The organism is Promicromonospora sp. NPDC050249 (genome assembly GCF_040656015.1).
Lineage (GTDB): Bacteria > Actinomycetota > Actinomycetes > Actinomycetales > Cellulomonadaceae > Promicromonospora.
On the sequence record NZ_JBFAKY010000028.1, the window covers coordinates 1 to 57671 of the forward strand.

Consider the following 57671-nt stretch of genomic DNA (forward strand, 5'->3'; position numbering starts at 1 on the left):
TTGGCATTGACTATCAAGCACACTGTTGAGTTCTCAAACAACCGACGCACACCGTCAGAGCCGCAATCTTTCCGATCGCTTCCCTGTCCGGGGCAGTGCCTGTAACTTACCAGGCCCTTTCGGACTTTTCCAAATCCTCGTCAGCCTGTCAGCCGGGAGAATTCTTCAACCATCCGAGGTATTTCCGATTCCCATTTACGCCATCCTCAGAAGAATGAATCTCTGACGACTTGCGAAGGTTGGGACGTCTCCTGGTCGATCGCGGCGCTAGCCGCTTGATCAACGTTCGGAGGCAACCTGTGTAACTTACCCTACCACGTTCCCCGGCGCAAGGACCCTCTTCAGGGTCCGTGGTTGGGGAGGCGATCCAGCAAGCCCCCACCCAGTTCCGGAGCGCACAAGGCTACTACGAGATCTGGGTTGGTTTCCACCCCGGGACCGGCCAGTTGCGCTCTCGCGCTTCCTGTCCGTGTCTCCCTGTCGGGCGAACAACCGGAACAGTACACAGCGATCGGCACCCGCGCAAAATCGGCGAGCGATCCGGACCGCGCGGCGCCTGAAACGGCGGATCGGCGGCGGACCCGCTGGGTGTCCGCCGCCGCCGTCGTCACTCCACGGTGACCGACTTGGCCAGGTTCCGCGGCTTGTCGACGTCGTGCCCGAGGGTCAGGGCCGCGTGGTACGCAAGCAGCTGCAACGGCACGGTCAGCAGCAGCGGGTCGAGCTCCCGTTCGCTGCGTGGCACGTCGATCCGTTCCGCCCGCAGCTCCCCCAGGTCCACGCCCGGGTGCGTGACGACCACGAGTGGCCCGCCACGGGCGGAGATCTCGTGCAGGGCTGCGACGTTGCGGTCGGTCAGCTCGTCGTCGGGCACGATGGCGACGGTCGGCACCTCCGGCGAGATGAGGGCGAGCGGCCCGTGCTTGAGCTCCGACATCTGGTACGCCTCGGCGTGCCGGTAGCTGATCTCCTTGAACTTCTGCGCGCCCTCGCGCGCCACCGGGTAGCCCCGGACCCGGCCGACGAAGAACAGGCTCTCGGCGGCGGCGAGCGCCTTGGCCGCCTCAGCGATACGCGCCTCGCCGTCGAGCACCTGCTCGATCTGTGCCGGCAGGTTCTGCAACCCCGCCACGAGCCGGCGTCCGTCGGCGACGGAGAGGTCGCGAACGCGGCCGAGCTGGAGCGCGAGCAGCGCGAAGCCCACGAACATCGTGGTGAGCGCCTTGGTGGAGGCGACGGCGATCTCCGGTCCGGCGTGCAGGTAGATCCCTCCGTCGCAGGCCCGGGCGATCGCGGAGCCGACGACGTTGACCAAGCCGATGACCCTGCCACCCTTGCGGCGGATCTCCTCCACCGCCAGCAGGGTGTCGATGGTCTCGCCCGACTGGCTCACCGCGACGTACAGAGTGTCGGGCTCGATCACCGGGCCGCGGTAGCGGAACTCGCTCGCTGCCTCCGCGTCGGCGGGGACACGCGCGAGCTCCTCGATGAGGGACGCGCCCATCTGCCCCACGTAGTACGCCGATCCGCAGCCCAGGATCTTGACGCGCCGCACGGCGCGCAGCTCCCGGGCGTCCATGTCGAGCCCGCCCAGGTGGGCCGTGGCGAACCGCTCGTCGAGCCGCCCGCGCAACGCGCGCTCCACGCTGGCCGGCTGCTCGAGCATCTCCGTGTACATGCGCGGGCGACCGTCGATCTGTCCGTGCTCGTAGGCGCTGGGGTCGACGTCGACCTCGCGTGCCGTGGTCTGCGTCCGCGTCAGGTCGCGGCGGAACGTGGTGAAGCCCGACGCCGTCACGGTCGCCAGCTCGCCGTCGGTCAGGTGCGCCACCGTGGTGGTGTGGCGCACCAGCGCCGCGAGGTCGGAGGCGATGAACATCTCCTTGTCCCCCACCCCGACCAGCAGCGGGCTGCCGTTGCGGGCCACCACCACGCGGTCCGGGAAGTCGGCGTGCACGACGGCGAGCCCGTACGTGCCCTCGACGGCGTCCAGCGCGTCCACGACCTTGCCCTCGAGCGTGTCGGCGTCCGAGCGGGCGATGAGGTGGGCGAACACCTCGGTGTCGGTGTCGCTCACGAGTGCCATGCCCTCGCCGGTGAGCCGTGCGCGCAGTGCCGCGGCGTTGTCGATGATGCCGTTGTGCACCACAGCCACCGTGCCGCTCGCGTCCGTGTGCGGGTGGGCATTGGCGTCCGTCGCGGGGCCGTGGGTCGCCCAGCGCGTATGGCCGATGCCTACCCGCCCGGGCATCCGCTTGGGCAGCACCTCGGCGAGGTCACGCACCCGACCCGCGCGTTTGGTCACCCGGAGCTGCGAGCCGACGACGGCGACGCCCGCCGAGTCGTACCCCCGGTGCTCCAGCCGGCCGAGCGCCTCCACGAGCAGCGGGGCCGCGTTCTGGCCCCCTACGTAACCGACGATTCCGCACATGTCTGTTCTCCTTCAGCCGTAGATCTTCAGCCGTAGATCATCCGGCGCAGCTGCCGCTCGCTGAGCCGGGGCGCCGCGACGACCCGGTGCTCCAGCTCGGCGGCGATGCGCGCGAAGATCTCGGGGTTCTTGGCCCCATGGGTCTTGAGCTCGGCGTGCCGCCGTCGGACGATCTCCTCGACCGGGGTGGCGTAGTACGCCACGACGTCGCCGATCACCCGTGCCGCCTCGGCGGGCGTGAGTCCTGTGGACGCCGCCACGTGGGCGACGAGGTCGGAAGACGTCCTCATGCCGTGAGACTGGCCCATGCGGATCCAGATCAGCAACTTCTTGCCCGATATCGGGCAAGAACCAGCACCAGCAGTGTGCGGACATGCGGAACGGCGGCCGCCCGCTTGTCAGCAGGCGACCGCCGTCGTGCGTACTGGCCGGTCAGGCGGCCGTACCGCGTGGCATCACTCCGACGCGGCGACCGCCAGCGTCCTCTTCCCGCGCCGCAGGACGGCGAACCTGCCGTGCAGCAGGTCCTCGGACGTCAGAGCCTGGTCCTCGGCGGTGACCTTGACGTTGTTCACGTAGGCGCCACCCTCCTTGACCGCGCGGCGTGCTTCGCCCTTGGAGGCGACGATCCCCGAACCCGCCAGCAGGTCCACGACGAGGTCACCTGCCTTGGCCGTCACGCTCGGGAGCTCCGACACCGCTCCGGCGAGCGTGCGGGCGTCGAGGTCGTCCAGCGAACCGCGGCCGAACAGCGCCTGGCTCGCCGCGATGACCGCCTCGGTCGCGGCCGCGCCGTGCACCAGCGTGGTGACGTCGCCCGCGAGCGCCTTCTGGGCCTCGCGGGCGAAGGGCCGCTCGGCCACCTCGCGCTCCAGCTCCGCGATCTCCTCCCGGCTGCGGAAGGTGAACACCTTGAGGTAGTTCACGACGTCGGCATCCGCCTGGTTGAGCCAGAACTGGTAGAAGGCGTAGGGGCTCGTCATGTCCGGGTCGAGCCAGACCGCGCCGCCCTCGGTCTTGCCGAACTTGGTGCCGTCAGCCTTCGTGATGAGCGGCGTGGTGAGCGCGTGGGCGCTCACCCCCTCGGCCTTGCGGACCAGCTCGACGCCGGCGAGCAGGTTGCCCCACTGGTCGTTGCCGCCCGTCTGCAAGGTCACCCCGCGCCGTCGGTACAGCTCGAGGAAGTCCATCCCCTGCAGCACCTGGTAGCTGAACTCGGTGAAGCTGATGCCCTCGTCCGAGCTCAGCCGCCGCGCGACCGTGTCCTTGGCGAGCATGGTGCTCATCCGGAAGTGCTTGCCGATGTCGCGCAGGAACGCGATCGCGGACAGCCCTGACGTCCAGTCCAGGTTGTTCACCATCGTGGCGGCGTTCGGTCCGTCCCAGATGAGCAGTGGCTCGATCTGGCCGCGGATGCGCTCCACCCAGCCCGCGACGACCTCCGGGTCGTTGAGGGTGCGCTCGCCGGCCATCTTGGGGTCGCCGATGAGCCCGGTCGCGCCGCCGACCAGCGCGGTGGGCCGGTGCCCGGCGTCCTGCAGCCGGCGTGCGGTCAGGATCTGGACCAGGTTGCCGATGTGCAGGGACGGCGCGGTGGGGTCGAAGCCCACGTAATAGTCGACGGTGCCCTCCGACAGCGCAGAACGCAGCGCGGCCTCGTCGGTGGACTGCGCCACCAGGCCTCGCCATTGCAGCTCGTCGAGGATGTCGGTCACCGTGGTTGCTCCTTCTTCGTGGGTCGGGGGCCCGTCCTGGGCCCACCGTCATAGTCTGCCCGACGGCGGGAGCGACCCGGCTCCGATGAGTTCTGGCGCGCCGCGTCGTCGGACGTTCCATGGAAACGAAAAAGCCTCAGCGTTCAGCCGCCTGGTCGGGCAGGCTGGAACCATGACCGACAACGACATGCCCGGCTGGAAGCGGAACGTAGCGCTGTTCCTGACCGGACAGACGATCTCCCTGCTCGGGTCCATGCTGGTCATGTTCGCCGTCATGTGGCACCTGACCATCGAGACCCAGTCCGGGGCCGTGCTCATGATGAGCATCGTCTTCGGCATGCTGCCGCAGGCGGTCATGTCGATCTTCGGCGGGGTATGGGCCGACCGGCACTCCCGCAAGCTCCTGATCATGGGCGCCGACACCACCATCGCCGTGGTCACGCTCGGTCTTGCCCTGCTGATGGTCAGCGGCGTCGACGACCTGTGGGTCATCTACGTGGCGCTGGCCGTCCGATCGACCTTCGCGGGCATCCAGACCCCCGCGGTGAGCGCGATGATCCCGCAGATCGCGCCGGCCGATCAGCTGATGCGCGTCAACGGCATCTTCCAGTCGATCCAGTCGGGGATGATGCTGCTCGCTCCCGCCCTTGCGGCCGTGGTCTATGCGTCCTTCGACATCGTCACCGTGTTCTTCGTGGACGCGGCGACCGCGCTCATCGGCGTCGGGATGCTCGCGCTGGTCACCGTGCCCCGTCTGGTGCGGGCCGACGCCGAGAACGGGCCGGTCAGCTACTTCGGCGACCTCGTCGCGGGTGTGCGGTACATCGGCTCGAACGGCCCCGTGAAGTGGCTGGTCTCGCTGTTCGCCCTGGTGATGTTCCTGGTCGGCGCGCCGAGCTACCTCACGCCACTGATGGTCACCCGCACGTTCGGCGACGAGGTGTGGAAGCTGACCGCCAACGAGCTGTTCTGGGGCGGCGGCATGCTGCTGGGCGGCATCATCATGGCCACCGTGGGCCCGCGGATCAAGCGCCGGGTGCGGCTCATGGTGGGCTCAGTGGTGACCACCGGCGTACTCGTCGCAGGCCTCGGCTTCTCCACGAACATGTGGGTGTTCTTCGGGTTCGGCCTGCTGATCGGCATCACGTTCGCGACCCTCAACACGCCGGCGTTCACGATCCTCCAGGAACGTGTGGAGCCCGAGATGCAGGGGCGGGTCTTCGGCTTCGTCGGGATCGTGATGACCGTCGCGATGCCGCTGTCCATGGTCGTGTTCGGCCCGCTGGCCGACCAGTACTCCGTCGAGTCGCTCCTGATCCTTGCCGGCGCCCTGCTGGTCGCCGTGCTGGGCGGGATCCTCGCGGTACCGGCCGCTCGGCGCTCCCTGGCGCAGGTCGACGTGGCCCCCGAGTCCGTGGACGACGACGCGGCCGGCGATGCTGCCGGCGAGCCGGTCGACGCAGCCGGAGCACCGCAGGCGGCTGACCGCCGGTAGCTCGAGGAGCTCCCTGGAGCGGAGGCCGGTCCCCGATGGTTCGGGGGCCGGCCTTCGTCGTTCCGTCCGGTCTGTGCTCCTGTGCCGCAGGACACAACCGGCCGGCCCTGCTCGCGTGCCAGGATTGACGCGTCCCACTGATGGCAGCCGAGCGTTCGGAAGGTTCCTGTGAGCACCCCCAAGATCTATGCCCTGCACGAGAACCCCGAGTGGTTCCCGCCGTTCGCGGAGGCCTTCGCCGCCGAGGGGGTCGAGTACGTCGAGTGGGTGCTGACGGACGGCGTGATCGACCTCTCCGATGCACCGCCCGAGGGCGTCTTCTGGTCCCGCATCTCGGCGAGCAGCCACACGCGCGACCACGGGCTCACCAAGGACTACTCGCGTGCGGTGCTGTCCTGGCTGGAGGCCTCCGGGCGGCGCACCGTCAACGGCCGCCGCGTGCTGGAGCTCGAGGTCAGCAAGGTGGACCAGCTCACAGCGCTGCGCGCCGCCGGGATCGACACGCCCCGCACCGTGGCCGCCGTCGGGCGTGAGCAGGTGCTGAAGGCTGCGCAGGGGTTCCCCACCCCGTTCGTCACGAAGCACAACCAGGGCGGCAAGGGTCTCGGCGTGCGCAAGTTCGAGTCGTTCGACGACCTCGCCGACTACGTGGGCTCCGACGAGTACGAGGAGCCCGTCGACGGCATCACGCTGATCCAGGAGTACGTGGTCGCGGCCGACGGCGGCATCACCCGCGTCGAGATCGTCGGCGGCGAGATGGTCTACGCCGTGCGCGGCGACACGGAGCGCGGCGGGTTCCAGCTCTGCCCCGCCGACGCGTGCGCGATCGACCCGGAGACGGGCCGGCCGATCCCGCCTGTGGGCGCCACCATCTCCATGGCGCCCGACGAGGACTGGGGCCTGTTCTCCGAGCGCGAGGGTTACGACGACCCGGTGGTCGCCAAGTATCTCGAGTTCACGCGGCGGCACGGGATCGAGGTGGCGGGGATCGAGAACATCCGGACCGCCGACGGCCGCGTGCTGACGTACGACGTGAACACCAACACGAACTACAACAGCGACGTCGAGCGAAGCACCGCGAGGTCGGGGCCGCGCGAGATCGTGCGGCACCTGGCCCGGGTGCTGAAGGAGACGTACCCCGAGGCTCGCTGAGCGCTCGGTCAGGCCTTGCGGTAGAGCGAGACGGTCGGCTCGGCGTCCAGCCAGAAGCGCCAGGGGAAGAGGTCGGCGCGGCCGCCGTCGCCGCTCACGCCTACGCGCGGGCCGGTGCGGATGACGGCTGGGGTCTCGGCCAGCGGGCGGGTGAGCACCACGTCGCCCCCGGGATCGGTGACGACGGTGCCGTCGGCGGACCGGTCGAGGCCCAGGGCGACCGCCAGGCGGGCCGGGCCGCGCGCGAGGTCGCGGTCCGTCCGGACCACGCCGGAGGCGAGACGGCGGGAGCGGGCCAGGTCCGCGCCGTCGACCACCTCTCCCGCCCGGACCAGCACCGCCGAGGCCTCCCCCTCCGGCCCGCACACCACGTTGACGCAGTGGTGCAGGCCGAGGTGGCGGTACACGTACAGCCGCCCGGGCTCGCCGAACATCGTCGCGTTCCGCCGGTTGAGGCCGCGATAGGCGTGCGAGCCGGGGTCGGTGGCGCCGTCGTACGCCTCCACCTCGGTGAGGCGGAGAGAGACGACGCCGTCGGGCGTGCGCGTCGTGAGCGTGGCCCCCAGCAGGTCCCGGGCGACGTCGAGAACTGGTCGCAGGTACCAGTCCCTGCCCGGGACGCTGCTGAGGATGACCTCGGGAGACTTCATGCCCCGATCATGCATGGACCTTCTATGCGAACGCGAAGACGGGCGGGAAGACCACGACCACGATCAGCGCCCACACGGCGTACGCCGGGAGGTATCGCGTCTGCCAGCGCTCGATCGGGGCGAACGGCCGCGCGCCCCGGAGGAACCCGACGGTCAGCCAGGCCGACCAGGCCAGGTGCACCAGCAGCACCAGGTTGAGGCCAAGGGCCGCCACCTTGTTGGCGCTGAACCCGAACTCGGCGATGCGGGTCAGCATCGCGCTCAGGGTCACCGCGTCGACCGCGAGCGCCGCGACCACCAGCACGAGCTGGAGGACGTCGAACAGGCCGGGCGGCGCGAGCGAGTCGCGGGCGGAGATCGAGTAGAGCAGCAGGCACAGGACCAGCACGAGCACGGCGTCCATGAGGATGAGCAGCTCGCGGTCGACGTCGAGCAGGCCGCCGGTGGTCGCGAAGACGCCGAGGAAGACGAACAGCATCACGATGGTCAGCGGTGTGAAGACGCGGGTGAGGACCGGCGCGATGTTCTCGACGACGTTCTGCTTGGCCTCGACCAGCCAGGCCGCGACGATGAGCGCGCCGGGCACGCAGAACGGCAGGATCCAGGACTCGAGGACGGGTTCGAAGTCGACGCCGACCAGGCCAAGGGTGCCGAGGGTGAGCCCGATGAGCACTCCCCCGCCGAGCGCGATCAGGACGAAGTAGATGGCGAGCTCGCCGGTGAAGCGGACGTAGTCCATGCGGCGGGCGTCGGACCGCCATCTGCCGCCCGCGTACGCGACGGCGACCAGCGCCCACAGGGCGACTATCGAGTGGCTCGCCGCGAGGAACAGGGTCGAGCCGTCCGGCTCGAACGGGTAGACGTTCAGCACCACCGCGAGCACGGCGAACGGGACCAGGAGCGCTGCGCCGACCCGCCAGGTGAGCTTGCGCTTCCAGGCGAAGTAGCCCGCGAGGAACGGGAGCACCAGCAGCCCGATGTTGCGCACGACGACCATCTCGTCGGCGAACAGCTCGACGCCCAGCTTGACCGCGGCTCCCGCGCCGAGGGCGAGCGCCAGGACCACGCCGAGCTCGCGCCAGGACCGCGCACCGCCATCGGACGGTTCGGGGACGAGCACGAGCTGCTTCCACAGCCGGTCGGAGTGCTCACGGGCGAACTCGCGGGAGACCTCGTCGAGGTTGCCCATGCGCTTGACGGAGACCAGGAAGGCCTCGTCGTCGTCGAGCCCGGTACCGGTCAGGTCGGTCACCTGCTCGCGCAGGTGGTCCTCCATCTCCTCGACGTCGTTCGCCGAGATGGCCCGACGGCGCTGGACGTAGCCGCGCCACTGGTCGATCTGTGCTTCGAGCTCGGGGTTGGTGCTCATCATGCCCACCCTTCTACGACGACGGGAGGTCGCTGGACGTCCTGCCATACCTGCTTCAGGGCGTCGGCCACCACTGACCACTGCTGCTGCCGGTCGGCGAGCGTCTCGCGGCCGGCCGGCGTGATCGCGTAGTGCTTGCGGCGGCGTCCTGCCTCCGAGGTGCCCCAGCTCGCCTCCACGTACCCGAGCCGCTCCAGCCGGTGCAGCAAGGGGTACAGCATCCCGTCGGTCCACTGCATGCGCCCGCCGGAGAGCTCGTTGACGCGCTTGACGATCGCGTAGCCGTAGGACTCGCCGTCGGCCAGGATGCCGAGGACGAGCGGTGTGGCCGAGGCGGCCACCAGATCCTTGTCGATGTGCATAGCACTCCTATGCCTAGGTCTTCTAGGGTTGGAACCCTAGCAGATCTAGGCCTAGCGGATCTAGGTATGGATGGCAGAGCGTCCGACTCCGCCGATCGGGCTACCGCAGCTCGATGCTCGTGATCGTCACCGGCTGCTCCGGTTGCCCGTTGCCCTTGCTCCCCTGCTGGGCGACCGCTTCCAGGATCTCCCTACCCGAGATGACCTTGCCGAACAGGGTCTGCCCCTGGGGGCTGGGTATCTTCGAGTCGGCGTACACGAGGGAGAACTGGGCGTTCGAGTACCCGTCGCCGTTGAATGCCATGACGAGGCTGCCTGCCGGGTACACGGCGTCGACCGGGACGTTCTCCGGCGGCCCGAACACGAAGCCCGGGTTTCCCTCACCGCTGAAGGCGGGATCCCCGCACTTCAGGCGGTAGGGGTCGGCGGTCTTGAGCTCGTGACATCCGGTGCCGTCGTAGTAGCCACCTCGGGCGAGCTCCACGAAGACCGCGACGGCGGCCGGCGCGGAGACCCCGTCGAGCTCGACCTCGATGTCGCCCACGCAGGTCTTCAGCGTGGCGTGCCACTTCCGGAACTCGGAGGCCGACTCGTCGTCGGGGAGCGAGTAGGTCGCCCGGGACTCCTGCACCGGGTCAGGACAGTCAGCCGCGGTGAACTGACCCTCGTTCGCGGACGTGCTGTCGGCGGACCCGGAAAGGTCGGCTTCCGCATCGGCGTCGGCGTCGGTCTCGGCGGCCCTGTCCGCGTCGGCGTCGGTGACACCGGGGCTCGTACCGCCGCCCGCCCCGACCAGAGGGCCGTCATCCGCCGGGAGCAGCGACCGCATCAGGAAGAACCCGCCGACGGCGAGCACCAGGACGCCCGCGGCGGCCACGGCTGACCAGATCCATCTGCGGCGGCTCCAGCCCGGCTCCGTCACCGGTGCGGGCGACTGCGCATCGGCCCGACGCAGCTCGGTCGCGTCCGCCGCACCCCGGAAGTGGGTCTCCGCGACGGCCATCGGGATGTCCGACGCCGGTGACGGCTCTGCCTGTTCTTCTGGCAGCGGGGCCGCCGACCGTGCCGGAACCGGCTCCGGCGCCGCGGAACGTGCCTGCCCGGTCGTCGGCTGCGCGGGCTGCACGACCGGCAGCGGTCCCGTCGTGCCCGTCCCGTTGCGCTCCGCGATCATCGTGGCGATCCCAGCGGTGAGCCACGGGCGGTTCGACGCCGCTCCGGCCATCACCGTGGCCGCGTCGCCCGAGCCGGCGAGCCAGTCCAGCACCTCGGGCACCGGGGGCCTGGCCGCCGGGTCCTTGGCGAGGCAGGCCAGCACCATGGGCCTCAGCTCGTCGGGGACCCCGGTCATGTCCGGCTCGCCGTGCACCACCCGGTAGACCATGGTCTCCAGCCGGCCGGTGCCGAACGGGTTGTGGCCCGAGACGGCGAAGGTCAGGACACCACCGAACGCGAACACGTCTCCGGCCGCCTCGACAGGATGCCCGAGCGCCTGCTCCGGCGGCATGTACGCGGGCGTCCCCATCAGGGCGTCAGCACTGGTGAACGACGTCACGTCGAGCGCCCGGGTGATACCGAAGTCGATGACGCGCGGGCCGTCGGCCGCGATGATGATGTTGGCGGGCTTCAGGTCGCGATGCACCAGCCCGGCGGCGTGGATCGCCTGGAGCCCTTCGGCCAGCCCGGCGCCGATCGCCAGGACGGCTTCGACGGGCAGCGGGCCGTGCGCGTCCACGGCGGCCTGGAGCGACGGTCCGTGGATGTAGTTGGTGGCCATCCAGGGCCGGTCGGAATCGGTGTCGGCGTCGACCACCTCGGCGGCGTAGAAACCGCCCACCCGTCGCGCGGCGGCGACCTCCCGCTCGAAGCGCTGCCGAAAGTGCGGGTCGGCCGCGAGATCGCCCCGGATCACCTTGAGCGCGACCTCGCGACCACCGCGGGACCGGCCCAGGTATACGGCTCCCATCCCGCCACGTCCCAGACGGCCGAGCAGTCGATAGGGACCGATCTCACGAGGGTCGGCGGCCGCGTCCAGCGGTTCCAGGAATGTCACTGGTCAAACCTACCGAAGCAGGCCGGGCGCGTTCGCCGGTCCGACCGTCAAGAGCGCACCCCTGGGTACTGCTTGTCGTCAGTCGGCGGCCCGGATCTCGATCCGCTCGATCGTGACGGGGACCTCGGGGGGACCCTCGGCGGCGTCGCCCCTGACCCCTTCCGCCCCGACCGCCCTGAGCAGGTCGAGGCCGCTCGTGATCCGGCCGAAGACGGTGTACCCGCCGGCGGAGTCCGGCGGTACGTGCGAGTCGGCGAACACCAGGTAGAACTGCGAGCCCATCGAGTCGGGGTCGCCCGTGGACCGCGCCATCGCGAGGGTCCCGGCGGGGTAGACACCGTCCTCCGGAGCGTTCTCCAGCGGGCCGAACCCGTACCCCGGGCCGCCGGTGCCGGTGAACGTCGGGTCGCCGCACTGCAGCCCCGAGACCTCACCCGTGTACAGCCGGTGGCAGCCGGTGCCGTCGAAATACCCGCCGTCGGCGAGCGTGAGGAACGAGGCGACGGCGTGCGGTGCCGTGGCGCCGTCGAGCTCCAGGCCGATCTCCCCGACGCACGTGTCGAGCACCACCTCCCAGGTGCGACCCTGGGCGGCGGCGGCGTCCGGCAGGCTGTACGTCGCCCGCTCCTCGGTGGAGGCCGACGGGCAGTCGGCCGCGGCCGCGACGACGTCGACCGGCTCGTCGCCACGGCCGTTCAGGAGCAGGGCGACCAGGACGGCGCCGGCCGCGACCACGACGGCTCCGCCGACCACGGCGGCCCAGAATCCGCGCCCACGGCGGGGCTTGCTACCAGTCTGCCCGACGGCGGGCGGCGCCGCGGCCGGCGCCTCTGGCGACGCCGGTGTGCGCAGCTGCGTCGCCGCCACGTTGGTGGGGTCGAGGTCATCGCGAGCGGGTGCGCCCACCGGGCCCACCAGCGGCACCGAGGACGCAGGGCCGGCCGGGGACGCAGGACCCACCGGGGCTGCCGGGGCTGCCGGGCCCGCCGTCACGATCCCGTCACGATCCGCGATCATCTCCGCGACCGCTGCGGTGAGCCACGGCCGGCCCGACGTGTCGCCGTCGGCCAGGCCCTCCAGGACCTCGTCGACACCCGGCCGGGCGGCCGGGTCCTTGGCGAGGCAGGCGGCCACGAGGCCGCGCAGCTCCGGCGGCACGGCGGCCAGGTCGGGCTCGGCGTGCACCAGCCGGTAGACCATCGCCTCCATCCTGCCGTTGCCGAACGGGCTGCGGCCCGTCGCGGCGAAGGCGAGCACGCCGCCCAGGGAGAACACGTCGCCCGCGGTGGTGACCTCGTCCCCGAGCGCCTGCTCGGGCGGCATGTACGCGGGTGTCCCCAGGAACGCCCGGGACGTGGTGACGGACGCCGAGTCCAGGGCGCGGGTGATGCCGAAGTCGATGACGCGCGGGCCGTCGGCGGCGACCACGATGTTGGCCGGCTTCAGGTCCCGGTGCACGAGACCGGCGGCGTGGATCGTCGCGAGGCCCTCCGCCAGACCGGCGCCGATCGCCCGCACGGCCTCGACGGTGAACGGCCCCTGGGTGTCCACCGCGGCCTGGAGCGTCGGTCCGGGGATGTAGCTCGTCGCCATCCACGGCCGGTCGGCGCCGGTATCGGCGTCCACCACCGCCGCCGTGTAGAAACCGCCCACTCGGCGTGCCGCGGCGACCTCACGCACGAACCGCCGCCGGAACTGGTCGTCGGCGGACAGCTCCGGGCTCACCACCTTGACCGCGACCTCGCGCCCTCCGCGCGACCGCCCCAGGTAGACGGCGCCCATCCCCCCGCGTCCCAGACGACCGAGCAGACGGTAGGGGCCCACGGAGGCAGGGTCGTTCGTGCCGAGCGGTTCGAGGAACACACGCCTGCCTTCGTTGGACGACACCCACCTGCGCGGGCAGTCTTCCAGTGCCCTCGACGGGCTGTAAACCATTCGGTCGACCTGGACGGCGCACGCTGTGCGGGTCAGACGGGCCGGCCGAACCCGTCCAGCCGCACGTCAGCGCGCTCTCGCGTCCCCTCGCGTGCGTAGTGGTCCGCCTCCTGCGTCATCCAGCGCAGCCAGTGCTCACGCGCGTCGTCGCCGTCGCGCTCGAGACCGCGGCGCAGCCGCTCGACGTCGTCCGCCTCCACCCAGATGCGGAACGCACCCAGCGCGTCCACCTGGCGCGCCGCCGCGCCGCAGCCCTCCACCACGAGATGGGTGGTCCGCGGGACGTCGTGCCACTCGGCCCAGTCGTCCTCCACCCAGTCGTACCGCCGGTAGCGGACGGGCTCCCCCGCCGCCAACGGGTCGAGGACCCAGCGGCGCAGGTTGGCGGCGCCCGCGTCCGGACCACCGGCCCAGCCCTCGTAGAGGTCGTCCATGTGGACCACCGGGGCCTCGAACGCGTCGGCCAGCTGGGCGGCCAGCGTCGTCTTGCCGGAGCCGGCCGGCCCGTCGACGCACACGAGACGCGCGTCGGCAGCACGAATCCGGCTCAGCAGCTCTCCGAGCACGGCAGGCGAGACGGTCACGCGGAATCATTCCCTTCCATCGCGAGGTAGAGCGTCTGTCCGGACACACGCTCTACTTCGGCACTCCCGAGACGGCGGGGTAGAGCGTGCGTCCGGACAGAGGCTCTACTTCGCGGAGCTACTCCGGGTCGGCCCAGAAGCGGTACTCCGTCGAACGCTCCTTCGCCTGCTCGATCTGCTCGCGGACGCGGACCGGGGCGGTGCCGCCCACGGCGTCGCGCGAGGCGAGCGAACCCTCGACGGAGAGCACACCGCGCACCTCGGGCGTGAGGTGCTCCGAGATCTTGGCCAGGTCCTCGTCGGACAGGTCCCACAGCTCGATGCCGCGGGCCTCGCACTCCTGCACGCAGGAACCGGCCACCTCGTGCGCCACCCGGAACGGGACTCCCTGCCGGACGAGCCACTCGGCGATGTCGGTCGCGAGCGAGAAGCCCTGCGGGGCGAGCTCAGCCATCCGGTCGGTGTCGAAGACCATCGTCCGCACCATGCCCGAGAACGCCGGCAGCACGGTCGTGAGCGTCGCCACCTGGTCGAACACCGGCTCCTTGTCCTCCTGCAGGTCGCGGTTGTACGCGAGCGGCAGGCCCTTGAGGGTGGTGAGCAGACCGGTGAGGTCGCCGATCACGCGCCCGGCCTTGCCACGCGCGAGCTCGGCGATGTCCGGGTTCTTCTTCTGCGGCATGATCGACGAGCCCGTCGAGTACGCGTCGTCCAGCCGGACGAACCCGAACTCCTTGGTGTTCCAGAGGATGACCTCCTCCGCGATCCGCGACAGGTCGACGGCGATCATCGCGGCGACGAACGCGAACTCCGCCGCGACGTCGCGCGAGGCGGTGCCGTCGATCGAGTTCTCGACCGGCCCGCCCTCCAGCCCCAGGTCGGCGGCGACGGCCGCCGGGTCCAGCCCGAGGGACGAGCCCGCGAGCGCACCGGAACCGTACGGCGACTTCGAGGCGCGCACGTCCCAGTCGAGGAACCGGTCGACGTCGCGCAGCATCGGCCAGGCGTGCGCGAGGAGGTGGTGCGCCAGCAGGACCGGCTGGGCGTGCTGCAGGTGGGTGCGGCCCGGCATCGGCGCGTCGCCCGCGGCTTCCGCCTGGGCGATCAGCTCGTCCACCAGGTCCAGGAGCTGCGCGGCGATGGTCCGCGCCTGGTCGCGCAGGTAGAGCCGCACCAGCGTGGCGATCTGGTCGTTGCGAGATCGGCCGGCGCGGAGCTTGCCACCCAGCTCCTCCCCGGCGCGCTCCAGCAGACCGCGTTCGAGGGCGGTGTGCACGTCCTCGTCGTCGAGCACCGGGAGGAAGGCGCCGGAGGCGACGTCCTGCTCCAGCATGTCCAGGGCGTCGATCATCCTGGCCAGCTCCGGCTCGGTGAGCAGGCCGGCACCCGCCAGGACGCGGGCGTGCGCCTTGGAGCCGGCGATGTCGTAGGGCGCGAGCCGCCAGTCGAAGTGCGTCGACTGGGAGAGCGCGGCGAGCTCCGGCGACGGGCCGCCGGCGAACCGGCCGCCCCAGAGGGCGACCTTCTCACCGGAGTGCGCACCGACGGTACGGGACGACGCCGAATGGGCGACGTCCTGCCCCGCCGCGTCCTGAGGTGTGCCGTCGTGCTCCGTCACAGCGCCCCGACCCCCAGGTCCACGCCGTTGCCGAACTTCTCGTCGCGCGCGGCGGCGAGCTTGGCGGTGAGGCCGTAGATCTCGATGAACCCGCGGGCCTGCGACTGGTCGAACGCGTCGCCCTCGTCGTAGGTGGCGAGGTTGAAGTCGTACAGCGACTGCTCCGAGCGGCGCCCCGTGACGGTGGCCCGGCCACCGTGCATGACCATGCGGATGTCGCCGGAGACGTACTTCTGGGTGTCGTCGATGAAGACGTCGAGCGACTTCTTCAGCGGCGAGAACCACATGCCGTCGTAGACGAGCTCGCTCCAGCGCTGCTCCACCTGGCGCTTGAACCGGGCCTGCTCCCGCTCGACGGTGACGTTCTCCAGCTCCTGGTGCGCCGCGATGAGCGCGATCGCGCCGGGCGCCTCGTAGATCTCGCGGGACTTGATGCCCACGAGGCGGTCCTCGACGATGTCGATCCGGCCGACGCCCTGGGCGCCCGCGCGGCGGTTCATCTCCTGGATGGCCTGCAGCGGGGTGACGGCGACGCCGTCGAGCGCCACGGGCACACCCTGCTCGAACGTGATGATGACCTCGTCCGCCACCGGCGGGAACGTCGGGTCGTCCGTGTAGGAGTAGACGTCCTTGGTGGGCTCGTTCCAGATGTCCTCGAGGAAGCCCGTCTCCACGGCACGGCCCCAGACGTTCTGGTCGATCGAGAAGGGGTTCTTCTTCGTCGTCGCGATCGGCAGGTCGTGCTTCTCCGCGTAGTCGATGGCCTTCTCGCGGGTCAGCGCGAGGTCACGCACGGGCGCGATCGACTTCAGGTCGGGCGCGAGCGAGGTGGTGGCCACCTCGAAGCGGACCTGGTCGTTGCCCTTGCCGGTGCAGCCGTGCGCGACGGTCGAGGCGCCGAACTGCCGGGCCGCCGCCACCATGTGCTTCACGATGACCGGCCGGGAGATGGCCGAGACCAGCGGGTAGCGGTCGAGGTACAGGCCGTTGGCCCGCAGCGCGGGCATGCAGTACTCGTTGGCGAACTCGTCGCGCGCGTCGGCGACGTACGCCTCGACGGCGCCGCAGTCCAGCGCGCGCTTGCGGATGACGTTCATGTCCTCGCCACCCTGGCCGACGTCGACGGCCACGGCGACCACCTCGGCCCCGGTGGCCTCTGCGATCCAGCCGATGGCGACGGAGGTGTCCAGGCCGCCCGAGTAGGCGAGCACGACGCGTTCAGTCATGATTGACGATCTCTTTCCGGTGGTGGTGTGTCAGGTGCGATTGTGAAGTGATTTCAGGTGCTCAGCGCGAGGAAGCGGCCCGCGAGCGCGGCGCCGTCGGCGTCCCGCGCGATGACGAGGATCGTGTCGTCGCCCGCGATGGTGCCGAGCATCCCCGGGAACACCGAGTGGTCGATCGCCGAGGCCAGCAGGTTCGCTGCCCCCGGCGGGGTTCGGAGGACCACGAGGTTGCCGGACGACTCCGCGGAGACCAGCAGCTCCTTGGCGAGCCGGGTCAGCCGCGCCGACAGGTACTCCTCGCTCGCGTCCGACTGCGTGCTGCGGTCCCCGCCCTCGCCCGGGACCGCGTAGACGAGGGTGCCGTCCGAGCCGCGCACCTTCTCGGCCTGCAGCTCGATCAGATCGCGCGAGAGGGTGCCCTGCGTGACGCTCACGCCGTCGGCCGCCAGCGCCTCGGCCAGCTCCGCCTGCGAGTGGATGGCGTTGCGCGTCACGATCTCGGTGATCCGGGCGTGCCGGGCCGCCTTCGTGGTCGCGGTGGTCGCCGTCTGCTTGATGACCATCAGCCCTGCCCCAGCAGCCAGGTCAGCAACGCCTTCTGCGCGTGCAGCCGGTTCTCGGCCTCGTCCCAGACGACCGACTGCGGGCCGTCGATCACGGAGGCGGTGATCTCCTTGCCGCGGTAGGCGGGCAGGCAGTGCAGCACGAGCGCGCCCTCGGCCGCGCCCGCGAGCAGGTCCGCGTTGAGCTGGTAGTCCCAGAACGGCTTGGCGCGCTCCTCGGCCTCGGCCTCGTCGCCCATCGAGACCCAGGTGTCGGTGGCCACGACGTCTGCTCCCGCCACTGCCTCCTCGGCGGACGTCGTCACGGTCACCGAGCCCCCCGTCTCGCCGGCGATCTCGTGCGCGCGGGCGACCACAGCGGCGTCGGGCAGATAGCCCTCCGGGCCCGCGATCCGTACGTGCATGCCCGCCGTGACGCAGCCCAGCAGGTAGGAGTTGCCCATGTTGTTCGCGGCGTCGCCCACATAGGCGAACGTGGTGCCGGGCAGCGCGTCGAGCCCTCGGTGCTGCGCCACCGTGAGGAGGTCCGCGAGGATCTGGCACGGGTGGAAGTCGTCGGTCAGCGCGTTGATGACCGGCACGCGCGAGACCGCGGCCATCTCCTCGATGCGGTCCTGGCCGAACGTGCGCCACGCGATCGCGGAGACCTGCCGGTCGAGCACGCGGGTCGTGTCCGCGATGGACTCCCGGACGCCGATCTTGGCCAGGTTGCCGTCGACGACGAGCGGGAACCCGCCGAGCTCCGCGATGCCCGCCGCGAACGACACCTGGGTGCGCAGCGTCGGCTTGTCCGTGATGAACGCGACCGCACGCGGGCCCTCCAGGGGGCGCCGGGCGAAGCGGTCCTCGCGCAGGGCGAGGCCGAGCTCCAGGACCGTCTTCTGCTCGGCGGGCGTCAGGTCGTCGTCGCGCAGGAAGTGGCGGGTCATGCGAAGTCCTCCGAGAGCGTCGCGAAGAAGCGGGCGGCCTCAGCGGCCTGGTCCGCGGTCAGGATCAGGGGCGGGGCGAGCCGGATCGCGTCGGGTGCCACGGCGTTCACGATGAACCCCGCCTCCAGCGCCGAAGCTGCCACCTGCGGCGCCACCGGCTCGTTCAGCACGACGGCGAGCAGGAGCCCGCGCCCGCGGACCTCCTTGACGAGCGAGCCGCCGTTCGTCTCGATCTTCTGGCGCAGCTGCGCCCCGATCTCCCGCACGTTGGTGAGCAGGCCGTCGCGCTCGATGACGCCGATCGTCGCGAGTGCGGCGGCCGCGGCGACGGGGTTGCCGCCGAAGGTGCTGCCGTGCTGGCCGCGGCCCACCAGGCGTGCGGCGGCGCCGTACGCGATCACCGCGCCCACGGGGAAGCCGCCGCCGAGACCCTTGGCGACCGTGACGACGTCGGGCACTATGCCGCCGCCGATCTCCGGCTGCTGGTAGGCGAACCAGGTGCCGCACCGGCCCATGCCGGTCTGGACCTCGTCCAGGACGAGCAGCGCACCGTGCGTGGTGGTCAGGCGGCGGGCGGCCACGAGGTAGCCCGGCGGCAGGGGGCGTACTCCCGCCTCACCCTGTACGGGCTCGACCACCAGGGCCGCGACCTCGCCGCGCTCGGCGATCGCCTGGGGCGAGAACGCTGCCTCCAGCGCTGCGAGGTCACCGAACGGCAGGTGCTCGACGCCGCCGGGGAGCGGCTCGAACGGTTCCCGGTAGGCGGCCTTCGCGGTGAGCGCGAGGGCGCCCATCGACCGGCCGTGGAAGCCGCCCTCCAGCGCGAGCACCCGCGTGCGGGTACCCACGCCGGACGACGACGCGACCCGGCGCGTCATCTTGAACGCCGCCTCGACCGCCTCGGTGCCGGAGTTGGTCAGGAACACGCGCGAGCCCTCCGGGGCCTCGGCGATCCGCAGCAGCGTCTCGGCCAGCGCGATCTGGGCGGGCGTGCCGAAGAAGTTGGAGACGTGGCCGAGCGTGCCGAGCTGGGCGCTGATCGCCGCGGTGAGCGTCGGGTGCGCGTGGCCGAGCGTGTTGACGGCGATGCCACCGAGCAGGTCGAGGTAACGCTTGCCGTCCGCGTCCCACACGTAGGCGCCCTCGCCGCGCACCAGGACGCGCTGCGGCGGGCCGAACGTGTCCATCACCGCGCCCGTGTACCGCTCGGTCCAGGCTGCGACAGAGCCGTTCGCGGACAGGACCGAGCCGTCCTCGGTCGGGATCAGCGTGCTCATGCCGTGGCACCTTCCTTCTGGGCGGACGGCGCGGGAACGACCATCGTCCCGTTGCCCCGCGTGGTGAAGACCTCCAGCAGCACGCTGTGCGGCTGGCGACCGTCGATGACCGTCGCGGCGGCCACGCCGCCCTCGACCGCGCGCAGGCAGGCCTCCATCTTCGGCACCATCCCGGACTCCAGGCTGGGCAGCAGCTCGGCCAGCTCCGGCGCGGTGATCCGCTCCACGAGCGAGCCCTTGTCGGGCCACGAGGTGTACAGCCCTTCGACGTCCGTCAGGACGATGAGCTTCTTGGCGCCCAGCGCCACCGCGAGCGCCGACGCCGCGGTGTCCGCGTTGACGTTCAGCACCTGGGTGGGGTCGTCCTTGTCGGGCGCGATCGTGGACACCACGGGGATGCGGCCGGCCTGCAGCAGGTCCTCGACGGCGCGCGGGTCCACCTGGACGACGTCGCCCACGAGGCCGACGTCGACGGGTTCACCGTTCACGACGGCGTGGCGGCGTTCGGCGCCGAGCAGGCCGCCGTCCTCCCCCGAGAGGCCGACGGCGACGGGGCCGTGCGCGTTGATGAGGCCCACGAGCTCGCGGCTGACCTGGCCGGTCAGGACCATGCGGACCACCTCCATCGCCTCCGGCGTGGTGACGCGCAGGCCGCCCTTGAACTCCGAGGCGATGCCGAGCCGGTCGAGCATGGCGTTGATCTGCGGTCCCCCGCCGTGCACGACGACGGGCCGCAGCCCCACCTGCCGCAGGAAGACCATGTCCTGCGCGAACGCGGCCTTGAGCTCGGCGTCCAGCATCGCGTTGCCGCCGTACTTGACGACGACGAGGGCGCCGGAGAACTCCTGCAGCCAGGGCAGGGCCTCGATCAGCACCTCTGCCTTCTGGTCGGGCCGCAGCCCGTTCACGATGTCGCTGCTCATGTGCTGTACGCGCTGTTCTCGTGGACGTAGTCGTGCGTGAGGTCGTTGGTCCAGAGCGTGATCTCGGCGTCGCCGGCGTGCAGGTCGATCGTGAACGTGACCTCACGGGCCGCGGCCATGTCGACCTTCTCCGGCGGCTCGTACGCGCCGCCCGCCTTGCAGACCAGGACGCCGTTGACGCTCACGTCGAGCTCGGCGGGGTCGAACGGCGCTACCTCCTCGGGCACCGTGCCGACCTGCGACAGGATGCGGCCCCAGTTGGGGTCGTTGCCGAAGACGGCGGCCTTGACCAGGTTGGACCGGCTCACGGCGCGCGCGACGGCGAGCGCGGCGTCCTCGGTGGTGGCGTTCGTGACGGTGATGGCGATGTCGTGGGAGGCGCCCTCGGCGTCGGCGATGAGCTGGCGGGCCAGGTCGGCGCAGATGGCCGTGACCGTCTCGGTGAGCACGTCGAGGTCCGGCGTCACGCCGGAGGCGCCCGAGGCCATGAGCACGACGGTGTCCGAGGTGGACATGGCGCCGTCGGAGTCGACGCGGTCGAACGTGACCCGGGTAGCGGCACGCAGGGCGGCGTCGGCTGTGTCGGCCGGGACCGACGCGTCGGTGGTGATCACGCACAGCATGGTCGCCAGCGCCGGGGCGAGCATGCCCGCACCCTTTGCCATGCCGCCGACGGTGAAGGTGCCCGACGGGGTCTCGACGGTGCGCACCGCGGTCTTGGACACGGTGTCGGTGGTCATGATCGCGGTGGCGGCGGCGGTACCCGCTGCCTCGCCCGCGGCGAGGGCGCTCACCGCGACGGGGATGCCCGCCAGCAGCTTGTCCGCAGCGAGGCGGACGCCGATCAGGCCGGTCGAGGCGACGAGCACGTCGATGGCGCCGATCCCGAGCTCGTCCGCGACCTTCTCGGCGGTGGCGTGCGCGTCCTGGAACCCGCCGGGCCCCGTGCACACGTTGGCGCCGCCGGAGTTGAGCACCACTGCGCGCGCGACGCCGTCCTTGACCGCCTGGCGCGACCACATGACCGGCGCACCGACCACGCGGTTGCTCGTGAACACCGCGGCGGCGGCGACCTCGGGGCCGTCGTTGACGACGAGCGCCAGGTCCGGCGTGCCGGACGCCTTGAGGCCGGCGGTGACGCCGGCGGCCCGGAACCCCTGCGCTGCGGTGACGCTCACGGTGCGACTCCTTCGGTGATGAGGCCGGCGGTCTCCCGCAGGCCGAGGGCGAGGTTCATGGACTGGACGGCGGCGCCGGCGGTCCCCTTGACGAGGTTGTCGATGGCGGTGATCGTGACGACCCGGCGGGCGGCGGCGTCGACCGCCACCTGCACGCACGCCGTGTTGGCGCCCAGCGTCATCGCGGTGCTGGGCCACTGGCCCTCCGGGAGCAGGTGCACGAACGGCTCGTCGGCGTACGCGGCCTCCCAGGCGGCGCGGACCTGCTCCGGGTCGACGCCCTTGGCCAGCGGGGCCGTCGCGGTCGCGAGGATGCCCCGCGCCATCGGCACGAGCGTGGGCGTGAAGCTGATGGTCACCTCGGGTGCGCCGGCGGCCCGCAGGTTCTGCTGGATCTCCGGGATGTGCCGGTGCGTGCCGCCCACCGCGTACGGCTGGGCGGAGCCGAGCGCCTCGCTCGCCAGGAGGTGCGGCTTGAGCGCCTTACCCGCGCCCGAGTAGCCGTTGGCCAGCACGGCGACGATGTCCGTCGGCTCGATGACGCCGGCGGCGACACCGGGCTGCAGGCCGAGCGTGACCGCCGTGACGTTGCAGCCGGGCACCGCGATGCGGCGCGCGCCGGCCAGCTTGTCGCGCTGCCGGGCGGCGGTGGCGACGTCGGCGCCGGGCGCCACCGCATGGATCAGCTCGGGCAGGCCGTAGGGCCAGGTTCCCGCGTGCGTGGAGCCGTAGAACTGCTCCCAGTCGCTCGCGGACTCCAGCCGGTGGTCGGCGCCCAGGTCGATGACCAGGACGTCGTCCGGGAGCTCGGCAGCGACCTTCCCCGACGCGCCGTGCGGCAGGCCGAGCAGCACCACGTCGTGCCCGCCCAGCGTGTCCGGCGTTGTCGGCTCCAGGATGCGGTGCGCGAGGCCGCGCAGGTGCGGCTGGACCTCGCCGAGGCTCGACCCGGCGCTCGAGTGCGCGGTGAGCGTGCCGATCTCGACGAAGGGGTGGGCCGCGAGGAGGCGCAGGGCCTCCCCTCCCGCATAACCGGACGCGCCGGCGACGGCGACTCGGATGAGCTGGCTGCTGGACATATTCGGTACTATACATAATTATGCAGAGCGGCGAAACCACAGAGGCGCCCCCTGATCACCCTGCGACATAGGCTCGGCCGCATGCACGCAGTCGTAGCCCGTGAAGCGGGCGGTCCCGAGGTCCTGCAGTACACCGAGCTCCCCGATCCGACACCGGGGCCGGGTCAGCTCCTGGTCCGTGTCGCCGCAGCCGGCGTCAACTTCATCGACACCTACCGCCGCTCCGGTGTCTACCCGATGGACTATCCCCACGTGGTGGGTGTCGAGGGCGCCGGCACCGTGGAGGCGCTCGGCGACGACGTCACGGGTTTCGCGGTCGGCGACCCCGTGGCCTGGCACGACGCGCCCGGCTCCTACGCGGAGCTGGTGGCGGTCGACGCCGCGGGCGCTGTACCGGTACCCGACGGGCTGGACCTCACCACGGCAGCCGCGCTCCCCCTGCAGGGCATCACCGCGCACTACCTCGTGCGGTCGACGTTCGAGGTGCGGCAGGGGCACGACGTCCTGCTGCACGCGGGAGCCGGTGGCGTCGGCCTGCTGGCCACGCAGCTCGCCGTCCTGCACGGCGGGCGGGTCCTGACCACCGTCTCGACCCCGGAGAAGGCCGCGCTGTCCGCCTCGGCCGGCGCCGCGCACACCATCGACTACGCGGCACTGGACGACCTCACGGCCGAGCTGCCCGCGCTCGTGCGCGAGCTCACCGACGGCCGGGGCGCGCACGTCGTGTACGACGGCGTCGGCCGGTCCACCTTCGAGGCGTCGCTCGCCTCCCTGCGCCCGCGCGGGATGCTCGTGCTGTTCGGCGGCGCCTCGGGTCAGGTACCGCCGTTCGACCCGCAGCGGCTCAACAAGGCCGGTTCCCTGTTCCTCACGCGGCCGACGATCGCGCACCACACGCTCACCCGCGACGAGCTCGAGTGGCGCACGTCCGAGGTGTTCGAGGCCGCCGCGTCGGGCGATCTGCAGGTCCACGTCGGTTCCACCCTGTCGCTGGCCGACGCAGGGGCGGCGCACGAGGCACTGGAGGGCCGTGCCACCACGGGCAAGGTGCTGCTCGTTCCCTGATTCCGACCCTCTCGGTGCGGACTCCTCGCTCCGGGCTCGCTGACTTCGGTCCGTTGCCCTGAGATCGGTCGGTTGATTGACCGATCTCAGAGCAACGGGCCGAAGTCACGGAGCGGCTGATGCAGGCGACCGATCTCGGCGCTCATGTGCCCCATCGCGGGTCCAACGTTGGAGCGGATCTTCCAGCAAGCAAACTCTTCGCAGCCGAGCCCTTTACAGGGAATGGCTCAGTCGCGACAATTCACCCGTCGAGTTTTCTCTCGCCCGGAGGTTCAACGTGGTACTTCCTCGCTTCTCCCGTGCAGCTGTCGCCGGCACCGCCGTCGCCGCCCTGGCCTTCGGGCTCCTCACGACCAGCGCCGCTGTCGCCGCCTCGGGCGACGACATCTCCGTCCAGGCGACCGTGCGCCCGAGCCTCGTGCTCGACCGCGACTTCCCCGACCCCGACGTGTCGAAGTTCGGCGACACCTACTACGCGTACGCGACCAACGAGGGCAAGAACCTGCCCTGGGCGACCGCGCCCGACCCGGACGGACCCTGGACGTACCGGTCCACGGACGCCCTGCCGAACCTCGGAGCCTGGGCGAAGGAAGGGCGCACCTGGGCCCCCGACGTCTCCCGCCGCGCCGACGGCCGCTACCTGCTCTACTACACGGCCTGGCACGCGGCGTCCGGCCGGCAGTGCATCGGCGCCGCGCTGTCCGACTCCCCCGGCGGCCCGTTCGCCCCGGTCGGCACCCAGCCGCTCGTCTGCCCGCTCGGCGCGGGCGGCGCCATCGACGCGTCCAGCTTCGTCGACACGAACGCCCGGTACCTGGTCTGGAAGAACGACGGCAACGCCATCGGCGCCACCACCTGGATCCATGTCCAGCGCACGGCCGCGGACGGCATCACGTTCGAGGGCGGCGCCGCCCAGGTGCTGCGCAACGACCGGGCCGACGAGGCCGGCATCATCGAGGCGCCCGTGATCACCAAGGTCGGCAGCCAGTACGTGCTGTTCTACTCGGCCGGCCCGTACACGACCAACCAGTACGGCACGAACTACGCGGTCTCGAGCTCGATCACCGGGCCGTACACCAAGGCGTTCCGGTTCCTCATGACCACGGCCTCGCTCGACGGCGCGGTGGGCGGCCCCGGCGGCGCCGACGTGCTGCGCGACGGCGGGGGCGACAAGCTCGTCTTCCACGGCCACCGTGCCGCGGGCGGCCGGGGCATGTACGTCGCCGACCTCGGCTGGGCCAACGGGAACCCAGTGGTGCGGGGCAGCCGGGTCCGGTACGAGGCCGAGCGCGGCACCTTGCTCAACTGCTCGGTCCGGACGAACGCCGCCGGCGCGTCCGACGGCAAGGTCGTCGCCTACATCGACCACGCGGACAGCGCCGTCGACGTCGGATCCATCTATGTACCCACCACCGGCAGCTACTCGCTGCACGTCGGCTACGCCAACGGCTCGGCCGGGACCGCCTCGCACACCGTCACCGTGAACGGGGCCGCTGCGGGGTCCATCAGCTACTCCGTGACCGGCTGGGACAGCTGGCGGCAGGCCACGAAGGACGTCACCCTCCAGGCGGGCTGGAACACCATCAGGCTGGGCAAGGGAACCGCCTTCGCGGAGGTCGACTACATCGAGGTCGCATAGGTTCCGGATCCTCGCGCGGACATGATGTATCTTGACGTCAAGATACTCGACGACGAGGAGTAATCATGGCCGACTGGAACCCCGGCGCCTACCTGCAGTACACGGACGAGCGGTCCCGGCCGTTCACCGAGCTGGTCGCCCGGGTGCCCGGGACGCCCTCCACCGTCGTCGACCTCGGGTGCGGACCCGGCCACCTCACGGCCGTGCTCCGCGCCCGCTGGCCCGAGGCCCAGGTGACCGGCATCGACGCCTCCCCCGCCATGATCGAGCGGGCGCGCGCCGCCGATCCCGGCACCGAGTACGTGCTGGCCGACCTCAGCACCGACGACCACACCGCCGACCTCGTCATCAGCAACGCCGCGCTCCAGTGGGTTCCGGGACACCGCGAGCTGCTCACGGCGCTCGCCGACCGGGCCGCGCAGACGTTCGCGTTCCAGGTCCCGGGAAACCACGACGCGCCCAGCCACCTCCTCCTGCGGGAGGTCGCCGGCCGGGAGCCGTACGCCGACGTCGTCGGACCGGTCGAACGGCGGGCCACCGCCGGCCCCACCGAGTACCTGGACCGCCTGGCCAGGCCAGGGTGGACCGTCGACGCGTGGGAGACCACCTACACGCACGTGCTGCACGGACCGGACCCCGTGCTCCGCTGGATCTCGGCGACCGGAGCCCAGCCCACGCTCCAGGCGCTGGAGGCCAAGGACCCGGCGCTGCGCACCCGGTTCGAGGAGGAGTTCGGAGCGGCGCTGCGTGAGGCCTATCCGGAGCGCTCCTACGGCACGCCGCTGGAGTTCCGCAGGGTGTTCGCGGTGGCGACCCGGGCCTGAGCCCGGCCCTGGATCCGGCGGCTGGGGCCAGGAGGCCTGGCGTTACGAGCCCAGCCTGGCCCGCAGGCCGGCGAGCTCGGTGTCGACGTACTGGCGTGTGCGGCCCATGGTGAGCCCGCCGAGCAGCCAGGCCAGGCCGCCGGTCTGCGTGATCGCCAGGGTCACCCGGGAACGGCCGCCGGGCAGGGGCTCGACCAGGTGCTCCGCCTGCGTGGTGACGCCCGGTGCCTCGCTGATCCACGCGAAGTGCCGCGGCGCGTCCCACTCGTCGATCAGCCAGACCGCGAGCGGCATCTTCGGCTGCTCGATCCGCACCTGCGTGCCGACGTCGGGCGGGTTCGGGCCGTCGATGATCGACACCGAGGTCATGGACGACGTCCAGTCGGGCATGTGCTCGACGTCGGACAGGACGGCCCATACGGCCTCCGGCGAGGCGTCGAGCTCTGCGGACGTGCTGTAGTTCGGCATGCGTGCTCCTGTCGTTCCGGTGGTCGCCGACCGGCGGCACACCCATAGTCACACCCATAGTCACACCCATGGTCCTGGTCCCATGGCACCTGGCGCGACGTGACCGACACGCGTCCAGGACGAGCGGCCGGGGCGAGCGCGACGCCGTCTACATCGTCGTAGGCTGCGGATATGACTGATCGCGCCATCCGCATTGCGCTGCAGCTCCAGCCGCAGCACGCCGACTACTCCGCCATCCGCGACGCGGTGCTCCGCGCCGAGGACATGGGTGTGGACGTCATCTTCAACTGGGACCACTTCTATCCGCTCTCGGGCGACCCGGACGGCAAGCACTTCGAGGCCTGGACGATGCTCGGCGCCTGGGCCGAGCAGACCGAGCGGGTCGAGATCGGCGCACTCGTCACGGGGATCGGCTACCGCAACCCCGACCTGCTGGCCGACATGGCACGCACCGTCGACCACATCTCCGGCGGGCGGCTGATCCTGGGCCTCGGCGCCGGCTGGTTCGAGAAGGACTACGACCAGTTCGGCTACGAGTTCGGTACCGCCGGCTCGCGGATCGCGAGCCTTGCCGAGGCCATGCCGCGGATCAAGGCTCGCCTCGCCGCCGGGAACCCAGCGGCGCAGCGCGAGATCCCGATCATGATCGGCGGTGGCGGGGTCAAGAAGACGCTGCGCATCGTCGCCGAGCATGCCGACATCTGGCACACCTTCGGCGACGTCGACGTCCTGAAGACCAAGTCCGCGATCCTCGACGAGCACGGCGCCGCCGTCGGCCGCGACACCTCCGCGCTCGTGGAGCGGTCGGTGGGCGTCAGCGGCGCGCCGGAGGCGACCGGCGACGTCCTCGTGGCGGCCGGCGCGACCCTGCTGACCATCGGTGAGAGCGGTCCGGACTACGACCTGAGCACCGTGCAGGCCTGGGTCGACTGGCGCGACGAGCGCCGCTGAGCCCGCCGGGTCAGGCGATCTCCTTCGCCGCGGGCGTGACGGCCACCTGAGCCGTCACGCCCGCCTCGATGTCGCGGGGCGTCGCCCCAAGGCCGAGGCGCAACGCGCTGTTGACCAGGCCGAGATGGCTGAACGCCTGCGGTGTGTTGCCGAGGTGGCGCCCGGTGCGCACGTCGTACTCCTCGCTGAGGAGCCCGAGATCGTTGCGCAGGGTGAGCAGACGCTCGAACAGGGCGACGGCCTCTTCCCGCCGGCCGATGCCGTGCAGCGCGTCGACGAGCCAGAAGTTGCACACCAGGAACGTCGACTCGCCGCCGGGCAGGCCGTCCACCCCGTCGTCGGCGTCGGTGTCGTACCGCAGCAGGAGCTCGTCCTCGCTCAGCTCCCGTTGCACCGCGTCCACCGTGCCCACCACGCGCGGGTCGTCCCATGGCAGGAACCCGACCTGCCCGATCAGCAGCAGGGCGGCGTCCAGCCCGTCCGAACCGTAGAACTGCGTGAACGTGTTCCGTTCCGCGTCGAACCCGTGCGCGCACACGTCGGCGTGGATCCGGTCGCGGACGGCGCGCCACTGCTCCACGGGCCCGTCGAGCCCACCCTCCTCGACGGCGCGTACCGCCCGGTCGAAGCCCGCCCAGGCCATGACGCGGGAGTGCACGAAGGCGCGGCGCGGGCCGCGCACCTCCCAGAGCCCGTTGTCGAGATCGTCCCAGTGCTGCGCGAGGTGCTCCAGGAGCGACTTCTGCAGACGCCATGCCTCGTGGTCGTTCTCCAGCCCCGCCTCACGCGCCAGGTGCAGGGCGTCGAGCGTCTCCCCCCACACGTCGATCTGGAGCTGGCCCGCTGCGCCGTTGCCGATCCGCACCGGGCTCGAGCCCTCGAAGCCGGGCAGCCAGTCGATCGTGTACTCCGGCAGGCGCCGGCGCCCGTCGAGCCCGTACATGATCTGCAGGTCCGCGGGGTCGCCGGCGACCGCACGCAGCAGCCACTCCCGCCAGTCGCGTGCCTCGTCGATGAACCCGGTGCCGATCAGAGCCTGCAGCGTGAACGCGGCGTCGCGCAGCCAGCAGTAGCGGTAGTCCCAGTTGCGGGCGCCGCCGATCTCCTCGGGCAGCGACGTCGTGGCCGCCGCGACGATGGCCCCGGTGGGTGCGTAGGTCAGCGCCTTCAGCGTGATGAGGGACCGGTGCACGGCGTCGGCCCAGGGGCCGGTGTACGTGGACCGGGCAACCCACGACCGCCAGAACTCCTCGGTGTCCCGGAGCGCCTCGTCCGCCACGACGGGCTTCTTGGCGGCCAGGTGGGAGGCGTGATAGGTCAGGACGAACGGCACCCGGTCGCCCGGTCCCACGGTGAACCGGGCGCGGTGGACGAAGTCGTCGGCCACGCCGCTGGGAGTCATGTCGACCGCCGCGTCGACGTCGACACGGACGGCGTCCGGACCCGCCACGGCCAGCAGGGCGCCGCCGTCCCGGGTGACCCAGGGCACGACGTCCCCGTAGTCGAACCGGAGCCGCAGCTCGGTGGTCATCGAGACGTGTCCGCTGATGCCCTCGACGATGCGTACGAGGTCGGCCTGTTCGCTGCGCGGCGGCATCAGGTCGATCACGCGGACCCGCCCCTCGGGCAGGTCCCACTCCGTCTCCAGGATCAGCGTGCCGTCGCGGTAGCGGCGTCTGGTGCAGTCGCCTGCCCCCTCGGGGCCGAGCTTCCACGACCCGTTGCGCTCGTCCCCGAGCAGGGCGGCGAAGCAGGCCGGGGAGTCGAAACGAGGCAGGCACATCCAGTCGACCGCACCGTCCAGGCCGACCAGCGCCGCCGTCTGGAGATCTCCGACCATCCCGTAGTCCTCGATGCGGCGTGTCATCGCCACAGACTAGGTTCACCACCCCGTCTCGACCAGGAGACATACCGTCAGAACGACGAGGCGTCCGCCGCGTAGACCCACCGGTACCCGGGATACTCGCCCAGCGACCACAGGTAGTCGCGGGTCGGGTCGTAGGACAGATCCTCCGCGCCGACGGTCAGCGCGTTCCCGTGCCGCACGATCGCGCCGGACGGCGCGGCGAACGTGTGCAGGTCGCCGTCCGAGTCCGGGTTGGAGTGGTCGGAGCCGTCGCTCTGCGAGAAGAAGAACTCACCGTTGACCGCGGTCGAACCCTGGACGCTCTCCAGGTCGGTCCGGTACGCCTCGGTCGCCTTGATGACCCCGTCGGAGGCGGTCTTGAGGTAGCGGTTCGTGTAGTCGATCGGGACCCGGATCGTCCGGACCTGGGCTCCCGCGTCGATGTCCGCCGCGCTCCGGTACTCGCTCACGATCACCGAGTCCGGCGAGCTCGTCCGGTCGAGCGACACCGACGAGTGCTGCAGCTGCGCATACCCACCGGCCGTCGAGTCGGTGAACTTCGCCGTCTGCGGCAGCACGTACTTGTAGTCGAACGCGTGGTACGAGCCGTCCGACTGACGCCCGATGGCCGAGGAGCTGCCCGTCGAGACCTGCCACAGGTGGTCCAGGTCGAACACGCGGAACCCCCCGCTCGTGTCCGCCACGTACAGCAGGTTGCCGTACCACATGATGCCGCCGGCGTGGACGTTGACGGCCCTGTACGACGGCGCGCTCGTGGTGCCGCTCGGCTCGACCAGCAGGATGTGCCGGTACGGCGGGGCGGAAGCACTCGCAGACAGGTTGGACACGCTGATGCGGACGCCCTTGTCGATGCCGTCCTCTGCGTGGTCGTACCAGCTCACGAGGTTGATGCGCTTGCCGTCGTACGTGCCCTCGCCCAACGCGTCGGAGCTGGTGGTGATGCCCTGCGGGTACCAGTCAGGGGTGTCCTGGTCGCCCGCGTTCCAGCAGTAGTACGCGGTGCGGTTCGTGACCGACGGCGCGCTGTCACAGCTCGGGGTGCGGTTGGCGTCGTCCGCCACCGCTCCCATCGTGACGTTCGGCAGGGCCGCGTCGAGCGCCCCGACCAGGGACGACGACGTCTCCGACAGGGTGTAGCGGAAGTTGCTCGCCGTGAGCGGTGTAGCGGCCGCTGCCGACGGCCCGGCCTGCCCGTTCGCGGGCTCCGTTGCGACCGCTTGGCTCGCGGAGGCTTGGCTCGCGGAGGCGAGCAGGACGCACAGTCCCAGGCCGGCGACGGCAAGGGCGGGGCGACGATGGCGCATGGTGGTCTCCTTGCGTGAGGGGACGGTTGCGTGCACACCGTAGGGAGTGCCCGTCCCCTCACACCAGTGCCACCGGATGAACGTCCGGTGTCGGCTCGTCAGCGCTTGGTCAGGGCGTCCGCCAGCGGGTCGTCGCTGCCCGCGGGCATGACCCGCAGCCGGCGGGCGGTCGCCTCGGCGCCCTGCCGCGCGACGTCGGCCGCCAGCGCCTTGAGCGACTCGGGGGTGTCCTGCGAGACCCGCAGGAACCAGCCCGAGCAGGCGTCGAGCTCGCCGGCCGCTATCGCGTTCACGACGTCGGTCACCCGCTCGACCGGGGTCCACCGGGTACGCCCCTCGTGCAGGGTCATCCCCGTGGACATGTCCGTCCGCACGACGCCCGGCGCGAGCTCGAAGACGCGGAGGCCGCGCGGGAAGCCGTCGCCGTGGAGGTTGGCGCCCATCCGCGTCAGTGCCGTCTTGCTCGCGTTGTACGCCGAGTAGCCGCCACCCATCTCGTGCGAGCTCGCGCCGGAGGCCAGGTCGATGACCCGGCCGCCGCCGCGCGCGATCATGCCAGGCAGGGCGTAGCGCATGAACAGGAAGGGCCCGCGCACGTTGGTCTCGAAGATCGACCACCACTCCTCGGGGTCGGCCTCCCACAGGGGGTGCTCTGACTCGATGGCGCCCGCGTTGTTGACCAGCAGGTCGACCGACCCGAGCGCGTCCTCGGCCTGCCCGACGGCGGCACGCACCGCCGCCGGGTCCGACACGTCGGCGGTCAGCTCGACCGCCGTCACGCCCTCGGCCCGGATCTCAGCGGCCACTGCCGCGAGGCGCACCGCGTCCCGCGCGAGCAGGGCGACGTCCAGCCCTGCTCGCGCGAGACCCAGCGCGATCTCCCGGCCGATCCCGCGCGAGGCGCCCGTGACGAGTGCGGTGCGCGACGGCGGGGTCGCACCCGTGCCGACAGCCTGGTGCGGGTCAGCCACGCAGGACCGCCCCTACCTTCTCGGCCGCCGACTCCACGACGGCGTCGCGCACCGCGCGGACCTCCTTCGCGGACAGCGTCCGGTCAGCGGCCCGCAGCCGGAGCGAGTAGGCGAGCGACTTCTTGCCCTCGCCCACCTGCTCACCGGTGAAGACGTCGAACAGCGCCACGTCCTCCAGCAGCTCACCCGCACCGGCCACGATGGCCGACCGAACTGCCTCGGCCGGCACGCCGTCCTCGACCACGAAGGCGAAGTCCTCCTTGGCGGCGGGGAACGCCGACACGGGGGCGGCCGCCACGGGCTCGCCCGAGGCCGCACCGACCAGGACGCTCAGGTCCACCTCGAACGCCGCGGCCCGGGCCGGGAGGCCCAGCGCCTCGACGACCTTGGGGTGCAGCTCGCCGGCGTGGCCGACGACCGTTCCGTCGGTGAGCTCGAGGCGTCCACAGCGTCCCGGGTGCCACGGCATCTGGCCGGAGTCCGGTACGACTACCACCTCGGCCCGGGCGCGCTCGGCCACCAGGCGAGCCGCCGCGAGGGCGTCCTCCCAGCCTGCCGCGCGGCCCGCGCCCCACCAGCCGGCGAGCTCACGCTTGCCGGTCAGCACGCCGGCGACACGACGCGGCTGGTCGGGAACCGCCGCGGCGAGGGCCGCGAGCTGCTCCTCGGTGGGCCGCACCCCACCGGGCAACGTGGGCGCCGCGGGGGCGCCCGGCGTCGGGCGGGTGACGAGGCCGATCTCGTAGACCGCGAGGTCGGTCAGCCCGCGCGAGACGTTGCGCCGAACGGTGTCGAGCAGCGTGACCAGCAGGTTCGACCGCAGCAGCGGCTTGTCGTCGGCCATCGGGTTGGCGAGCCGGAGGGAGACGCGGCGGGGGTCGTCGGCGGGAAGGCCGAGCGCGTCGTACTCGGGGACGCCGACGAACGGGTAGCTGAGCGTCTCGACGAAGCCCGCCTCGGCCAGCGCCCGGGCCACCGAGCGTCGCGTGCGCTGCTCGGTGGTGAGGCCCCGGCCGCCGGGCGCGGACGGGAGCACCGAGGGCACCTGGTCGTAGCCCTGGATGCGCACGACCTCCTCGACCAGGTCGGCCGGACCGGTCAGGTCGGGGCGCCAGGAGGGAGGGGTGACGAGGAGAACCTGCCCGGGCTCGACCACGGAGGACGCCTCGACCGTCGCGCCGATCTCCTCCAGGGTGCTGCGCACCTGCTCGGGGGTGTACTCGACGCCCGACAGCCTGGTGGGCTCGGTGACCTTGAGCGCGATCGGCGCCCGCGTGGTCTCCGCGGTGTGGTCGAGGTCGCTCACCGCGGCGTCGGCGGTGCCGCCACCCAGCTCGACCAGGAGGTCCACGACGCGCTGCGCCGCGACTGCGGGCAGCAGCGGGTCGACGCCACGCTCGAACCGCTTGGCGGCCTCGCTCGAGAGCTTGTGCCTGCGTGCGGTGCGCGCGACGGTGATCTGGTCGAAGTGGGCCGCCTCGACGAGCACGTCCGTCGTAGTGTCGCTGACCTCGGACGACGCTCCGCCCATGACACCGGCGAGCCCGAGCACGCGGCTGCCTGCCCCCGTGGGCGAGTCCGTGATCAGGAGGTCCTCGCTGTCGAGCGTGCGGTCGGCGTCGTCCAGCGTGGTGAGGCGCTCGCCGGTGGTGGCCCGACGGACCACTATGGGGGCCGAGACCTTGGCGAGGTCGTAGGCGTGCAGCGGCTGCCCGAGGTCGAGCATCACGTAGTTCGTGATGTCGACCGCCAGGGAGATGGACCGCATGCCGGAACCCTCGAGACGGTGCTTCATCCACGCGGGCGTCGGCGCGGCCGGGTCGATGCCGCGCACGATGCGCGTCACGAACCGGTCGCAGCCGACCACGCCGTTGATCGGTGCGTCGTCGCGCACCTGGACCTCGAACCCGTCAGGGGTCGCGGCAGGCTCGGCACCCGTCGCCAGACCGTGGTCGGTGAACTTGGCCCCCGTCGAGTGGGCGTACTCGCGTGCCACACCGCGGTAGCTGAACGCGTACCCGCGGTCAGGGGTCACGTTGATCTCGAGGATCTCCTCGCCCAGGCCGAGGAGCGCCACGGCGTCCTGGCCAGGCGTGAGGTCGGCCTCGGCGAACCCGTTCCGGGTCAGCACCAGGATGCCGTCGTGGTCGTCCCCGATACCGAGCTCGTTGACCGAGCAGATCATGCCGTCGGACACGTGCCCGTAGGTCTTCCGGGCGGCGATGGGGAACGGCCCGGGCAGCACGGTGCCGGGCAGGGCCACGGCCACGAGGTCGCCGGGCGCGAAGTTGTGCGCGCCGCAGACGATGCCGCGCGCGCCGTCGGCGTCGTTGTGCTCGGGTCCGACGTCGACACGGCACCAGTTGATCGTCTTGCCGTTCTTCTGCGGCTCGGGCGTCATCTCGAGCACCCGGCCGACCACGAGGGGGCCGGTCACGGCAGCCCCGTGGATCGCCTCTTCCTCCAGGCCCACCTTGACGAGGTCGGCCGCGAGCTGCTCGGCGGTGAGGTCCGCAGGCACCTCTACGTGGTCAGCGAGCCAGTCCTTCACGATGAGGGGCACTTCAGATCTCCGTCCCGAACTGGGTGGAGAAGCGCACGTCGCCCTCCACTATGTCGTGCATGTCCGCGATCGAGTGGCGCAGCATGAGCGTGCGCTCGATGCCCATGCCGAACGCGAAGCCCGTGTACTCCTCCGGGTCGACGCCCGCGGCGCGCAGCACATTGGGGTTGACCATGCCGCAGCCGCCCCACTCGATCCAGCCGGCTCCGCCCTTCTTCTGCGGGAACCACAGGTCCATCTCGGCGGACGGCTCGGTGAAGGGGAAGAACGCCGGGCGCAGGCGCGTCCTGGCCTCCGGCCCGAACATCGCCCTCGCGAACGCGTCCAGCGTGCCGACGAGGTTCGCCATGGTCAGGCCCTTGTCGACGGCGAGCCCCTCGACCTGGTGGAACACCGGCGTGTGGGTCTGGTCGAGCGCGTCCGTACGGAAGGTGCGGCCGGGGCACGCGATGTACAGCGGCACGCCACGCTCGATCAGGGAGCGCGCCTGGACCGGGGACGTGTGCGTACGCAGCACCAGGTTCGACTCACCGCCGTCACCCTCGCCGGCCACGTAGAACGTGTCCTGCATCTGGCGGGCGGGATGGTCCGGACCGAAGTTCAGCGCATCGAAGTTGAACCACTCGGCCTCGACCTCGGGGCCGTCGGCGATCTCCCAGCCGAGGCCGACGAAGAAGTCGGCGATGCGCTCCTGGACCAGCTCGATGGGGTGGCGGGCGCCCGCCGTCGTGCGCTGGACCGGGAGGGTGACGTCCACCGACTCCTCCGCCAGCACGCGCGCGTCGCGCTCGCCCTCGAGCTCGGCCTGACGGGCCGCTATCGCCTGGTTGATCTGCCCGCGACGCGGGCCCACGAGCTTGCCGGCCCTGGCCTTGTCCGGGCCGGGCAGCGCGCCGATGCCCCGGTTGGCGAGGGCCAGGGCGCTGCGGTCCCCGGTGTGCTGGGTGCGGACGGCCTTCAGCGCGTCGAGGTCGCCGGCCTTCGCGATGTCGTCGAGTGCGGCCTTGACCGCGGCGTCGAGCGCCGCCTCGTCGAGCGGATCGATGGGTGCCTTCTCATCGGGCGTGGACATGCTTGCCTTCCTGGCGGATTCGGGAGCCGGTTCGGTCCCCTGCCTGGGACCCTCTGCCGGCAAATGAAGTCTAGGTGCCCGCCAGGGCTCAGGACGCGTTGTCCACAGGGCAGCTCAGTGCCCGCGTGCAGCGCTCGCCGCACAGCCCATGGCGGGCTGCGTAAATCGGCGGGTCAGTGGCTGCATGCCGCCATCATTCCATGCCGGGGTGAGCGCGGGCAACGCGAATCCCTGGGTGGGACGACCATGTGCTTGGCACACTTTTTCTGATGTCAGAGAGTCCGCGTAGCGTCGTGGATGTCGCCACGGCCGGGGCGGCCCTGGCTCCGGCCGTGGCGGCGACGCCGGTCAGCCCTCGAGCGCCCAGGTCTCCACGATCTCGTAGCGCGGGCCACCCTGCGGCCCCTCCCCCGGGTGCGACTCGACGAGCGCGAACGAGTCCGTCGTCCAGTCCGGTCCCGCGTAGACGGACAAGGCCCGGGCGGCGGGCTCCAGCGCCGACCGCGGCTCGCCACCTGCGCTCTTGCCCCAGCGGTCCCGGCCCCGTGGCGGCTTCACCTGGCCGGCACGCGCGCGAGCGACGGTGACGTGCGCGCGGTGCGGCTTCACGTCGTCCGGCACCTCGCGAGGAGAGGCGGCCAGGCAGTCCGCCGCCAGGTTCTTCAGTGCGCCGGTCCCGCCGTCGACGCCGATCCACAGGACCCGGGCGCCGAACGATCCGGCGCCGCGCAGCCGCAGGTCGATCGGCGCGTGCTTGCGCGCGACGTCGGCCAGCTCGTCACGCAGCTCGGGCACCGTCCCCTCGGGGAGGTCGGCGTAGAACGCGAGGGTGATGTGCAGGCTCTCCCGCGGCACCCAGCGCGGGGAGGCAGGTACGCCGTCGATGGCGAGCCCTAGATGGTCCTTGACACGCTGGGGCGGGAAGACCGCCGTGAACAACCGCACCCGGCGATCTTAGGCGAGCGCCTCGTCCGGACAGGACATGATCTCGCTCCGCACCGGCGTCCGACCGGCTGCGACGTACGTCGGCTACCGCCTCCGGCGGCAGGACACGGCCCAGGCGACGGCCGAAACCGAACCCACTGCCCTCTCCCTCGGCCAGAGCACCTGGTTCCGTGCCGCGCCCGGCAGGATCCGCCGGCCCCTCGGACGACGCGCCGCCGGCCGCACCACCGGGCTCGGCGCCTCCCCCGCCGCCGGCGCCCCCACCCGACCACACGCGCGCGGTGGGGATCACGGTCGCCCCGTCGCGCTCGGTCGGCTCGCCGTGACCTCCCGGGCGCCGAAGGCCCCGGCCAGCGACTCGCTGATGCGGCTCAGATCAGGTGTGTGCCTCATGCGTCCACCGTAGGTTCCGGCTCCCCCACGCGATGCGGCAGGAGTCGGGACAACCCACCGGTTCACCCGGGGGGCTGCCCGCTGGGAAGGCCGACGGGGTCGCGCCACGCTGGTGGCACGTCCCAGACCCGTCGATGTCAGGAGCAGCCATGAACCCCACGGAACCGCACCCCGTCAACCGCCGGACCTTTCTCCGGGCAACCGCTACGGCGGGTGTCGCTACGCTCGCCGGGGTGACGACACCGAACGCCGCATGGGCCGCGCCCGGGCCGGCCGGACCGACGCACCGTCCCGTGGACCAGCGGTCGATCGATGCCGCGACCGGCTCGATCGAGGCGGATCTCGTAGCACTGCGGCGCGACATCCACGAGCACCCCGAGGTCGCGGGCGAGGAGCGCCGCACCGCTGCCCTCGTGGCCGACCGCCTGCGGGCCGCGGGGCTCGCGGTCACGACGGGTGTCGGTGGCCACGGAGTGGTCGGCATGCTGCACGGCGCACGCAAGGGCCGCACCGTCGCCTACCGCGCCGACATGGACGCGGTGCAGGCAGGTCAGACGACCGGCGGGGTCACCGACACGGGCCACCTGTGCGGGCACGACCTGCACACCACCGTCGGGGTCGGCGTCGCCGAGGTGCTGGCCGGACTGCGGTCGCGGCTCAGCGGGAGCGTCGCGTTCGTGTTCCAGCCCGCCGAGGAGAACCTCACCGGCGCCCAGGCGATGCTGGACGACGGCGTGCTGCGCCGCACCGGAGCCCGGGAGATCCACGCATTGCACTGCGGCCCGATGCCGGTGGGGACGCTCGCGGTGACGCCCGGGTTCGGCATGCCCGGCCTGGACCGTGGCACGGTCACCCTCACCGGCCCCGACGCCGCCGCACGGGCGCAGGCTCTCGCCGCGGACATCATGGGCCTGGCCACGATCCGGCGTCCACAGACGTTGGACGACATGGAGCAGCTCATCGTGGACCTCGGGACCCCCGACGGGCCGCTGGCCCGGTTCGTCAACATCCAGCACGCCACACCACAGCCGGGCACGAACGGTTCAGTCACCGTGGCGACGTCCTACCGGTGCTGGCCCGAGGCGCGCCATCTCGAGGTCCGCGACAACATCCGGGCGATCGCGGCCGGGTACGACGCCGACGCGGAGTTCCCCGCCGCCCCGTTCCCTGCCCTCCTCTGCCCGGAACGGGACGGCACCGGACTGGAACGTCATCTGCGCCGTTCACTCGGCCACGACCAGGTCTCCCGGATGCAGGCCGCGCCGCCGTTCAACGGAGAGGACTTCGCGCTGTTCGGTCAGCGGATCCCCGTCACGTACACCTTCCTGGGCGTGCGGTCGCCCGGCGCACTGGTCACCACGGGCTTTCCGCACCACGTGGACTTCGAGCCGGACGAGCGCGCCATCGGCACAGGAGTACGTGCGATGGCGGGCTGGCTCGCCGAACGCGCGCGACGCGGATGACCGGTGCGACCGGGCCCCGGCCCGCACCGTAGCGAGATGTCAGGCACACGACAGTCAGGCACTTGACAGAGTTCGGTACGAGGCGCATCGTTGTTGTCATGCACCTGACAGACAGGTGCCTGACAATCAGGAGAATCATGAGATACCCCCACGAGATCGAACCGGACGACAGCATCGACGAGAGCGAGACTGCTGCGGACGAGACCAACGAGAACGAGGCCGACGACCCGCGCCAGGAGGCGATGAACCGCCTGTCGACGGTCGGCATGCTGCAGCTGCACCACGCCAAGCGCGCGAGGCGGAGCGGACGCGGGGCCCCGTGGCTGGACCCCAGCCAGGGACAGGGCCGCGTGCTCGCCCTGCTGCAGCTCAAGCCCGAGACCACCCAGAAGGACCTCACGTTCCTGCTGGGCATGTCCCGCCAGGCGACCGCCGAGCTGCTGTCCAAGCTGGAGAAGCAGGGGCTGATCGAGCGCGAGCCCTCGGCCGACGACAAGCGCGTGGTCGTCGTCCGGCTCACCGAGGCGGGCAAGGCGGCCGAACAGGCCACCGAGCGCCCGCCGCACGGGACGCCGGAGCTGCTGGACGTCCTCGACGACGACGAGGTGGCGCAGCTGTCCGGCTACCTGGCCAGGATCCTCGAACGCGCCGAGCGTGAGTGGGCCGGCGAGTTCGGCGAACGTCGCGAGGCGTTCGAGGAGTTCTGGCGCTCCCGCGGCGGGTTCGACCCTCGCATGCGCGGGTTCGGCCGCGGCGGGTTCCCCGGGGGTCCGGGCGGGTTCCCCGGCGGACCCGGCGGCTTCCCGGGCGGTCCTGGTGGATTCCCCGGCGGACCTGGTGGACCTGGCGGATTCCCGGGCGGACCCGGTGGGTTCCCCGGCGGACCTGGCGGCCACCCCGGCCCGCACGGCCGGCGTGGCCGACGCGGCCACCGGGACGACCAGGGCGAGGAGTGACGGCAGGTGTGCCGCACCTCAGCTCAGCCGCGTCCGGCGCGTTCAGCGCTGGGCGCGGCTGCTCGCGTAGAGGCAGACGGTCGCCGCCGTGGCCAGGTTGAGCGACTCGGCCTTGCCGCGGATGGGCACCCGCACGACGGCGTCGGCCAGCGCGCGATCCTCCTCTGGCAGCCCCCAGGCCTCGTTGCCGAACACCCAGGCGGTAGGCCCGGCAAGATCCGGTGCCGTCCCGGAACCGGCGTCGTCCAGGAGGTCGTCCAGGTCGAGCGGGCCGGTCCCGTCAGCCGCGAGGACGTGACACCCGGCGGCGCGCAGCTCGGCCACCGCGGCCGCGAGCGACAGCCCGGTGACGACGGGCAGGTGGAACAGCGACCCGGCTGTCGAGCGGACCACCTTGGGGTTGTGCACGTCGACGCTCTCCCCCGCGAGGACCACGAGGTCCGCCCCGGCGGCGTCGGCGGCCCGGATGACGGTGCCCGCGTTCCCGGGGTCGCGGACGGTGGCGAGCACCGCGGCGAGCAGTGGCCGTCCGGCGCGCTCCGGATCCCGCGCGGCCAGCGCCTCGGGCAGCGACGGCACGGCGGACCGCACGACGGCGAGCACACCCTGCGCGTCGGCGCTCATCGCCTCGAGCACCTCGGGAGTGCCGAGGTGCACGAACAGCCCGGCCGAGCGGGCGTCGTCGACGATCTCGGCGTACCGCGTCGCGGCCGACGGGGTCAGGTAGACGTCCCGGACGGACGGCGCCGCGTGACGGACCGCCTCTCGCACGCCCTGCGGACCTTCGACCAGGTACAGCCCGTGCTTGGAGCGTGCCGAACGCCCGGCCAGTGCCCGTACCTGCTTGACGCGGTCGGCTCGCGGATTCGCGAGCGTCACGTCAAGCGCTGACGGGGCCTCCGGAGAGGCAGCTGGCCGGGCGTCCGGTGAAATGCTCAACCTCAGGCAGCGGCCGGGGCGTTGACATCCGCCGGCAGCGCGTCCTTGGCGACCTGGACGAGGGCGTTGAACGCCGCGATGTCGTTGACCGCGAGCTCAGCGAGCATGCGGCGGTCGACCTCGACACCAGCGGCCTTGAGGCCCTGGATGAGGCGGTTGTAGGTCAGACCCTGCGCGCGGGAGGCAGCGTTGATGCGCTGGATCCACAGCTTGCGGAAGTCACCCTTCTTCTTCTTCCGGTCACGGTATGCGTAGACCAGGGAGTGGGTGACCTGCTCCTTCGCCTTACGGTAGAGGCGCGAGCGCTGGCCGCGGTAACCGGCGGCGCGCTCGAGGGTTGTACGGCGCTTCTTCTGGGCATTTACTGCCCGCTTCACGCGTGCCACGTGAGACTCCTTGTACTTCGGGGCTGAAAGGGTTCTTGGCGACGCCCGTCAGGCGTGCGCCACAAAAATCACTTACCGAGCAGGCGCTTGACCTTCTTGACGTCAGACGGTGCGACGACCTGGTCCATGGCCAGACGACGCGTGCGACGGCTGGACTTGTGCTCGAGGTAGTGGCGAGCGTTGGTCTGCTCGCGCATGATCTTGCCGCTACCCGTGACCTTGAACCGCTTCTTCGAACCGGAGTGCGTCTTGTTCTTCGGCATGACTGCCGTTTCTCCTCATGTCGGTCGACCGCTGCTGGAGCGGCGACGTTGTACCTGGGCCGGTGGGCCGACCTGGTGTCGTAGTGGTCTTGGGGACCGCGCCTCAGCCGGCCTTCGGTGCACGCGGCTTGGGGGCCACGGGCTTCGGCGCCGGCTTGGGGGCCGGGACGGGCTTCGGAGCTGCCTTGGCGGCCGGCTTCGCTGCCGGCTTCGAGGCAGTCTTGGCCGCAGGCTTGGTGGCCGGCTTCGGCTCCACGGGGGCGGGCGCCTCGACGACGGGCTCGGGCTCGGCCGCAGCGACCGGCTCGGGCTCGGCCTCGACGACCGGCTCGGGCTCCGGCTCGACGGCGGCTACGGGCTCGGGCTCGGCGACGGGCTCCTCGACGACGGGCTCAGGAGCCGCCACAGCGGCAGGCTCCTCGACCGTGGTCTCGGAGGTCTCGTCGACCTGGTCCTCGACCGGCTCCGAGGTCTCGGGCTCGTCGGCCGCACGGGCCTGCGCCTTCGCCTCGGACTTGGTCATGCGGCCCGCGTTGATCTCGGTGGAGCGCTTGCGCTGCTCGACCTTGGCGTCCGCCTTCTTCTTGACCGGTCCGAGGACCATGGTCATGTTGCGGCCGTCCTGCTTCGGCATCGACTCGACGAAGCCGAGCTCGGCGACGTCCTCCGCCAGACGCTCCAGCAGGCGACGACCCATCTCCGGGCGCGACTGCTCGCGGCCGCGGAACATGATCATGACCTTGACCTTGTCGCCGGCCGAGAGGAAGCGGACGACGTGGCCCTTCTTCGTCTCGTAGTCGTGCGGGTCGATCTTCAGACGGAACCGGATCTCCTTGAGAACCGTGTTCGCCTGGTTGCGCCGCGCTTCTCGCGCCTTCATGTCGGACTCGTACTTGAACTTGCCGAAGTCCATGAGCTTGGTGACAGGCGGGCGAGCGTCCGGCGCAACCTCGACGAGGTCGAGGTCAGCGTCCTGGGCGAGCTTCAGGGCGACCGCCGTGGCAACCACGCCGACCTGCTCCCCGCCAGGACCGATGAGTCGGACCTCGGGAACACGGATCCGGTCGTTGATGCGAGGCTCGGTGATGGTGATGCTCCTCAGAAGTCGTTGATTGACCACCAGGAACGAGAAATGGCTCCCGCCCTGAACACAGGTGGAAGCCATCACAAGGAAAGGGTGCCCGGACCGGCGAAGAACTGAGCCGATACCGCTGCACCCGACCTAGGACCCGGACTCTGTCGGCACCTTGCGGCGCTCGGTCGTGACTCGGGTGGGATGGTGATCCACTTTGTGCACCCGGCTCTCACCGGGTCGGTCGTGCCCCCACGATAGCAGCATGCCGGCGCGGGTCGCCATACCGGCCGATGTGAGGTGGGCCGCGCGCCGGTACGAGCCCTCCCAGCGCAACTGGAATCATTCCAGTTTAAGGGCTAGGGTGAAACGCATGACGCCGACCGCCCCCGCAGCCGTGACGCCGGAGGACCTCCTCCGCGGCGCCGGCCTGCGGGTGACCGCCCCTCGCGTGGCGGCCCTGCGCGCGGTGGGCGAGAGCCAGCACGCCACCGCCGACGACGTCCTGAGCTCGGTCCGCGCGGAGCTGGGCACGGTCTCGGTGCAGGCGGTCTACGACGTCCTGCACGCGCTGACCGACGCCGCTCTCCTGCGCCGCATCGAGCCCGCCGGCCACCCGGCCCGCTACGAGCGCCGGACGGGCGACAACCACCACCACATCGTCTGCCGCTCCTGCGGCGCCATCGGTGACGTGGACTGCTCGGTCGGCCATGCCCCCTGCCTGACCCCCAGCGACGACCACGGGTTCGTGGTCGAGACCGCCGAGGTCACGTACTGGGGCCTGTGTCCGGACTGCAGCGCCTGATCCCCGCCCGCAGAGCCCGCCCGTAGCGCTGGGCACCAAGAGTTCGCCGACCCACGCCGAACGCCGCAAGAACCCCCGAGCAGCACAAAGGAAGGCACGTCTGAAGATGACAACTCCTTACACCACCACGCAGACCGGCACGCCGGTCGTCAGCGACGCACACTCGCTGACCGTCGGCGCCGACGGCGCAACGGTCCTCCACGACCGCTACCTGGTCGAGAAGCTCGCACAGTTCAACCGTGAGCGGATCCCGGAGCGGATCGTGCACGCCAAGGGTGGTGGCGCCTTCGGTGAGTGGGAGATCACCGGTGACGTGTCGCAGTACACGCGTGCCGCGGCCTTCCAGCCGGGGGCCAAGGGCGAGGTGGCCCTGCGCTTCTCGTCCGTCGCCGGCGAGATGGGCTCCCCCGACACCTGGCGCGACGTCCGCGGTTTTGCACTGCGCTTCTACACGACCGAGGGCAACCTCGACATCGTCGGCAACAACACGCCGGTGTTCTTCATCCGCGACGCGATCAAGTTCCCGGACTTCATCCACTCGCAGAAGCGCCTCCCCTGGTCGGGCCTGCGCGACCCTGACATGCAGTGGGACTTCTGGACCCTGTCCCCCGAGTCGGCCCACCAGGTCACCTACCTCATGGGCGACCGCGGCCTCCCGGCCTCGTGGCGTGAGCTGAACGGCTACGGCTCGCACACCTACCTGTGGACCAACGCCGCCGGCGAGAAGTTCTGGGTCAAGTATCACTTCATCTCCCGCCAGGGCGTGAAGTTCCTCGACAACGACGAGGCCGCGAAGATCGCCGGGCACGACGCGGACTACTACCGCCGCGACCTGTACGAGGCGATCGAGCGCGGGGACAACCCGGTCTGGGACATCAAGGTCCAGGTCATGCCGTACGACGACGCGAAGACCTACCGGTTCAACCCGTTCGACCTCACCAAGGTCTGGCCGCACGCGGACTACCCGCTGATCCACTTCGGCCACTTCACGCTGAACCGCAACCCGCTCAACCACTTCGCGGAGATCGAGCAGATCGCCCTGTCCCCGGCCAACCAGGTGCCTGGCACCGACATCTCGCCGGACAAGATGCTGATGGCCCGCGTGTTCTCCTACCCGGACGCACAGCGCTACCGCGTGGGCACCAACTACCAGTCGGTCCCGGTGAACCAGCCGCACGCCGCTCCGGTGTACAACTACTCGCAGGACGGCTCGCAGCGCCACCAGTTCAACGTGGGCGTGCCGAACTACGCACCGAACTCGTTCGGTGGCCCTGTCGCCGACCCGGCCCGCGGCCAGGACGGCTCCTGGGCGTCGGACGGCGAGCTCGTGCGCACGGCGGCCACGCTGCACAGCGAGGACAGCGACTTCGGCCAGCCCGGCACGCTGTACCGCGAGGTCTACGACGACGGCGCCAAGGCCCGTCTGCTGGAGACCCTGACCGGTCAGGGCCAGGCGATCACCATCGACGAGATCCGTGAGCGCTTCTTCCAGTACTGGACCAACGTCGACGGAGAGCTGGGCGCCAAGCTGCGCGCGGCCGTCGCCGTCTGATCCACCCGCACCAGCTGAGGCCGGGTCCCCCACTCCGGGGGACCCGGCCTCTGCGTTTCGCCTGGCGGGTGCTGGGTCAGGGGTTTCCGCAGGAAGTGGCAGCGCTTCTTGTCTGACGCCGGTTCGTCCCGCTACCGTCCCGAGGGCGGTCCGGAGTGCTTTTGCCGTGGTCCGACGCCCGCGGTACCGCTCAAGAACATGGGAGTCAACGATGTCTCGCTCGCTCATCCGGATCGGCGCCGCCCTCACGGCCGGCCTGCTGGCACTGACGGCGGCGGCCGGGCCGGCCACCTCGGCACCGAAGCACGACCCGAAGCCCGAGCCGGCGGCCGCGTCCCACCGCGTCCTGGCCTTCTACCAGACCATCTACGAGACCGGGTCCGACGGCGTCCGCCGCTACGTCGACCCCAAGCCGCTCCTCGGCTCGGTCACCGACGTCAACGTCGGCGCCATCCACCTCAACGCGGACGCGTCCCTCACCGTCAACGACATCCCGGCGAGCCACCCGGAGCTCGGCGTGATGTGGGACGACCTGGCGGCCATGCAGGACCAGGGCGTCACCGTCAGTGCGTTCGTGGGCGGCGCCGCGCCCGGCACCTACCGGTACCTGCGCGAGGACTTCGACCGCTTCTACCCCGTGCTGCGGGACTTCCTGCGCACGTACGAGCTGGACGGCGTGGACCTCGACATCGAGGAGACGTTCTCGCTCGCGGACACCATCCACCTGGTCGACACGCTGCGCGCCGACTTCGGCCCCGACTTCGTCATCACCCTCACGCCCGTCGCGACCGACATGGCGGGCCGCACGAGGTTCTCCGGCGGCTTCTCCTACGCCGAGCTCGAACGCCGTGCCGGCGACCGGATCGACTGGTACAACACCCAGTTCTACTGCGGCTGGGGCGACCTGCGGACCACCACCGTGTACGACCAGATCCTCGCCAACGGGTTCACCCCCGGCCGCGTGGTCGCCGGGACCGTCACCAACCCCGCCAACTGCAGCGGGTACGTCGACTGGCCCACGTTCGACGCCACGGTCGGCACCCTTGCCGCGCGGCACCCGGACTTCGGCGGCGTCTTCGGCTGGGAGTACTTCAACTCCGTCGGGTACGCGGGCGGCGGCCGGGCGAGCTGGTTCGCGCACGCGTCCGACGTCGTCAACTCCTGAGCAGCTGCCCACCCTGGCCGGGGCGTGCCGGGATCGACGACAGGAGGCGGCGGGTGTAGTCGTGCTCCGGGTCGGCGAAGATCCGGTCGACCGGGCCGGCTTCCACCACCTGGCCGCGGTGCAGCACCGACACCGTGTCGGCGAGCTGGCGGACGAGCGCCAGGTCGTGCGAGACGAAGACGTAGGTCAGGCCCAGCTCGGCCTGGAGGCGCACCAGCACCTCCACGATGTCGGCCTGCACGCTCACGTCGAGGGCGGACGTCGGCTCGTCGAGCACCAGCACGTCGGGCCGCTGCACCAGCGCGCGGGCGATCGCCACGCGCTGCCGCTGGCCGCCGGACAGCGCCGCGGGGCGCCGCGACAGGAGGTCCTCGACCAGGCCGACCGCCGCGAGCGCCTCCCGCACCAGGGCGGGGCGCTCCCCCGGCCGGCCGATCCGGAACCGGTCGAGCGGCTCGCGCACCAGCCGTCCGACGCGCCAGGTCGGGTCGAGCGAGGTGAACGGGTTCTGGTAGACGAGCTGCAGGTGCCGTCGTGCCGAGCGGAGGTCCTTGGCCGAGCGCCCGTGCACCGGTTCGCCGGAGACGAGGATCTCGCCGTCGTCGGCCTGCTCGAGACCGAGCAGGAGGCGTACCGCCGTCGTCTTGCCGGAACCGGACTCCCCCACCAGCGCGTGCGTGGTGCCGCGCGGGACGGCGAAGGAGACGTCGTCGAGCGCGGTCAGGCGGCGTCCCTCCACGGTGAAGGACTTGGTGACGCCGCGCAGCTCCACCTTCGGCTCGGCATCCGGGGCCGGTGACCCCGCCACGACCGGGGAGCCGGCCGGGACCGCCCGTTCGCCGCGCAGCGCGCGGTAGCGGTCGGGGTTGAGCGCGGGCACGTCTGCCTGGAGCTCGCGCGCGTAGCCGGACCGGGGCGCGGCGAACACGCTCGCCGTCGGCCCCGCCTCCTGTACGGCGCCGTCCCTGAGCACGACGAGCGAGTCGGCCCGCTCCGCGGCGATCGCCAGGTCGTGGGTGATGAGCAGCAGGCCGATACCGAGGTCGGTCCGGAGCTCCGACAGGAGGTCCAGGATCCGCTTCTGGATGGTCGCGTCCAGGGCCGACGTCGGTTCGTCCGCGATCAGCAGCGCGGGCCGGGGCAGGACCGCGAGGCCGATGAGGACGCGCTGCAGCATGCCGCCGGAGAGCTGGTGCGGGTAGGAGTCGTACACGCGTCGCGGGTCGTCGAGCCCCACCTGCGCGAACGTGTGGTGGATCAGCTCGCGGCGGGCGCGCGCGTCGCGTTCGCCGGTGAGCGCCGCGGCCTCGTGCGCCTGGGCGCCGATGGTGCGCACGGCGTTGAGCGAGCTGCCCGGGTCCTGCGGCACGAACCCGAGTGCGCGGCCGCGCAGCGGGCGGAACCGCCGCTCGGGCAGGGCGAGGATGTCGCGCCCCTCCAGCTCGACCCGGCCGCGGGCCGCGCCGCCGTCGGGCAGCAGGCGCAGCAGCGACCGGGCGATGGTCGACTTGCCCGAGCCCGACTCGCCGATCAGGGCGAGGCTCTCGCCCCGGCCGAGCGAGAAGCCCACGTCCGAGACGACCTCGGTGCGGCCGTACGAGACCGAGAGTCCCTCGACGCGCAGGAGTGCGGGCTGCTCGGGCGCGTCCTCTGCCCCGGCTGCGCCGCTCGCTTCGGATGCTGCGGCTGGGCCGGACAGGGCGGTTGCGGCGGTCACTGTCATGGTGCGCTCCCTCGGAGACTGGTCACGGACGGGCGTTCGGGGGTCAGTCGGTCCGGCGCAGCCAGCGGCTGATGCGGTTCACCGACACCACGGTCGCGACGACGACCAGGGCAGGGGCGTAGACGAGCCACGGCGCCGTCGGGTAGTCCTTGCCCGAGGAGACGAGCAGGCCCCAGTCCGACGCCGGCGGCGGGTCCCCGTAGCCGAGGAAGGCGAGGCCGGCGATCACGAGGATCGACAGGCCGAACTGGAGCACCGCCAGGGCCAGCAGCGAGCGCGAGGCGTTGGGCAGCACGTGGCGCAGCAGGACGTGCGTGCGGGAGCCGCCCTGCAGGACCGCCGCCTCGACGAAGACCGCGCGGCGCGTCTTGATCACCTCGGCGCGCATCACGCGGGCGAAGACCGCCACCGCCGAGATGCCCGTCGCGATCGCCGCGTTGACGGTCTGGAAGCCGAGCGAGCTGACGATGACGACGGCGAGCAGGAAGCTCGGGATCGCCAGCAGCACGTCGACGACGCGGGCGAGCACGACGTCGGTCCAACCGCCGGCCGAGCCCGCGACCAGGCCGATGGCGCCGCCCACGACGACGCCTATCGTCACCGCGACGAGCGCGCTGGTGACCGACGACGCGGTGCCGTGCACCACCCGGGAGAACAGGTCGCGGCCGAGGTGGTCGGTGCCGAACCAGTGGGCGGCGCTCGGCCCGAGCAGCTTGTCGGCCGGGACGCCGCCCGCCGGGTCCTGGCTCGCGAAGATCCCTGGCGCCAGCGACCAGAGCAGCACGACCAGGAGCACCGCGAACGCGACCACCACGGTGGGCGGGACGGCGGCGGGACGGCCGGCGAGGCGGGTCCGGGCCGCGGCGGTGCGCCACGAGCCGACGACAGTGGTGGCGGTCATGACGCGCTCAGCTCCCTCTCCGGGGCGACGGCCACCGGGGTTCTCCCGGCGGCCCCTGCCGAGTCCGGCCGTACCCGCGGGTCGAGCAGCGGGTAGACCAGGTCGGCGATCAGGTTGACGACGACGAACACGACGGCGGCCAGCGACACGACCGCCTGCAGCACCGGCAGGTCCTGCGTGGACACGGACCGCTGGACGAGGCTGCCGACCCCGGTGCGGCCGAAGACCGTCTCGATGATGAGCGCGCCGCCCAGCAGCTCCCCCACGGTCAGCGCGATCACCGTCACGACAGGGAGCGACGACGGCTTGAGCAGATGCCTGGCGAACAGCCGCACCCGCCCGAGCCCGCGGGACCGGGCGACCGTCGCGTACTCCTGCCGCGACTCGTGGTCGAGGCCCGTGATCAGCACCTCCGCGACCTGGGCCGAGACCGGGATGCCGAGAGCGACGGCGGCGAAGAACGTCGCCCACGCGCCGTCGGGCTCGATCACCCGGAACAGGCCGAGCTGGAACGCGAAGACCTGGATCAGCAGCAGGGCGACCACGAACGCAGGCACCGACAGGAACAGGGACGGGAGCGCGCGGAGCACCCCCTGGCCGTACCGGCGTGGGAGGGCCTGCGTGCCGAGCGCGATCGCGAACGCCAGGACGAGGGCCACCACCAGCGCGGACGCCGCGAGCGTCAGCGTGGAGGGCAGCACCTCGGCCACCAGGCGGCTCACCGGCAGGTTGGAGCGCAGCGAGACGCCGAGGTCGCCGACGAGGAAGTGGGACAGCGACTGCCAGAGCTGGACCGCGATCGGCTGGTCCAGGCCGTAGTAGGCGACGATCCGCTGGATCTCGTCCTCGGTGAACCCGTTCTCGGGGTTGCGGAGCGTGTTGGTCACCGGGTCGCCGGGCAGCACGCTGATCACCACGAAGGTGAACACGTACGCGAGCAGCACCACCGCTGCCGCCTGGGCGAGGCGCCGGCCGGCGAACCGGAGATAGCTGGTGCTCATGGCTGTGTCACCTCGATCGCTTCTTGAGCCATGTCAGTCCTCGAGCCATGCCGTGTAGTAGCTCGCGTAGGCGACGCCGTTGTACGTGACGTCCTGGAGCCTCGGGTTCTGCACGTAGATGCGCTGCACGATCTGGGTGAGCGGCGCGAAGTACGCCTCCTGGAGCAGGTACGCCTGCAGCTCGTCCACCGCTTTCGCGCGCTCGTCCAGGTCTGTGGCCTGCGCCACCGCGTCACGCAGGTCGTTCGTCCGCGGGTCGCTCTCGCCCAGGCCGAACCAGTCCTCGCCGTTGCTGGCGTCGGTGAGGATGCTCGCCACCGTGCCGACGTCGATGAAGCTGCGCGTGACCTCGTAGTTGGACAGCGAGGTGTTGTCGGAGACCCGCTCGCCGTACGTGACGACGTCGTACGCCTGGATGCCGACGTCGAAGCCGAGCTCGCCCAGCTGCTGGGCGACCAGCTCGTCGATCGCCTTGGACGTGGCCAGGTACGGGTTGGGGTAGAGCGTGAGCTCGAGGCGGTCGCCGTCCTTGGTGCGGACGCCGTCGGGGCCCTCTTCCCAGCCGGCGTCGTCGAGCAGGGACGCGGCGAGCTCGGGGTCGTAGGCGAACTCGGCGGAGTGGTCGGTCGCCTCCGGCACGTTGCTCTGGATCAGCGACTCGGCGGCGGACCAGTCCTCGGTGTAGACGGTGGACAGGATCTCGTCGCGGTCGATGCCGTGCTGGAACGCCTGCCGCACCAAGACGTCGTCGAACGGCGCGACGCGGGTGTTGAGCCGGTAGCCGTTGACGAAGCCGAGGTAGCGCGGCACGTCGACGACGAAGCCCTGGTCCTTGAACGAGGCGAGCTCCTGCGGCGGGACGTTGTAGGCGACGTCCGCCTGGCCGGCCTGGACGGCTCCGGCGCGGGTCGAGGACTCGGCGACGAGCTTGTACGTGATCGAGTCGAGGTAGGCCGGTCCGGTGTGGCCGACGGCCTCGGGCCCCCAGTCGTAGTCCTCGCGCTTGGTGAGGACCACGCTGTCACCCTCCTTCCAGGACTCGACGACGAACGGGCCGGAGCCGATGTCGTTGGACAGGTCGGCCTGCTCCTCGGCGGGGCGGTCGAGAGTCTTCGGCGAGATGAGGATCGAGCCGTGGTAGCCCAGCGTCGGCACGAACCCGAGGGTCGGCGCGTCGAAGTGCACCCGCACGGTGGTCGCGTCGACGGCCTCCGCGCGGTCGTACGTCTTGGGGAACAGGCCGACGGGACTGATGCCCTCGTCCGGCCTGCCGAACGCCCAGGTGTCGAGGTTCTGGACCACCGCGGGGGCGTCGAGGGGGCTGCCGTCCGAGAACGTCACCCCGTCCTTGAGGTGGAGCGTGAACTGCGTGGCGTCGTCGTTCTGCTCCCAGCTCTCGGCGATCCAGGGGCTGACCGTGCCCTCCTGGTCGACGTAGACGAGCTTGTCGGCGACGTGGCCCCAGATGTGCCCCTGGAAGCTCGAGATCGAGCTGTTGTTGGGGATCCAGGTGTCGCCGAGCGAGTCGATGAGGAAGACGATGTCGCCGCCGTCGTGCGGCTCGCCGGTGCTCCCGCCCGACTGTGCCGGGCCGCCGGCCGCGCAGCCTGCCGCGAGGGTGACGGTGGCGAGTACGCCGACAGCGGCCTGGACCGCTCGCCGCGTACGTCCGGTCCAGCGGCCGGTGCGCGTGGTGGTCATCGGTGTCTCCTTCGAGTGCGAGGTCTGGCAACTGGCGCGGACGGTAGCGAGCAGATGCCGCACGTCCATGCCTTGCGCCGGACTTCCCACATCTTGAGACGTAAATCTGAGACGATTTGGGGACGGCCCGAGACGGCTAGCGCGGCGCGACGGCGTCCGGGGCCAGGAATCCGTCCGGCGCGAGGATCCCGGCCGGGTCGAGGAGCGCCTTGATGGCGCGCTGCAGGGCGAGCTGTCCGGCGCCGAGCTCGGCCTCGAGCCACTGCCGCTTCGCCGAGCCGACGCCGTGCTCCCCGCTGATCGTGCCGCCGTGGGCGAGCGCGGCACGGACCAGGGCGTCCGCCGCCTCGTGGAGCCTGGCCGGCGGCTCCGTCTCACTCGGCAGCCGCGGCACGCTCAGGCCGGGGTGCAGGTTGCCGTCGCCGGCGTGCGCGACGGCGCTCACCTCGACGTCGAACCGGCGGCCGATCTCCTCGATCGCCTCCAGCACGGGCACCAGCGCCGAACGTGGCACTGCCACGTCCTCGCCCACCGACCACAGGTCGTCCCGGCGCCCGCGTCCCGTACGGCGCAGCTCGTAGTAGCGCTCACCCTCGGCGTCGTCGAGCAGCTCGGCGTGCAGGCCCGCCGCCTCCAGCGCGGCGGCGAGCGCCACGATCTCGGCGTCGGCGCCCGGACCGTCCGTCCGCACGAGCACCAGGCCGCCGCCGTGCCGGTCCGCCAGGTCGGTGCCGCTGTGCGCGTCGATGTTCTGGAGCGTCGCGCGGTTGAGGAGCTCGACCGTGGAGGGGCGCACGCCCGAACCGGTCACGACGCCGACCGCGCGGCCGGCGTCGGGCAGACCCCGCACCGACGCCACGAGCGTGCGCACCACGGTGGGAGCGGGCAGGAGGCGCAGCGTCGCGCCGACGACGATCCCCAGCGTGCCCTCGCTGCCCACCATCAGGCCCACCAGGTCGTAGCCGGTGACGCCCTTGATGCTGCGGTGCCCGGTCCGCAGCAGCGTGCCGTCGGCGAGGACGACATCCAGCGCCAGGACCGCCTCGCGCGTCACGCCGTACTTGACGCAGCGCAGCCCGCCGGCGTTCGTCGCGATGTTGCCGCCGATGGTCGACGTGGCGGACGAGGCAGGGTCGGGGGCGTACATCAGGCCGTGCTCGCGTGCGGCGAGGTCGATGTGGTTAGTGATGGCACCCGGGCCGACGACCGCCACCTGGTCGTCCGGGTCGATCCGGAGGGCGGCCAGGCCCTCGGTGGACAGCACGATCCCGTCGGCGGGCGCCGTCGCCCCGCCGGAGAGGCCGGTTCCCGCGCCACGCGTCACCAGCGGCACGTCGAACGCGCTCGCGACGCGCGCGACCGCCTGGACCTGCTCGACGGTGCGCGGGACGACCACGGCCGCCGGCGGCCGGGCGGCGCGCAGGCCTGTCGCGTCGGAGCGGTACGGCTCGACGTCGTCGGGGGCGGTGCGCACGTCTGCCGCGGCCAGGTGCTCACGCAGCGCGGTGACCAGGCCGGACGGCGCCGGCCGCCGGGTGGCCGGGGCCGATTCCGGGACCGATTCCTTGGCCGATTCGTTGGCGGGCGGGGTGGTTGTCGACATGCTGCGGTTCTACGAGGCGTTTCCCCCGCGAGTCAACGGTCCGGAGCGGTGTCTCGGATCCTGGGCACGGTCCCGTCTCGCGCGGGCCCGCCACCGGGTGTCCAGCAACTGAGAAGTTCGGGGAAACCCGGCGGCGCCCCGGCCCGCGTGCCCTATACCTGCGCGGCATGACGCTCACCGACCCCACGCTCCCGGCCTCGCCGGCGGCGCCCGCGGCCCCTCTGACCCCGATCTCCCTGACCCCGTCCGCCCTCGCGCGGCGCCTGACCGCCCCGAAGGGTTTCGGCGACCAGAGCCTGCTCTCCCCGCGCCCCGACGCGATCCGCCTGCTCGGCGGCATCCCCGATCCGTCGGCACTCCCCCTCGACGAGTTGCGCACGACGCTCGGCGAGGTGTGGGATGCCGGCGGGGCCGCGGCATCCCTGCAGTACTCGGGCTCGCACGGCTTCGAGGGCCTCCGCGCCTGGATCGCGGAGCGCGAGGGCGTCGACCCACGCCGGATCCTGATCACCAACGGCGGCATGCACGGCCTGTCGCTGACCGTCCAGGCGCTCGGCGAGCCGGGCGCCGTCGTCGCCGTCGACAACCCGGTGTATCCGCTGTTCCTCCGCACGCTGGAGCTGATCGGGGCAGAGCCGCTGCCCGTGCCCGTCGAGGCGGACGGACTCGACGTCGAGCACCTGGCCCGGCGTCTCGCCGACGGCGACCGCATCGCCGCCGTCTACACCGTGCCGGACTTCCACAACCCCTCGCAGGGCACCCTGTCGGCGGAGAAGCGCGCGGCCCTGGTCGAGCTGGCCGCGCGGTACGGCTTCGTGGTGATCGCTGACGACCCGTACCGCGAGCTGCGGTTCGCGGGCGAAGACCAGGGGCGGCGTGTCTTCTTCGACTCGGAGCACGTGGTGCACGTCAACACATTCACCAAGACGCTCGGGCCGGGCCTGCGGCTGGGCTGGCTCGTGCTCCCCGAGCACCTGGTCGACGCGGTGCTGCGCCTGCGCAACCGCCAGGACTCGCACTCCTCGACGTTCGTCCAGACCCTCGTCCAGCACCTCCTCGTCAGCCGGCCCGGCTGGTTCGACGCCACGCTCGCCCGCGCCCGCGACCTGTACCGGCACCGCGCGGAGCTGCTCGTGCAGGAGCTGGAGGCCCGGCTACCCGGGCGGCTGACGATCACCGCACCCGAGGGCGGGTTCTTCCTCTGGCCGCTGCTGGCCGACCCCGCGGTGGATGCCGCCGGGCTGCACGCCCGGGCGGTCGCCGCCGGCGTCGACTACCAGCAGGGCGAGTTCTTCGCGTCGGGACCCGGCACCGACTCGGCGCGCCGGCTGCGGCTCGCCTACGGCGACCGCACCGATGCCGAGCTGCGCACCGCCGTCGAACGGCTGGCTGCCGCCTTCGACTGAACCGTGCCGCCCCCGTCAGGTCCGGATAGTGAGAAATCCGGGTCTGGTCCTGGTCATCGGCCCTCCGGCGACCTATACCTCCCCACGGCCACCCGCCCGACGCGAGACCGCGCCGTTCACCACGTTGCGAGGAGCACTGCCATGACCGCACAGCCCGAGCAGGACACCGACCTGTCCGCCCTGGAGGAGCTCTTGGCCCAGCAGGACGAGCCCCAGCTGAGCCCCGACGAGTTCAAGACCGTGTTCCGCAACCACCCCGCCGGGGTCGCCGTCGTCGCGCTCCGGCACGAAGGCCGGCTGGTCGGGTTCACCGCCACGTCCGTCATCTCGGTGTCCGCGGCTCCCCCGCTGCTCGCCTTCTCGCTCGCCTCGGCGTCGTCGTCCTGGCCGGCGGTCTCGGCGGCGCGCACCCTCACGGTGAGCTTCCTCGCCGCCGACCAGGACGACATCTCGGGCCGGTTCGCCACCAGCGGCATCGACCGGTTCGCCGACGGCGGTTGGACGGCGCTCCCCACCGGTGAGCCCGTGATCGACGGCGCCGTGTCGTGGTTCCGGGCGCGCGTGGTGCAGCGCACGCCGGTGGGCGACAGCTACCTCGTGTCGCTGCGCGCCCTGGAGTCCAGCCTCACGCGGACCGGCGGGGAGCCGGTCGCCGCCCCGCTGGTCTACAAGAACCGCGCCTACCACCGGATCGGCGACGACACGGCCGTCTGAGCCCTGTCCGATTCCGGTCCCACCCCTGCGACCTCGGAGGACCCCATGCCCTCAGCACAGCCCCTCTCGCCCTTCTTCGTGGGCCTCGACGCCGACGGCACCGGGAGCCACCCGGCGTCCACCGCCGTCACGGGCCTCGCCGGCGCCGACCTCGTCTCGGGCGACCGGCTCGCCCGCTCGGTCCGGCAGGCCGAGAACGCGGGTCTCACGTTCGTCTCCTTCGCCGACGCGCTGCTGCCCGCGGTGCCCGGCTCGCCCGCGTCGGCCCGCCTGGACGCCGTCACCCGCGCCGCGTTCGTCTCCCGCACGACGACGGCGATCGGCCTGGTACCGCAGGTGCCGACCACCTACCCCGAGCCGTTCCACGTCGCGGCGCAGCTCGCCTCCCTCGACATCGCGACGGCGGGACGTGCCGGGTGGGTCCCTTCGGTGACCCGCGACGCCGAGACGGCGGACGCGTACGGCCGGTCCGTCGTCTCGGACCTGGAGCGGGAGGCGCGCGACGTCGTCCAGGTGGTCAGGTACCTGTGGGACTCGTGGGAGGACGACGCAGTGGTGCGCGACGTGGCCACCGGCCGGTACCTCGACCGCAGCCGTGTGCACTACGTGGACTTCGAGGGCAAAAGCTTCTCGGTCAAGGGGCCGCTCATCACGCCCCGCCCGCCGCAGGGGCAGCTCGTGGTCCTCGCGTCGGACGGCGACATCGCCCCGGCTCCCGGTCACGGCGGCGCCGACCTCGGGAGCACCGCCGAGCAGCTGGTCGACGTCGCGCTCGTCCGCGGGTCCGACGTCGCAGCGGCCCGGGCCGGCGCCGTGTCCGCCCGCGAGCGTTCTCCGCGCGTGGGCCTCGACATCGAGGTGGTGCTCGACGCCGGCGGGCGTACCGGCACCGACCGCCTCGCCGAGCTGGACGCCGGCTCTCCACCCGCGAGCCGGACGCCGTGGGGCACCGGCGCGCTGCGCCACGTCGGCAGCGCGGCGAGCCTCGTGGCCCTGCTCACCGAGCTCGCGACCCCCGGCCCGGACGGACGGCGCCCGGTGGACGGCGTGCGTCTGCTGCCCGCCGTGCTCGACGTCGACCTGCCGGTGCTCGCGCGTGACGTCCTGCCCGCCCTGCGTGCGGCCCGGCTGACCGCGGCGCCCCGGCCGGGCGCCACCCTGCGCGACGCCCTCGGGCTCCCGCGCCCCGCCAACCGCTACGACGTCCGCGTCGCCTGAAGGAGACCTGCCATGGCTGTGCCCGACACCCGCCCCGACCACGCCGACCATCCGGTCACCCGCCCCGCCGCCCAGGTGCACTTCGGCGTCTTCTTCCAGGGGGTCAACCACACGACCATCTGGTCCGACCCCGAGTCCGGCTCGCAGACCGACTTCGCCACCTTCGAGCGCGTGATCCGCACCGCCGAGCGCGGCCTGTTCGACGCGTTCTTCCTCGGCGAGGGCCTGCGGCTGCGCGAGACGCGAGGCGCGCTGCACGACCTCGACGTCGTCGGCCGCCCGGACGCGATCACGCAGCTCGCGGCCCTCGCCGCGATCACAACGCACATCGGCCTGGTGGCCACCCAGAACACCACGTACAACGACCCGGCGGACCTGGCCCGCCGCCTGCAGAGCCTGGACGTGCTCTCGGGCGGGCGCGCCGCGTGGAACGTCGTGACCACCGACAACGCGTGGACGGGGGCCAACTTCCGGCGCGGCGGCTACCTCGACCACGCGCTGCGGTACGAACGGGCGCAGGGGCAGCTCGACATCGCGCGCCAGATCTGGGACGCATTCCCGGACCCGGCGGACGGCGGCTCTCCCGGCGACGTGGTGGCACATGTCTCCGAGCACAGCGCCCTGTTCGACGTCGAGCTCGACCCGACCACGCCGCGCAGCCCACAGGGCCACCCCGTCATCTTCCAGGCGGGCGACTCGCCACAGGGCCGGGACTTCGCCGCCGCCAACGCGGACGTCATCTTCTCCCGCCACGGCGCGGTGCTGGCCGACGCCCTGGAGTTCGCGGCCGACGTGCGGCGCCGGGCCGTCGCGGCAGGGCGGCCCGAGGACGACATCAAGATCTTCCCCGGGACCGGCATCATCGTCGGCGACACACCCGCGGAGGCCGAGGAGAAGGCCCGCTGGGTGCGCTGGAACCAGGTCTCCCCGGCCACCGCGCTCTCGATCGTCGGCAACATCTGGGGCGAGGACCTGTCGGGCTACGACCCCGACGGCCCGCTCCCGGCGCACGACCCGGTGGTCGAGGAGCTGGGCGGGGAACGCGGCTCGGCGACCACCGGGGCCCGGACCCGCGAGATAGCCGCGCAGTGGCGGGCGCTGGCCGAGGCCGAGAACCTGTCGATCCGCGAGCTGGTGGTCCGGGGCAGCGGCGAGCGTGGCTTCGAGGGCACGCCCGCCGCCGTCGCCGAGGACCTGATCCGCTGGGTGCGCACGGGCGCCGTCGACGGGTTCAACATCAGCCCGTGGATCGTGCCGTCGGGCCTGGACGACATCGTCGACAAGGTGATACCGGAGCTGCAGGAACGCGGCGCCTACCCGACGTCGTACAGCGGCACCACCTTGCGCGAGCACCTGGGTCTGCGAGCCCCGCTCACCCGCCGCGCTGCGGCCGCCGTCGGCGCGGCATAGGCCTTTCGCTCCGGGGCGCACATCAGACGCAGTGCGGCGGAAACGCGGGGAGAACGTACGTCGGCGGGGTGTGTTGCGCTCGGTAGACACTGTCTACTGAGCGCAACACACCCCGCCGTACATCTGTCTCCCCGGAGGCGCCGCCGAACGTCCGCCCGGTAGCGGATCGCCGAGAGATCTCAGATCGTGGCCGGGTCAGGTCCGATCAGGGTCATGCGCGGACAACCGTGGCCCCTCCGGCGCGGTCGTACGGGGTGCGCCCCTTGCCGGCGAACAGGGTGACGACATAGACGAGCGGCAGGACGTACGCCGCCGCCGTCAGGGTTGCGAGGCCCGGGCCGATCGTCGTGGACCCGACGAGGGCGATCGCCGCCGCGTGCCCGATCGTCCACGGCACCGCGACCTTGAGCGCGTTCCGGAGCAGGGCCGAGGCGAACGAGAGCCGGCCGCCGTCCCGGACGCCCACGACCTTGAGCCCCATCACCCGTTTGCCGACCGACGCCTGCCGCGCGCCGGACTCGAGCACGGCGAGGAAGATCGTCAGCGGCACCGCCGTCACGAGCGCGGAGACGACGTTCGCGGTGACGGCGGACCACTGACCGGTCACGCCGGCGAGGTACAGCGGGATCCCGATCGCCGCGACCAGCGCGAGCCACACGAGAAAGCAGAGCCAGTCGACGAGCCACGCCACGATGCGCCGCCATGCTTCGGGATTCACGGGGCTGACGCTACCGCGCGCCGCGTCGGGTCAGAGGCGCTTCTCGAAGCAGATGCTCGTCTCCGCCGGGTAGG

50 protein-coding genes (1 of these 50 running past the window's edge) are annotated in these 57671 nt (G+C 71.7%); 15 read left to right on the top strand and 35 right to left on the bottom strand.

All coding sequences use genetic code 11. The features are described from left to right. Positions 1-607: 607 nt before the first annotated feature. The 3 genes from glmS to tyrS form a co-directional block, all read right to left on the bottom strand. Entirely contained in the window at positions 608-2431 is a 1824-nt protein-coding gene (gene glmS / locus AB0I32_RS20675; RefSeq protein ID WP_357509428.1) for a glutamine--fructose-6-phosphate transaminase (isomerizing), read from the bottom strand. 26 nt (positions 2432-2457) lie between these two features. Then, the gene (locus AB0I32_RS20680) at positions 2458-2721 is read right to left on the bottom strand and encodes a hypothetical protein (RefSeq protein ID WP_116674681.1); all 264 of its coding nucleotides are present in this window, start codon (positions 2719-2721) and stop codon (positions 2458-2460) included. Between the two features lie 165 nt (positions 2722-2886). Then, entirely contained in the window at positions 2887-4146 is a 1260-nt protein-coding gene (tyrS, locus tag AB0I32_RS20685) for a tyrosine--tRNA ligase (protein ID WP_357509430.1), read from the bottom strand. Between the two features lie 172 nt (positions 4147-4318). Between tyrS and AB0I32_RS20690 the strand changes: the two genes are divergently transcribed. Both AB0I32_RS20690 and AB0I32_RS20695 read left to right on the top strand, forming a co-directional pair. Further along, positions 4319-5641: an MFS transporter gene (locus tag AB0I32_RS20690; protein ID WP_357509432.1), complete on the top strand. Its 1323-nt coding sequence runs from the start codon at positions 4319-4321 to the stop codon at positions 5639-5641. A 168-nt stretch (positions 5642-5809) separates the two neighbouring features. After that, positions 5810-6793 (top strand): alpha-L-glutamate ligase, encoded by a 984-nt coding sequence (locus tag AB0I32_RS20695; RefSeq protein WP_357509435.1) that lies wholly within the window; start codon positions 5810-5812, stop codon positions 6791-6793. 8 nt (positions 6794-6801) lie between these two features. On the opposite strand, the gene AB0I32_RS20700 is transcribed toward AB0I32_RS20695, so the two are convergent. The 14 genes from AB0I32_RS20700 to argC all read right to left on the bottom strand — a co-directional run bounded on the left by AB0I32_RS20700 (position 6802) and on the right by argC (position 22539). Next, positions 6802-7443 carry a DNA-3-methyladenine glycosylase gene (locus AB0I32_RS20700; protein ID WP_357509437.1) on the bottom strand — a complete coding sequence of 214 codons (642 nt, stop codon included), beginning with the start codon at positions 7441-7443 and terminating at the stop codon, positions 6802-6804. Positions 7444-7465: 22 nt separating this feature from the next. Continuing rightward, the gene (locus tag AB0I32_RS20705) at positions 7466-8815 is read right to left on the bottom strand and encodes a permease prefix domain 1-containing protein (RefSeq protein ID WP_357509439.1); all 1350 of its coding nucleotides are present in this window, start codon (positions 8813-8815) and stop codon (positions 7466-7468) included. Continuing rightward, complete coding sequence (locus tag AB0I32_RS20710) at positions 8812-9174, bottom strand: helix-turn-helix transcriptional regulator (RefSeq protein WP_116674676.1); 363 nt, start codon at positions 9172-9174, stop codon at positions 8812-8814. The genes AB0I32_RS20705 and AB0I32_RS20710 overlap by 4 nt, the downstream gene beginning before the upstream one ends. A 100-nt stretch (positions 9175-9274) precedes the next feature. Next, positions 9275-11227 (bottom strand): protein kinase, encoded by a 1953-nt coding sequence (locus AB0I32_RS20715; RefSeq protein WP_357509441.1) that lies wholly within the window; start codon positions 11225-11227, stop codon positions 9275-9277. Between the two features lie 78 nt (positions 11228-11305). Then, on the bottom strand, positions 11306-13090 hold the full coding sequence (locus AB0I32_RS20720) for a protein kinase (RefSeq protein ID WP_357509443.1): 1785 nt from the start codon (positions 13088-13090) through the stop codon (positions 11306-11308). 104 nt (positions 13091-13194) lie between these two features. Then, the gene (locus AB0I32_RS20725; RefSeq protein ID WP_357509445.1) at positions 13195-13746 is read right to left on the bottom strand and encodes an AAA family ATPase; all 552 of its coding nucleotides are present in this window, start codon (positions 13744-13746) and stop codon (positions 13195-13197) included. A gap of 118 nt (positions 13747-13864) precedes the next feature. Further along, positions 13865-15364, bottom strand: a complete 1500-nt coding sequence (argH, locus tag AB0I32_RS20730) for an argininosuccinate lyase (RefSeq protein ID WP_357509447.1) — start codon at positions 15362-15364, stop codon at positions 13865-13867. Beyond that, a complete protein-coding gene (locus tag AB0I32_RS20735; RefSeq protein ID WP_116674675.1) occupies positions 15361-16590 on the bottom strand; it encodes an argininosuccinate synthase in 1230 nt (409 codons plus the stop codon). The genes argH and AB0I32_RS20735 overlap by 4 nt, the downstream gene beginning before the upstream one ends. A 53-nt stretch (positions 16591-16643) precedes the next feature. Beyond that, positions 16644-17153 (bottom strand): arginine repressor, encoded by a 510-nt coding sequence (locus tag AB0I32_RS20740; RefSeq protein WP_357446443.1) that lies wholly within the window; start codon positions 17151-17153, stop codon positions 16644-16646. Next, the gene (gene argF / locus AB0I32_RS20745; RefSeq protein WP_357509449.1) at positions 17153-18082 is read right to left on the bottom strand and encodes an ornithine carbamoyltransferase; all 930 of its coding nucleotides are present in this window, start codon (positions 18080-18082) and stop codon (positions 17153-17155) included. Before argF ends, AB0I32_RS20740 begins: the two co-directional genes overlap by 1 nt. Further along, the gene (locus tag AB0I32_RS20750; protein WP_357509451.1) at positions 18079-19359 is read right to left on the bottom strand and encodes an acetylornithine transaminase; all 1281 of its coding nucleotides are present in this window, start codon (positions 19357-19359) and stop codon (positions 18079-18081) included. The genes argF and AB0I32_RS20750 overlap by 4 nt, the downstream gene beginning before the upstream one ends. Continuing rightward, positions 19356-20282, bottom strand: coding sequence for an acetylglutamate kinase (gene argB / locus AB0I32_RS20755; RefSeq protein WP_357509453.1), 927 nt, complete (start codon positions 20280-20282; stop codon positions 19356-19358). Before argB ends, AB0I32_RS20750 begins: the two co-directional genes overlap by 4 nt. Next, positions 20279-21460 (bottom strand): bifunctional glutamate N-acetyltransferase/amino-acid acetyltransferase ArgJ, encoded by a 1182-nt coding sequence (gene argJ, locus AB0I32_RS20760; protein ID WP_357509455.1) that lies wholly within the window; start codon positions 21458-21460, stop codon positions 20279-20281. Before argJ ends, argB begins: the two co-directional genes overlap by 4 nt. After that, entirely contained in the window at positions 21457-22539 is a 1083-nt protein-coding gene (argC, locus tag AB0I32_RS20765) for an N-acetyl-gamma-glutamyl-phosphate reductase (protein WP_357509457.1), read from the bottom strand. Before argC ends, argJ begins: the two co-directional genes overlap by 4 nt. Positions 22540-22620: 81 nt before the next feature. Here argC and AB0I32_RS20770 point away from each other — a divergent pair, with 81 nt between their 5' ends. The 3 genes from AB0I32_RS20770 to AB0I32_RS20780 all read left to right on the top strand — a co-directional run bounded on the left by AB0I32_RS20770 (position 22621) and on the right by AB0I32_RS20780 (position 26067). After that, a complete protein-coding gene (locus AB0I32_RS20770; protein ID WP_357509459.1) occupies positions 22621-23604 on the top strand; it encodes a quinone oxidoreductase in 984 nt (327 codons plus the stop codon). 277 nt (positions 23605-23881) lie between these two features. Then, positions 23882-25243 (top strand): family 43 glycosylhydrolase, encoded by a 1362-nt coding sequence (locus tag AB0I32_RS20775; protein WP_357509461.1) that lies wholly within the window; start codon positions 23882-23884, stop codon positions 25241-25243. A gap of 65 nt (positions 25244-25308) precedes the next feature. Beyond that, complete coding sequence (locus AB0I32_RS20780; protein ID WP_357509463.1) at positions 25309-26067, top strand: methyltransferase domain-containing protein; 759 nt, start codon at positions 25309-25311, stop codon at positions 26065-26067. Positions 26068-26109: 42 nt separating this feature from the next. Here AB0I32_RS20780 and AB0I32_RS20785 read toward each other — a convergent pair whose 3' ends face one another. Further along, a complete protein-coding gene (locus tag AB0I32_RS20785; RefSeq protein WP_357509465.1) occupies positions 26110-26535 on the bottom strand; it encodes an SRPBCC family protein in 426 nt (141 codons plus the stop codon). Positions 26536-26706: 171 nt separating this feature from the next. Here AB0I32_RS20785 and AB0I32_RS20790 point away from each other — a divergent pair, with 171 nt between their 5' ends. Next, on the top strand, positions 26707-27486 hold the full coding sequence (locus AB0I32_RS20790; protein WP_357509467.1) for an LLM class F420-dependent oxidoreductase: 780 nt from the start codon (positions 26707-26709) through the stop codon (positions 27484-27486). Positions 27487-27496: 10 nt separating this feature from the next. Here the strand turns inward: AB0I32_RS20790 and AB0I32_RS20795 are convergent, their stop codons facing one another. The 6 genes from AB0I32_RS20795 to thpR all read right to left on the bottom strand — a co-directional run bounded on the left by AB0I32_RS20795 (position 27497) and on the right by thpR (position 36208). Next, positions 27497-29353: a glycoside hydrolase family 15 protein gene (locus AB0I32_RS20795; protein WP_357509469.1), complete on the bottom strand. Its 1857-nt coding sequence runs from the start codon at positions 29351-29353 to the stop codon at positions 27497-27499. Between the two features lie 47 nt (positions 29354-29400). After that, a complete protein-coding gene (locus tag AB0I32_RS20800) occupies positions 29401-30657 on the bottom strand; it encodes a hypothetical protein (RefSeq protein ID WP_357509471.1) in 1257 nt (418 codons plus the stop codon). Between the two features lie 98 nt (positions 30658-30755). Continuing rightward, positions 30756-31628, bottom strand: coding sequence for an SDR family oxidoreductase (locus tag AB0I32_RS20805; RefSeq protein ID WP_357509473.1), 873 nt, complete (start codon positions 31626-31628; stop codon positions 30756-30758). Further along, a complete protein-coding gene (pheT, locus tag AB0I32_RS20810; protein ID WP_357509475.1) occupies positions 31621-34191 on the bottom strand; it encodes a phenylalanine--tRNA ligase subunit beta in 2571 nt (856 codons plus the stop codon). Before pheT ends, AB0I32_RS20805 begins: the two co-directional genes overlap by 8 nt. 1 nt (position 34192) lies before the next feature. After that, the gene (gene pheS / locus AB0I32_RS20815; protein ID WP_357509477.1) at positions 34193-35263 is read right to left on the bottom strand and encodes a phenylalanine--tRNA ligase subunit alpha; all 1071 of its coding nucleotides are present in this window, start codon (positions 35261-35263) and stop codon (positions 34193-34195) included. Positions 35264-35611: 348 nt separating this feature from the next. Continuing rightward, positions 35612-36208, bottom strand: a complete 597-nt coding sequence (gene thpR, locus AB0I32_RS20820; protein WP_357509479.1) for an RNA 2',3'-cyclic phosphodiesterase — start codon at positions 36206-36208, stop codon at positions 35612-35614. Positions 36209-36834: 626 nt separating this feature from the next. Here thpR and AB0I32_RS20825 point away from each other — a divergent pair. After that, a complete protein-coding gene (locus AB0I32_RS20825; RefSeq protein WP_357509481.1) occupies positions 36835-38064 on the top strand; it encodes a M20/M25/M40 family metallo-hydrolase in 1230 nt (409 codons plus the stop codon). Positions 38065-38201: 137 nt separating this feature from the next. Continuing rightward, positions 38202-39020 (top strand): MarR family transcriptional regulator, encoded by an 819-nt coding sequence (locus AB0I32_RS20830; RefSeq protein WP_357509483.1) that lies wholly within the window; start codon positions 38202-38204, stop codon positions 39018-39020. A gap of 42 nt (positions 39021-39062) precedes the next feature. On the opposite strand, the gene AB0I32_RS20835 is transcribed toward AB0I32_RS20830, so the two are convergent. From AB0I32_RS20835 to infC, 4 genes are all read right to left on the bottom strand, one after another. Then, on the bottom strand, positions 39063-39899 hold the full coding sequence (locus AB0I32_RS20835) for an RNA methyltransferase (protein ID WP_357509485.1): 837 nt from the start codon (positions 39897-39899) through the stop codon (positions 39063-39065). A gap of 62 nt (positions 39900-39961) precedes the next feature. Further along, on the bottom strand, positions 39962-40345 hold the full coding sequence (gene rplT / locus AB0I32_RS20840; protein WP_116674657.1) for a 50S ribosomal protein L20: 384 nt from the start codon (positions 40343-40345) through the stop codon (positions 39962-39964). Between the two features lie 68 nt (positions 40346-40413). Continuing rightward, positions 40414-40608, bottom strand: a complete 195-nt coding sequence (gene rpmI / locus AB0I32_RS20845; protein WP_116674656.1) for a 50S ribosomal protein L35 — start codon at positions 40606-40608, stop codon at positions 40414-40416. A gap of 103 nt (positions 40609-40711) precedes the next feature. After that, positions 40712-41773 carry a translation initiation factor IF-3 gene (gene infC / locus AB0I32_RS20850; protein ID WP_357509539.1) on the bottom strand — a complete coding sequence of 354 codons (1062 nt, stop codon included), beginning with the start codon at positions 41771-41773 and terminating at the stop codon, positions 40712-40714. Positions 41774-42053: 280 nt separating this feature from the next. Here infC and AB0I32_RS20855 point away from each other — a divergent pair, with 280 nt between their 5' ends. The 3 genes from AB0I32_RS20855 (at position 42054) to AB0I32_RS20865 (ending at position 45202) form a co-directional block, all read left to right on the top strand. Next, a complete protein-coding gene (locus AB0I32_RS20855) occupies positions 42054-42485 on the top strand; it encodes a Fur family transcriptional regulator (RefSeq protein WP_357509487.1) in 432 nt (143 codons plus the stop codon). A 106-nt stretch (positions 42486-42591) separates the two neighbouring features. Next, the gene (locus tag AB0I32_RS20860) at positions 42592-44037 is read left to right on the top strand and encodes a catalase (protein WP_357509489.1); all 1446 of its coding nucleotides are present in this window, start codon (positions 42592-42594) and stop codon (positions 44035-44037) included. A 211-nt stretch (positions 44038-44248) separates the two neighbouring features. After that, positions 44249-45202, top strand: a complete 954-nt coding sequence (locus AB0I32_RS20865; protein WP_357509491.1) for a glycosyl hydrolase family 18 protein — start codon at positions 44249-44251, stop codon at positions 45200-45202. Here the strand turns inward: AB0I32_RS20865 and AB0I32_RS20870 are convergent. From AB0I32_RS20870 to AB0I32_RS20890, 5 genes are all read right to left on the bottom strand, one after another. Then, the gene (locus AB0I32_RS20870; RefSeq protein WP_357509493.1) at positions 45192-46925 is read right to left on the bottom strand and encodes an ABC transporter ATP-binding protein; all 1734 of its coding nucleotides are present in this window, start codon (positions 46923-46925) and stop codon (positions 45192-45194) included. The genes AB0I32_RS20865 and AB0I32_RS20870 overlap by 11 nt on opposite strands. 43 nt (positions 46926-46968) lie before the next feature. Next, positions 46969-47826, bottom strand: coding sequence for an ABC transporter permease (locus AB0I32_RS20875; RefSeq protein WP_357509495.1), 858 nt, complete (start codon positions 47824-47826; stop codon positions 46969-46971). Continuing rightward, positions 47823-48827, bottom strand: a complete 1005-nt coding sequence (locus tag AB0I32_RS20880; RefSeq protein ID WP_357509497.1) for an ABC transporter permease — start codon at positions 48825-48827, stop codon at positions 47823-47825. The genes AB0I32_RS20875 and AB0I32_RS20880 overlap by 4 nt, the downstream gene beginning before the upstream one ends. 33 nt (positions 48828-48860) lie before the next feature. Continuing rightward, positions 48861-50528 carry an ABC transporter substrate-binding protein gene (locus AB0I32_RS20885; RefSeq protein WP_357509500.1) on the bottom strand — a complete coding sequence of 556 codons (1668 nt, stop codon included), beginning with the start codon at positions 50526-50528 and terminating at the stop codon, positions 48861-48863. Between the two features lie 136 nt (positions 50529-50664). Further along, entirely contained in the window at positions 50665-52131 is a 1467-nt protein-coding gene (locus tag AB0I32_RS20890) for an FAD-linked oxidase C-terminal domain-containing protein (RefSeq protein WP_357509502.1), read from the bottom strand. 167 nt (positions 52132-52298) lie between these two features. On the opposite strand from AB0I32_RS20890, the gene AB0I32_RS20895 reads away from it, so the two are divergent. The 4 genes from AB0I32_RS20895 to AB0I32_RS20910 all read left to right on the top strand — a co-directional run bounded on the left by AB0I32_RS20895 (position 52299) and on the right by AB0I32_RS20910 (position 56879). Beyond that, a complete protein-coding gene (locus tag AB0I32_RS20895; RefSeq protein ID WP_357509504.1) occupies positions 52299-53537 on the top strand; it encodes a PLP-dependent aminotransferase family protein in 1239 nt (412 codons plus the stop codon). Positions 53538-53678: 141 nt separating this feature from the next. Then, complete coding sequence (locus tag AB0I32_RS20900; RefSeq protein ID WP_357509506.1) at positions 53679-54251, top strand: flavin reductase family protein; 573 nt, start codon at positions 53679-53681, stop codon at positions 54249-54251. Positions 54252-54296: 45 nt separating this feature from the next. Then, the gene (locus AB0I32_RS20905; RefSeq protein ID WP_357509508.1) at positions 54297-55469 is read left to right on the top strand and encodes an LLM class flavin-dependent oxidoreductase; all 1173 of its coding nucleotides are present in this window, start codon (positions 54297-54299) and stop codon (positions 55467-55469) included. Between the two features lie 12 nt (positions 55470-55481). Beyond that, entirely contained in the window at positions 55482-56879 is a 1398-nt protein-coding gene (locus AB0I32_RS20910) for an NtaA/DmoA family FMN-dependent monooxygenase (protein WP_357509509.1), read from the top strand. Between the two features lie 211 nt (positions 56880-57090). On the opposite strand, the gene AB0I32_RS20915 is transcribed toward AB0I32_RS20910, so the two are convergent. Beyond that, a complete protein-coding gene (locus AB0I32_RS20915; RefSeq protein WP_357509511.1) occupies positions 57091-57597 on the bottom strand; it encodes an RDD family protein in 507 nt (168 codons plus the stop codon). A 30-nt stretch (positions 57598-57627) separates the two neighbouring features. Beyond that, positions 57628-57671 carry the end of a GNAT family N-acetyltransferase gene (locus AB0I32_RS20920; RefSeq protein WP_357509513.1) on the bottom strand. The gene runs 499 nt beyond the window's last position, so 44 of the gene's 543 nt are visible here — the last part of the coding sequence; its start codon lies off the right edge, out of view — the gene reads right to left on this strand; the stop codon is at positions 57628-57630.

Excerpts from the sequence above, each read along its gene's own strand:
- AB0I32_RS20890 (WP_357509502.1), bottom strand. The coding sequence starts at position 52,131 with ATGTCGACAACCACCCCGCCCGCCAACGAATCGGCCAAGGAATCGGTC.
- AB0I32_RS20860 (WP_357509489.1), top strand. The coding sequence starts at position 42,592 with ATGACAACTCCTTACACCACCACGCAGACCGGCACGCCGGTCGTCAGC.
- AB0I32_RS20785 (WP_357509465.1), bottom strand. The coding sequence starts at position 26,535 with ATGCCGAACTACAGCACGTCCGCAGAGCTCGACGCCTCGCCGGAGGCC.
- AB0I32_RS20750 (WP_357509451.1), bottom strand. The coding sequence starts at position 19,359 with ATGAGCACGCTGATCCCGACCGAGGACGGCTCGGTCCTGTCCGCGAAC.
- glmS (WP_357509428.1), bottom strand. The coding sequence starts at position 2,431 with ATGTGCGGAATCGTCGGTTACGTAGGGGGCCAGAACGCGGCCCCGCTG.
- AB0I32_RS20700 (WP_357509437.1), bottom strand. The coding sequence starts at position 7,443 with ATGAAGTCTCCCGAGGTCATCCTCAGCAGCGTCCCGGGCAGGGACTGG.
- pheS (WP_357509477.1), bottom strand. The coding sequence starts at position 35,263 with ATGTCCACGCCCGATGAGAAGGCACCCATCGATCCGCTCGACGAGGCG.
- AB0I32_RS20790 (WP_357509467.1), top strand. The coding sequence starts at position 26,707 with ATGACTGATCGCGCCATCCGCATTGCGCTGCAGCTCCAGCCGCAGCAC.
- AB0I32_RS20740 (WP_357446443.1), bottom strand. The coding sequence starts at position 17,153 with ATGGTCATCAAGCAGACGGCGACCACCGCGACCACGAAGGCGGCCCGG.
- argB (WP_357509453.1), bottom strand. The coding sequence starts at position 20,282 with ATGAGCAGCGACATCGTGAACGGGCTGCGGCCCGACCAGAAGGCAGAG.
- argC (WP_357509457.1), bottom strand. The coding sequence starts at position 22,539 with ATGTCCAGCAGCCAGCTCATCCGAGTCGCCGTCGCCGGCGCGTCCGGT.
- AB0I32_RS20795 (WP_357509469.1), bottom strand. The coding sequence starts at position 29,353 with ATGACACGCCGCATCGAGGACTACGGGATGGTCGGAGATCTCCAGACG.
- AB0I32_RS20690 (WP_357509432.1), top strand. The coding sequence starts at position 4,319 with ATGACCGACAACGACATGCCCGGCTGGAAGCGGAACGTAGCGCTGTTC.
- AB0I32_RS20910 (WP_357509509.1), top strand. The coding sequence starts at position 55,482 with ATGGCTGTGCCCGACACCCGCCCCGACCACGCCGACCATCCGGTCACC.
- AB0I32_RS20875 (WP_357509495.1), bottom strand. The coding sequence starts at position 47,826 with ATGACCGCCACCACTGTCGTCGGCTCGTGGCGCACCGCCGCGGCCCGG.
- argF (WP_357509449.1), bottom strand. The coding sequence starts at position 18,082 with ATGACCCGCCACTTCCTGCGCGACGACGACCTGACGCCCGCCGAGCAG.
- AB0I32_RS20710 (WP_116674676.1), bottom strand. The coding sequence starts at position 9,174 with ATGCACATCGACAAGGATCTGGTGGCCGCCTCGGCCACACCGCTCGTC.
- rpmI (WP_116674656.1), bottom strand. The coding sequence starts at position 40,608 with ATGCCGAAGAACAAGACGCACTCCGGTTCGAAGAAGCGGTTCAAGGTC.
- AB0I32_RS20705 (WP_357509439.1), bottom strand. The coding sequence starts at position 8,815 with ATGATGAGCACCAACCCCGAGCTCGAAGCACAGATCGACCAGTGGCGC.
- AB0I32_RS20770 (WP_357509459.1), top strand. The coding sequence starts at position 22,621 with ATGCACGCAGTCGTAGCCCGTGAAGCGGGCGGTCCCGAGGTCCTGCAG.
- AB0I32_RS20905 (WP_357509508.1), top strand. The coding sequence starts at position 54,297 with ATGCCCTCAGCACAGCCCCTCTCGCCCTTCTTCGTGGGCCTCGACGCC.
- AB0I32_RS20680 (WP_116674681.1), bottom strand. The coding sequence starts at position 2,721 with ATGAGGACGTCTTCCGACCTCGTCGCCCACGTGGCGGCGTCCACAGGA.
- AB0I32_RS20885 (WP_357509500.1), bottom strand. The coding sequence starts at position 50,528 with ATGACCACCACGCGCACCGGCCGCTGGACCGGACGTACGCGGCGAGCG.
- AB0I32_RS20780 (WP_357509463.1), top strand. The coding sequence starts at position 25,309 with ATGGCCGACTGGAACCCCGGCGCCTACCTGCAGTACACGGACGAGCGG.
- AB0I32_RS20870 (WP_357509493.1), bottom strand. The coding sequence starts at position 46,925 with ATGACAGTGACCGCCGCAACCGCCCTGTCCGGCCCAGCCGCAGCATCC.
- AB0I32_RS20900 (WP_357509506.1), top strand. The coding sequence starts at position 53,679 with ATGACCGCACAGCCCGAGCAGGACACCGACCTGTCCGCCCTGGAGGAG.
- AB0I32_RS20880 (WP_357509497.1), bottom strand. The coding sequence starts at position 48,827 with ATGAGCACCAGCTATCTCCGGTTCGCCGGCCGGCGCCTCGCCCAGGCG.
- infC (WP_357509539.1), bottom strand. The coding sequence starts at position 41,773 with ATGGCTTCCACCTGTGTTCAGGGCGGGAGCCATTTCTCGTTCCTGGTG.
- AB0I32_RS20855 (WP_357509487.1), top strand. The coding sequence starts at position 42,054 with ATGACGCCGACCGCCCCCGCAGCCGTGACGCCGGAGGACCTCCTCCGC.
- AB0I32_RS20895 (WP_357509504.1), top strand. The coding sequence starts at position 52,299 with ATGACGCTCACCGACCCCACGCTCCCGGCCTCGCCGGCGGCGCCCGCG.
- AB0I32_RS20800 (WP_357509471.1), bottom strand. The coding sequence starts at position 30,657 with ATGCGCCATCGTCGCCCCGCCCTTGCCGTCGCCGGCCTGGGACTGTGC.
- AB0I32_RS20830 (WP_357509483.1), top strand. The coding sequence starts at position 38,202 with ATGAGATACCCCCACGAGATCGAACCGGACGACAGCATCGACGAGAGC.
- AB0I32_RS20735 (WP_116674675.1), bottom strand. The coding sequence starts at position 16,590 with ATGACTGAACGCGTCGTGCTCGCCTACTCGGGCGGCCTGGACACCTCC.
- AB0I32_RS20865 (WP_357509491.1), top strand. The coding sequence starts at position 44,249 with ATGTCTCGCTCGCTCATCCGGATCGGCGCCGCCCTCACGGCCGGCCTG.